Annotated in this window: 65 protein-coding genes, 1 other RNA gene, 1 pseudogene and 1 other annotated feature (1 of these 68 running past the window's edge); of the genes and pseudogenes, 19 read left to right on the plus strand and 48 right to left on the minus strand. The window is 54.9% G+C overall.

The genetic code is table 11. The annotated features are described in order from the left end of the window. Positions 1 to 356: 356 nt before the first annotated feature. The 3 genes from clpB to rluD all read right to left on the minus strand — a co-directional run bounded on the left by clpB (position 357) and on the right by rluD (position 4,768). Entirely contained in the window at positions 357 to 2,930 is a 2,574-nt protein-coding gene (clpB, locus tag C6A40_RS21475; protein WP_008502466.1) for an ATP-dependent chaperone ClpB, read from the minus strand. Between the two features lie 129 nt (positions 2,931 to 3,059). Further along, complete coding sequence (gene yfiH / locus C6A40_RS21480) at positions 3,060 to 3,791, minus strand: purine nucleoside phosphorylase YfiH (protein ID WP_045336571.1); 732 nt, start codon at positions 3,789 to 3,791, stop codon at positions 3,060 to 3,062. After that, positions 3,788 to 4,768, minus strand: coding sequence for a 23S rRNA pseudouridine(1911/1915/1917) synthase RluD (gene rluD / locus C6A40_RS21485; RefSeq protein WP_008502468.1), 981 nt, complete (start codon positions 4,766 to 4,768; stop codon positions 3,788 to 3,790). Before rluD ends, yfiH begins: the two co-directional genes overlap by 4 nt. Before the next feature lie 131 nt (positions 4,769 to 4,899). On the opposite strand from rluD, the gene bamD reads away from it, so the two are divergent. The 4 genes from bamD to pheA all read left to right on the plus strand — a co-directional run bounded on the left by bamD (position 4,900) and on the right by pheA (position 7,674). Further along, positions 4,900 to 5,637 carry an outer membrane protein assembly factor BamD gene (bamD, locus tag C6A40_RS21490; RefSeq protein WP_008502469.1) on the plus strand — a complete coding sequence of 246 codons (738 nt, stop codon included), beginning with the start codon at positions 4,900 to 4,902 and terminating at the stop codon, positions 5,635 to 5,637. A 268-nt stretch (positions 5,638 to 5,905) separates the two neighbouring features. Next, on the plus strand, positions 5,906 to 6,247 hold the full coding sequence (raiA, locus tag C6A40_RS21495) for a ribosome-associated translation inhibitor RaiA (RefSeq protein ID WP_008502470.1): 342 nt from the start codon (positions 5,906 to 5,908) through the stop codon (positions 6,245 to 6,247). Positions 6,248 to 6,357: 110 nt separating this feature from the next. Continuing rightward, positions 6,358 to 6,483 (plus strand) — a sequence feature (Phe leader region). Beyond that, positions 6,359 to 6,406, plus strand: a complete 48-nt coding sequence (gene pheL / locus C6A40_RS21500) for a pheA operon leader peptide PheL (protein ID WP_100249759.1) — start codon at positions 6,359 to 6,361, stop codon at positions 6,404 to 6,406. Its footprint overlaps the feature before it by 48 nt. 30 nt (positions 6,484 to 6,513) lie before the next feature. Next, complete coding sequence (gene pheA / locus C6A40_RS21505) at positions 6,514 to 7,674, plus strand: bifunctional chorismate mutase/prephenate dehydratase (RefSeq protein ID WP_045336572.1); 1,161 nt, start codon at positions 6,514 to 6,516, stop codon at positions 7,672 to 7,674. Here pheA and C6A40_RS21510 read toward each other — a convergent pair. Genes C6A40_RS21510 through aroF form a run of 3 tightly spaced genes read right to left on the minus strand, consistent with a single transcriptional unit; the run spans position 7,671 to position 10,806 of the window. Beyond that, entirely contained in the window at positions 7,671 to 8,543 is an 873-nt protein-coding gene (locus C6A40_RS21510) for an SMP-30/gluconolactonase/LRE family protein (RefSeq protein ID WP_045336576.1), read from the minus strand. The two genes, pheA and C6A40_RS21510, sit on opposite strands and share 4 nt — an antisense overlap. Positions 8,544 to 8,603: 60 nt before the next feature. After that, positions 8,604 to 9,725 carry a bifunctional chorismate mutase/prephenate dehydrogenase gene (tyrA, locus tag C6A40_RS21515; protein ID WP_008502473.1) on the minus strand — a complete coding sequence of 374 codons (1,122 nt, stop codon included), beginning with the start codon at positions 9,723 to 9,725 and terminating at the stop codon, positions 8,604 to 8,606. Positions 9,726 to 9,735: 10 nt separating this feature from the next. Then, entirely contained in the window at positions 9,736 to 10,806 is a 1,071-nt protein-coding gene (aroF, locus tag C6A40_RS21520; protein ID WP_008502474.1) for a 3-deoxy-7-phosphoheptulonate synthase AroF, read from the minus strand. 214 nt (positions 10,807 to 11,020) lie between these two features. On the opposite strand from aroF, the gene C6A40_RS21525 reads away from it, so the two are divergent. The 4 genes from C6A40_RS21525 to C6A40_RS21540 all read left to right on the plus strand — a co-directional run bounded on the left by C6A40_RS21525 (position 11,021) and on the right by C6A40_RS21540 (position 13,796). After that, positions 11,021 to 11,395 (plus strand): DUF2799 domain-containing protein, encoded by a 375-nt coding sequence (locus C6A40_RS21525; protein ID WP_008502475.1) that lies wholly within the window; start codon positions 11,021 to 11,023, stop codon positions 11,393 to 11,395. A gap of 138 nt (positions 11,396 to 11,533) precedes the next feature. Beyond that, positions 11,534 to 12,085, plus strand: a complete 552-nt coding sequence (locus C6A40_RS21530) for a YfiR family protein (RefSeq protein WP_021241999.1) — start codon at positions 11,534 to 11,536, stop codon at positions 12,083 to 12,085. Then, positions 12,078 to 13,298: a diguanylate cyclase DgcN gene (gene dgcN, locus C6A40_RS21535; protein WP_021241998.1), complete on the plus strand. Its 1,221-nt coding sequence runs from the start codon at positions 12,078 to 12,080 to the stop codon at positions 13,296 to 13,298. Before C6A40_RS21530 ends, dgcN begins: the two co-directional genes overlap by 8 nt. Positions 13,299 to 13,310: 12 nt before the next feature. Beyond that, positions 13,311 to 13,796, plus strand: coding sequence for an OmpA family protein (locus tag C6A40_RS21540; RefSeq protein ID WP_008502478.1), 486 nt, complete (start codon positions 13,311 to 13,313; stop codon positions 13,794 to 13,796). A gap of 2 nt (positions 13,797 to 13,798) precedes the next feature. Here C6A40_RS21540 and C6A40_RS21545 read toward each other — a convergent pair whose 3' ends face one another. The 7 genes from C6A40_RS21545 to ffh form a co-directional block, all read right to left on the minus strand. Then, positions 13,799 to 15,178 (minus strand): PepSY-associated TM helix domain-containing protein, encoded by a 1,380-nt coding sequence (locus tag C6A40_RS21545; protein ID WP_114191392.1) that lies wholly within the window; start codon positions 15,176 to 15,178, stop codon positions 13,799 to 13,801. 36 nt (positions 15,179 to 15,214) lie between these two features. Beyond that, the gene (locus tag C6A40_RS21550; protein WP_023325900.1) at positions 15,215 to 15,619 is read right to left on the minus strand and encodes a DUF2946 domain-containing protein; all 405 of its coding nucleotides are present in this window, start codon (positions 15,617 to 15,619) and stop codon (positions 15,215 to 15,217) included. Positions 15,620 to 15,751: 132 nt separating this feature from the next. Then, on the minus strand, positions 15,752 to 16,099 hold the full coding sequence (rplS, locus tag C6A40_RS21555; protein ID WP_002914145.1) for a 50S ribosomal protein L19: 348 nt from the start codon (positions 16,097 to 16,099) through the stop codon (positions 15,752 to 15,754). A 43-nt stretch (positions 16,100 to 16,142) separates the two neighbouring features. Next, the gene (gene trmD / locus C6A40_RS21560) at positions 16,143 to 16,910 is read right to left on the minus strand and encodes a tRNA (guanosine(37)-N1)-methyltransferase TrmD (protein ID WP_008502493.1); all 768 of its coding nucleotides are present in this window, start codon (positions 16,908 to 16,910) and stop codon (positions 16,143 to 16,145) included. Positions 16,911 to 16,941: 31 nt separating this feature from the next. Further along, positions 16,942 to 17,481: a ribosome maturation factor RimM gene (gene rimM, locus C6A40_RS21565; RefSeq protein ID WP_021241995.1), complete on the minus strand. Its 540-nt coding sequence runs from the start codon at positions 17,479 to 17,481 to the stop codon at positions 16,942 to 16,944. Positions 17,482 to 17,496: 15 nt separating this feature from the next. Then, positions 17,497 to 17,745, minus strand: a complete 249-nt coding sequence (gene rpsP / locus C6A40_RS21570) for a 30S ribosomal protein S16 (RefSeq protein WP_003863133.1) — start codon at positions 17,743 to 17,745, stop codon at positions 17,497 to 17,499. A gap of 116 nt (positions 17,746 to 17,861) precedes the next feature. After that, on the minus strand, positions 17,862 to 19,223 hold the full coding sequence (gene ffh / locus C6A40_RS21575; protein WP_008502496.1) for a signal recognition particle protein: 1,362 nt from the start codon (positions 19,221 to 19,223) through the stop codon (positions 17,862 to 17,864). Between the two features lie 166 nt (positions 19,224 to 19,389). Here ffh and C6A40_RS21580 point away from each other — a divergent pair, with 166 nt between their 5' ends. Further along, complete coding sequence (locus C6A40_RS21580; protein ID WP_032623031.1) at positions 19,390 to 20,181, plus strand: cytochrome C assembly family protein; 792 nt, start codon at positions 19,390 to 19,392, stop codon at positions 20,179 to 20,181. An 18-nt stretch (positions 20,182 to 20,199) separates the two neighbouring features. Further along, positions 20,200 to 21,486: an HlyC/CorC family transporter gene (locus C6A40_RS21585; protein ID WP_025759264.1), complete on the plus strand. Its 1,287-nt coding sequence runs from the start codon at positions 20,200 to 20,202 to the stop codon at positions 21,484 to 21,486. A gap of 52 nt (positions 21,487 to 21,538) precedes the next feature. On the opposite strand, the gene grpE is transcribed toward C6A40_RS21585, so the two are convergent. Next, positions 21,539 to 22,132, minus strand: a complete 594-nt coding sequence (gene grpE, locus C6A40_RS21590) for a nucleotide exchange factor GrpE (RefSeq protein WP_008502499.1) — start codon at positions 22,130 to 22,132, stop codon at positions 21,539 to 21,541. Positions 22,133 to 22,254: 122 nt separating this feature from the next. Between grpE and nadK the strand changes: the two genes are divergently transcribed. The 3 genes from nadK (at position 22,255) to bamE (ending at position 25,357) form a co-directional block, all read left to right on the plus strand. After that, a complete protein-coding gene (nadK, locus tag C6A40_RS21595) occupies positions 22,255 to 23,133 on the plus strand; it encodes an NAD(+) kinase (protein WP_008502500.1) in 879 nt (292 codons plus the stop codon). A gap of 85 nt (positions 23,134 to 23,218) precedes the next feature. Next, positions 23,219 to 24,880, plus strand: a complete 1,662-nt coding sequence (gene recN / locus C6A40_RS21600; RefSeq protein ID WP_045336583.1) for a DNA repair protein RecN — start codon at positions 23,219 to 23,221, stop codon at positions 24,878 to 24,880. Positions 24,881 to 25,018: 138 nt separating this feature from the next. Continuing rightward, positions 25,019 to 25,357, plus strand: a complete 339-nt coding sequence (gene bamE / locus C6A40_RS21610) for an outer membrane protein assembly factor BamE (RefSeq protein WP_008502502.1) — start codon at positions 25,019 to 25,021, stop codon at positions 25,355 to 25,357. 108 nt (positions 25,358 to 25,465) lie between these two features. Here the strand turns inward: bamE and C6A40_RS21615 are convergent, their stop codons facing one another. Beyond that, positions 25,466 to 25,753 (minus strand): RnfH family protein, encoded by a 288-nt coding sequence (locus C6A40_RS21615; protein ID WP_008502503.1) that lies wholly within the window; start codon positions 25,751 to 25,753, stop codon positions 25,466 to 25,468. After that, entirely contained in the window at positions 25,743 to 26,180 is a 438-nt protein-coding gene (locus C6A40_RS21620) for a type II toxin-antitoxin system RatA family toxin (protein ID WP_014832955.1), read from the minus strand. The genes C6A40_RS21615 and C6A40_RS21620 overlap by 11 nt, the downstream gene beginning before the upstream one ends. Positions 26,181 to 26,336: 156 nt before the next feature. Here C6A40_RS21620 and smpB point away from each other — a divergent pair, with 156 nt between their 5' ends. From smpB to C6A40_RS21635, 3 genes are all read left to right on the plus strand, one after another. Continuing rightward, positions 26,337 to 26,819, plus strand: coding sequence for an SsrA-binding protein SmpB (gene smpB, locus C6A40_RS21625; protein ID WP_008502505.1), 483 nt, complete (start codon positions 26,337 to 26,339; stop codon positions 26,817 to 26,819). An 89-nt stretch (positions 26,820 to 26,908) separates the two neighbouring features. Continuing rightward, positions 26,909 to 27,272: a transfer-messenger RNA gene (gene ssrA / locus C6A40_RS21630) on the plus strand. Positions 27,273 to 27,398: 126 nt separating this feature from the next. Beyond that, positions 27,399 to 27,881 carry a hypothetical protein gene (locus C6A40_RS21635; protein WP_114191393.1) on the plus strand — a complete coding sequence of 161 codons (483 nt, stop codon included), beginning with the start codon at positions 27,399 to 27,401 and terminating at the stop codon, positions 27,879 to 27,881. Positions 27,882 to 27,907: 26 nt separating this feature from the next. Here C6A40_RS21635 and C6A40_RS21640 read toward each other — a convergent pair whose 3' ends face one another. From C6A40_RS21640 to C6A40_RS21760, 27 genes and pseudogenes are all read right to left on the minus strand, one after another. Then, on the minus strand, positions 27,908 to 28,126 hold the full coding sequence (locus tag C6A40_RS21640) for an ogr/Delta-like zinc finger family protein (RefSeq protein WP_023184674.1): 219 nt from the start codon (positions 28,124 to 28,126) through the stop codon (positions 27,908 to 27,910). A gap of 67 nt (positions 28,127 to 28,193) precedes the next feature. Continuing rightward, the gene (locus C6A40_RS21645; protein WP_114191394.1) at positions 28,194 to 29,294 is read right to left on the minus strand and encodes a phage late control D family protein; all 1,101 of its coding nucleotides are present in this window, start codon (positions 29,292 to 29,294) and stop codon (positions 28,194 to 28,196) included. Continuing rightward, positions 29,291 to 29,776 carry a phage tail protein gene (locus tag C6A40_RS21650; RefSeq protein ID WP_013098780.1) on the minus strand — a complete coding sequence of 162 codons (486 nt, stop codon included), beginning with the start codon at positions 29,774 to 29,776 and terminating at the stop codon, positions 29,291 to 29,293. Before C6A40_RS21650 ends, C6A40_RS21645 begins: the two co-directional genes overlap by 4 nt. Then, complete coding sequence (locus C6A40_RS21655; protein WP_114191395.1) at positions 29,773 to 32,553, minus strand: phage tail tape measure protein; 2,781 nt, start codon at positions 32,551 to 32,553, stop codon at positions 29,773 to 29,775. Before C6A40_RS21655 ends, C6A40_RS21650 begins: the two co-directional genes overlap by 4 nt. Continuing rightward, on the minus strand, positions 32,546 to 32,665 hold the full coding sequence (locus C6A40_RS21660) for a GpE family phage tail protein (RefSeq protein WP_000763315.1): 120 nt from the start codon (positions 32,663 to 32,665) through the stop codon (positions 32,546 to 32,548). The genes C6A40_RS21655 and C6A40_RS21660 overlap by 8 nt, the downstream gene beginning before the upstream one ends. Positions 32,666 to 32,679: 14 nt before the next feature. Then, a complete protein-coding gene (locus C6A40_RS21665; RefSeq protein WP_001528658.1) occupies positions 32,680 to 32,982 on the minus strand; it encodes a phage tail assembly protein in 303 nt (100 codons plus the stop codon). Positions 32,983 to 33,036: 54 nt separating this feature from the next. Beyond that, positions 33,037 to 33,552 (minus strand): phage major tail tube protein, encoded by a 516-nt coding sequence (locus C6A40_RS21670; protein ID WP_024552851.1) that lies wholly within the window; start codon positions 33,550 to 33,552, stop codon positions 33,037 to 33,039. Positions 33,553 to 33,561: 9 nt separating this feature from the next. Next, entirely contained in the window at positions 33,562 to 34,734 is a 1,173-nt protein-coding gene (locus C6A40_RS21675) for a phage tail sheath protein (protein ID WP_045334072.1), read from the minus strand. Positions 34,735 to 34,985: 251 nt separating this feature from the next. Then, positions 34,986 to 35,405 carry a tail fiber assembly protein gene (locus C6A40_RS21680; protein WP_114191396.1) on the minus strand — a complete coding sequence of 140 codons (420 nt, stop codon included), beginning with the start codon at positions 35,403 to 35,405 and terminating at the stop codon, positions 34,986 to 34,988. Between the two features lies 1 nt (position 35,406). Further along, positions 35,407 to 36,051 carry a gp53-like domain-containing protein gene (locus C6A40_RS25335; RefSeq protein WP_239991064.1) on the minus strand — a complete coding sequence of 215 codons (645 nt, stop codon included), beginning with the start codon at positions 36,049 to 36,051 and terminating at the stop codon, positions 35,407 to 35,409. A 192-nt stretch (positions 36,052 to 36,243) separates the two neighbouring features. After that, positions 36,244 to 37,221 (minus strand): annotated as a pseudogene (locus tag C6A40_RS21685) (phage tail protein); the annotation flags it as partial. Continuing rightward, a complete protein-coding gene (locus C6A40_RS21690; protein ID WP_114191397.1) occupies positions 37,218 to 37,823 on the minus strand; it encodes a phage tail protein I in 606 nt (201 codons plus the stop codon). The pseudogene C6A40_RS21685 and the gene C6A40_RS21690, both read right to left, overlap by 4 nt. Continuing rightward, positions 37,816 to 38,724, minus strand: a complete 909-nt coding sequence (locus C6A40_RS21695; protein WP_058657796.1) for a baseplate assembly protein — start codon at positions 38,722 to 38,724, stop codon at positions 37,816 to 37,818. The genes C6A40_RS21690 and C6A40_RS21695 overlap by 8 nt, the downstream gene beginning before the upstream one ends. After that, positions 38,711 to 39,070, minus strand: coding sequence for a GPW/gp25 family protein (locus tag C6A40_RS21700; RefSeq protein WP_058657797.1), 360 nt, complete (start codon positions 39,068 to 39,070; stop codon positions 38,711 to 38,713). Before C6A40_RS21700 ends, C6A40_RS21695 begins: the two co-directional genes overlap by 14 nt. Next, on the minus strand, positions 39,067 to 39,645 hold the full coding sequence (locus C6A40_RS21705) for a phage baseplate assembly protein V (protein WP_058657798.1): 579 nt from the start codon (positions 39,643 to 39,645) through the stop codon (positions 39,067 to 39,069). The genes C6A40_RS21700 and C6A40_RS21705 overlap by 4 nt, the downstream gene beginning before the upstream one ends. Positions 39,646 to 39,713: 68 nt before the next feature. Continuing rightward, positions 39,714 to 40,160 carry a phage virion morphogenesis protein gene (locus tag C6A40_RS21710; RefSeq protein ID WP_058657799.1) on the minus strand — a complete coding sequence of 149 codons (447 nt, stop codon included), beginning with the start codon at positions 40,158 to 40,160 and terminating at the stop codon, positions 39,714 to 39,716. After that, positions 40,153 to 40,584 carry a phage tail protein gene (locus tag C6A40_RS21715; protein ID WP_058111945.1) on the minus strand — a complete coding sequence of 144 codons (432 nt, stop codon included), beginning with the start codon at positions 40,582 to 40,584 and terminating at the stop codon, positions 40,153 to 40,155. Before C6A40_RS21715 ends, C6A40_RS21710 begins: the two co-directional genes overlap by 8 nt. Then, positions 40,547 to 40,795 (minus strand): Rz1-like lysis system protein LysC, encoded by a 249-nt coding sequence (gene lysC, locus C6A40_RS25340; protein WP_223151184.1) that lies wholly within the window; start codon positions 40,793 to 40,795, stop codon positions 40,547 to 40,549. Before lysC ends, C6A40_RS21715 begins: the two co-directional genes overlap by 38 nt. Beyond that, complete coding sequence (lysB, locus tag C6A40_RS21720) at positions 40,680 to 41,108, minus strand: Rz-like lysis system protein LysB (RefSeq protein ID WP_161958639.1); 429 nt, start codon at positions 41,106 to 41,108, stop codon at positions 40,680 to 40,682. The genes lysC and lysB overlap by 116 nt, the downstream gene beginning before the upstream one ends. Continuing rightward, the gene (locus C6A40_RS21725) at positions 41,105 to 41,482 is read right to left on the minus strand and encodes a DNZ54_00345 family protein (protein ID WP_058657801.1); all 378 of its coding nucleotides are present in this window, start codon (positions 41,480 to 41,482) and stop codon (positions 41,105 to 41,107) included. Before C6A40_RS21725 ends, lysB begins: the two co-directional genes overlap by 4 nt. Before the next feature lie 4 nt (positions 41,483 to 41,486). Then, complete coding sequence (locus C6A40_RS21730; protein WP_058657802.1) at positions 41,487 to 41,996, minus strand: lysozyme; 510 nt, start codon at positions 41,994 to 41,996, stop codon at positions 41,487 to 41,489. Beyond that, a complete protein-coding gene (locus C6A40_RS21735; protein ID WP_000171565.1) occupies positions 41,977 to 42,192 on the minus strand; it encodes an HP1 family phage holin in 216 nt (71 codons plus the stop codon). The genes C6A40_RS21730 and C6A40_RS21735 overlap by 20 nt, the downstream gene beginning before the upstream one ends. Before the next feature lie 3 nt (positions 42,193 to 42,195). Next, positions 42,196 to 42,399 carry a tail protein X gene (locus tag C6A40_RS21740; protein ID WP_000868184.1) on the minus strand — a complete coding sequence of 68 codons (204 nt, stop codon included), beginning with the start codon at positions 42,397 to 42,399 and terminating at the stop codon, positions 42,196 to 42,198. Then, on the minus strand, positions 42,399 to 42,863 hold the full coding sequence (locus C6A40_RS21745; protein WP_058657804.1) for a head completion/stabilization protein: 465 nt from the start codon (positions 42,861 to 42,863) through the stop codon (positions 42,399 to 42,401). The genes C6A40_RS21740 and C6A40_RS21745 overlap by 1 nt, the downstream gene beginning before the upstream one ends. A 93-nt stretch (positions 42,864 to 42,956) precedes the next feature. After that, positions 42,957 to 43,607: a phage terminase small subunit gene (gpM, locus tag C6A40_RS21750; RefSeq protein ID WP_058657805.1), complete on the minus strand. Its 651-nt coding sequence runs from the start codon at positions 43,605 to 43,607 to the stop codon at positions 42,957 to 42,959. 3 nt (positions 43,608 to 43,610) lie between these two features. Then, positions 43,611 to 44,672 (minus strand): phage major capsid protein, P2 family, encoded by a 1,062-nt coding sequence (locus C6A40_RS21755; protein ID WP_013098795.1) that lies wholly within the window; start codon positions 44,670 to 44,672, stop codon positions 43,611 to 43,613. Between the two features lie 16 nt (positions 44,673 to 44,688). Then, positions 44,689 to 45,522 carry a GPO family capsid scaffolding protein gene (locus C6A40_RS21760; protein ID WP_058657806.1) on the minus strand — a complete coding sequence of 278 codons (834 nt, stop codon included), beginning with the start codon at positions 45,520 to 45,522 and terminating at the stop codon, positions 44,689 to 44,691. 142 nt (positions 45,523 to 45,664) lie between these two features. Here C6A40_RS21760 and C6A40_RS21765 point away from each other — a divergent pair, with 142 nt between their 5' ends. From C6A40_RS21765 to C6A40_RS21775, 3 genes are read left to right on the plus strand one after another with little or no spacing between them, the layout of a single operon-like run. Further along, positions 45,665 to 47,431 carry a terminase ATPase subunit family protein gene (locus C6A40_RS21765; protein ID WP_114191398.1) on the plus strand — a complete coding sequence of 589 codons (1,767 nt, stop codon included), beginning with the start codon at positions 45,665 to 45,667 and terminating at the stop codon, positions 47,429 to 47,431. Continuing rightward, positions 47,431 to 48,156 (plus strand): terminase large subunit domain-containing protein, encoded by a 726-nt coding sequence (locus C6A40_RS21770; protein WP_058657811.1) that lies wholly within the window; start codon positions 47,431 to 47,433, stop codon positions 48,154 to 48,156. Before C6A40_RS21765 ends, C6A40_RS21770 begins: the two co-directional genes overlap by 1 nt. Then, positions 48,153 to 49,208 carry a phage portal protein gene (locus C6A40_RS21775; RefSeq protein ID WP_023226466.1) on the plus strand — a complete coding sequence of 352 codons (1,056 nt, stop codon included), beginning with the start codon at positions 48,153 to 48,155 and terminating at the stop codon, positions 49,206 to 49,208. The genes C6A40_RS21770 and C6A40_RS21775 overlap by 4 nt, the downstream gene beginning before the upstream one ends. A gap of 294 nt (positions 49,209 to 49,502) precedes the next feature. On the opposite strand, the gene C6A40_RS21780 is transcribed toward C6A40_RS21775, so the two are convergent. The 5 genes from C6A40_RS21780 to C6A40_RS21800 form a co-directional block, all read right to left on the minus strand. Next, positions 49,503 to 50,345, minus strand: a complete 843-nt coding sequence (locus tag C6A40_RS21780) for a hypothetical protein (RefSeq protein ID WP_114191399.1) — start codon at positions 50,343 to 50,345, stop codon at positions 49,503 to 49,505. Next, positions 50,345 to 50,563, minus strand: coding sequence for a hypothetical protein (locus tag C6A40_RS21785; RefSeq protein WP_032706396.1), 219 nt, complete (start codon positions 50,561 to 50,563; stop codon positions 50,345 to 50,347). Before C6A40_RS21785 ends, C6A40_RS21780 begins: the two co-directional genes overlap by 1 nt. Before the next feature lie 286 nt (positions 50,564 to 50,849). Continuing rightward, on the minus strand, positions 50,850 to 51,083 hold the full coding sequence (locus C6A40_RS21790) for a DinI family protein (RefSeq protein ID WP_001217561.1): 234 nt from the start codon (positions 51,081 to 51,083) through the stop codon (positions 50,850 to 50,852). Between the two features lie 11 nt (positions 51,084 to 51,094). Further along, positions 51,095 to 51,283, minus strand: a complete 189-nt coding sequence (locus C6A40_RS21795; protein WP_048977490.1) for a hypothetical protein — start codon at positions 51,281 to 51,283, stop codon at positions 51,095 to 51,097. Positions 51,284 to 51,444: 161 nt separating this feature from the next. Next, positions 51,445 to 53,513, minus strand: the 3' portion of a protein-coding gene (locus C6A40_RS21800) for a replication endonuclease (RefSeq protein ID WP_114191400.1). Its footprint extends 340 nt past the window's final position; 2,069 of the gene's 2,409 nt are visible here — the last part of the coding sequence; the start codon falls outside the window, past its right edge; the stop codon is at positions 51,445 to 51,447.

The raw sequence follows: 53,513 nt of genomic DNA on the forward strand, positions 1-53,513 counted from the left end.
TCGTCCGAGGACGTTAAGAATCCATGTCACTTTGAGTGCCCACACAGATTGTCTGATAAATTGTTAAAGAGCAGTGCCGCTTCGTTTTCGCTGCGGCGCGGGGTGTGCATATTACGCTTTCCCGCTTCAGAGTCAAGCGTTTATTTTCGCTATTCTCTGCTGACCCGGCGGCGTGCGTGCCGTTGTTCCGTGTCAGTGGAGGCGCATTATAGGGAGTAATTCCGAACCTGCAAGGATAAAGTGAAAATTATTTACTGACTGCTCACTTTCCAGGCAAACCTCACTCCAGATCTCAATTTTCGCCTGGTTTTTAAACAAAAACGAGCCGCAAGCGGCTCGTTTTTGCGTTTTGTGACTTACTGCACTGCCACAATGCGATCGTCGTTGGCTTCAAGACGGATAATTTTACCAGGAACCAGTTCCCCGGAGAGGATCTGCTGCGCCAGCGGGTTTTCGATCTGCTGCTGGATAGCACGTTTCAATGGACGCGCACCGTACACCGGATCGTAACCATTCTTACTCAGCAGTTTCAGCGCATCGTCGGAGATGTGAATTTCGTATCCACGCTCTTCCAGACGTTTGTACAGACGCTGCAGCTGAATCTGCGCAATCGACGCGATGTGTTTCTCACCCAGAGGATGGAATACCACCACTTCATCAATACGGTTGATGAACTCCGGACGGAAGTTATGGCTTACCACACCCAGCACCAGATCCTTCATGTGGCTGTAGTCCAGTTCACCGAAACGTTCCTGAATCAAATCGGAACCCAGGTTCGACGTCATAATGACAACCGTATTACGGAAGTCGACCGTTCTCCCCTGCCCGTCGGTCAGACGACCATCGTCCAGCACCTGAAGCAGGATGTTGAACACATCCGGATGCGCTTTTTCCACCTCATCCAGCAGGATGACGGAATAAGGACGACGACGCACCGCTTCTGTCAGGTACCCACCTTCTTCATAACCCACATATCCAGGAGGCGCCCCGACCAGACGCGAGACGGAGTGTTTCTCCATAAACTCGGACATGTCGATACGCACCATCGCATCGTCGCTGTCGAACATAAAGTTAGCCAGCGCTTTACACAGCTCGGTTTTACCGACACCCGTCGGCCCCAGGAACAGGAATGAACCAATCGGACGGTTCGGATCGGACAGCCCTGCACGGCTACGACGAATAGCATTCGATACCGCTTCAACCGCTTCATTTTGACCAATCACACGATTGTGGAGATCGTTCTCCATGCGCAGCAGTTTTTCACGCTCACCTTCCAGCATGCGCGCCACGGGAATACCGGTCCAGCGCGCCAGGACTTCCGCAATCTCGGCATCCGTCACTTTATTACGCAACAGACGCATCGTTTTACCTTCTGACTGCGTCGCTATCTCAAGCTGTTTTTCCAGCTCAGGAATTTTGCCGTACTGCAGCTCTGACATTCGCGCCAGGTCGCCCACGCGTCGCGCCTGCTCAATGGCAATTTTTGCCTGTTCGAGTTCAGCTTTGATGGTCTGCGTACCAGAAAGGGAGGCTTTCTCGGCTTTCCACTCTTCTTCAAGCTCAGAATACTGGCGCTCTTTATCGTCCAGCTCTTCATTGAGCATATCGAGACGTTTCTTACTGGCTTCATCAGACTCTTTCTTCAGCGCCTGCTGTTCCAGCTTGAGCTGAATGATGCGTCGGTCGAGTCGGTCCAGCTCTTCCGGCTTCGAGTCAATCTGCATACGAATGCTCGACGCCGCTTCATCAATCAGGTCGATCGCTTTATCCGGCAGCTGACGGTCAGCAATATAACGATGCGAAAGCGTCGCCGCCGCAACGATGGCCGGGTCAGTGATCTGCACATGGTGGTGCAGTTCATAGCGCTCTTTCAGACCACGCAGGATGGCGATGGTATCTTCAACGCTTGGCTCGGCAACAAACACTTTCTGGAAACGACGTTCCAGCGCAGCATCTTTCTCAATGTACTGACGGTACTCATCCAGCGTGGTGGCACCGACGCAGTGAAGTTCACCGCGCGCCAGTGCAGGTTTCAGCATGTTCCCGGCATCCATTGCGCCGTCTGCCTTACCGGCACCGACCATGGTGTGCAGCTCGTCGATAAACAGGATGACGTTACCTTCCTGTTTCGCCAGATCGTTCAGCACGCCTTTCAGACGCTCTTCAAACTCACCGCGGTATTTCGCACCGGCCACCAGTGCGCCCATGTCCAGCGCCAGTACGCGGCGGCCCTTCAGACCTTCCGGCACTTCACCGTTCACAATACGCTGCGCCAGCCCTTCAACAATCGCGGTTTTACCGACACCCGGTTCACCTATCAGTACCGGGTTGTTCTTGGTACGACGTTGCAGTACCTGAATGGTACGGCGGATTTCTTCATCACGGCCGATCACCGGGTCAAGTTTGCCCTGTTCAGCACGCTCGGTCAGATCGACCGTAAATTTCTTCAAAGCCTGACGTTGGTCTTCGGCTCCCTGATCGTTCACGCTTTCACCTCCGCGCATGTTCTCAATCGCCTGAGTCACATTGGCGGTGGTCGCACCGGCAGATTTCAGCAGGTCGGTCAAGGTACCGCGTGATTCAAGCGCCGCCAGAACAAACAGCTCTGACGAAATAAAATTGTCCCCACGTTTTTGCGCCAGCTTGTCGCAAAGGTTCAGGACGCGCACCAGATCCTGCGACGGCTGAACGTCGCCGCCGGTCCCTTCGACCTGCGGTAAACGGCTCAGCGCCTGATCGATAGCGGTGCGTAACTGGCCAGCATTAATGCCAGCGGACGTTAATAAAGGACGTACCGATCCCCCTTCCTGATTCAGCAAGGCGCTCATTAGATGAAGAGGTTCGATAAATTGGTTGTCGTGCCCCAGTGCGAGGGACTGGGCATCGGCGAGAGCAAGCTGGAATTTATTAGTAAGACGATCCAGACGCATAACTCCTCCCATAACAGGTCAAATTTGCTACTGGAGATTAAATGAGGTCATCCCTCAATTATTCAAGGTTAATGACCTGAATTATGTGAAAAGAAAACGGCACGTGCCGGATCGTCTTGATTCTTTAGGTTATATCAGCCAAATGAAACTTGCCATACGGCCCGTCGTCTTGTCGCGGCGATAAGAGAAAAAATCACCCTTTTCGGTGAAGGTGCAGCGATCGCCGCCGAAGATCTGCGTCACGCCGACGCGGTTCAGGCGCTGGCGGGCGAGCTGGTAAATATCGGCCAGATATTTATCCCCCGAAGGCAGGAAGGCGTCCACCGCTTGCGGATCTTTTTCCATAAAGGCTTCGCGAACTTCCGGCCCCACTTCAAAAGCGCGAGGGCCAATGGCCGGGCCAAGCCAGGCCATAATATTGGCGGGCTCATCCTTAAAGCAGGCGACGGTCTCTTCCAGCACGCCTTCACACAGTCCACGCCAGCCCGCGTGCGCTGCAGCCACCTCGGTGCCTGCACGGTTGCAGAACAGCACTGGCAGACAATCGGCGGTCATTACGGCACAAACGGTTCCCGGAGTATTGCTGTAAGAGGCATCAGCGCGTTTGGAAGCATAGGGCTCTCCCGTCAGCTTCAGCACCGCCTTGCCATGAACCTGTTCCAGCCAGACCGGTTTCGACGGCAGGTTCCCCGCTGCAAACAGACGCCTGCGGTTCTCTTCCACGTGTTCCAGGTTATCGCCACAGTGTGCGCCGAGGTTCAACGACTCCCACGCGCCCTGGCTCACACCGCCAGTGCGGGTTGAACTGCAGGCAGCCACGCCGGCAGGCAATGGCCACTCCGGGACAATCAGTTTGGTCATAACCAGTCCACTTGATCCTTATGTTCTTCGAAATCAGCACGCATGGCGTCAATAAGGTCCACCATATCCTGCGGGATAGGCGCATGCCACTCCATCTGAATACCGGTGATAGGGTGATAAAGACGCAGCATGGTCGCGTGCAGCGCCTGACGGTCGAATTTACGCAATACGCTGATGAACTCATCCGATGCGCCTTTAGGCGGACGCGGACGACCACCGTAGACCTGATCCCCCACCAGCGGATGGGTAATGTGGGCCATATGCACGCGGATCTGGTGAGTACGTCCGGTCTCCAGACGCAGACGCAGGCGCGTATGAATACGGAAGTGCTCCATAATGCGGTAATGCGTCACCGCCGGTTTACCCATCGGATGCACCGACATATGGGTACGCTTGGTTGGGTGACGGCTAATGGGCTCTTCCACCGTCCCGCCAGAAGTCATATGCCCAATGGCTACCGCTTCATACTCACGGGTGATTTCGCGCAGCTGCAGCGACTCCACCAGACGTGTCTGAGCAGGAACGGTCTTCGCCACCACCATCAGACCGGTAGTGTCTTTATCCAGACGGTGCACGATGCCCGCGCGCGGAACATCCGCGATCGGCGGATAGTAATGGAGAAGTGCGTTAAGTACCGTACCGTCAGGGTTTCCCGCACCTGGATGAACAACCAGGTCGCGCGGCTTGTTGATCACCAGAATGTCATCATCTTCATAGACGATGTCCAGTGGGATATCCTGCGGCTCGAAGCGGATTTCCTCTTCGATTTCAGCATTGATGGCGACAGCTTCCCCACCTAACACTTTCTCTTTTGGTTTGTCCCAGATCTTGCCGTTTACCATCACGCGCTGGTCAAGGATCCATTCTTTTATGCGTGAACGCGAATAATCAGGGAACAATTCGGCCAAAGCCTGATCTAAGCGTTGACCGAGCTGATTTTCGGAGACTGTTGCGGTGAGTTCTACTCGTTGTGCCATAAACTGCTTCTTCGTTTAACGTTGGGTTTTACGGCTTTGCCGTTTAATATAGTGTGCTATTGTAGCTGGTCTTAATCGGGAGCAGGAACAGAGTTTCTCCCGGACAAACATTTGAGGAAAGTCAAAACGTCATGACGCGCATGAAATATCTGGTGGCAGCGGCCACGTTGAGCCTGGCTTTGGTGGGCTGCTCCGGTTCAAATGAACAGGTCCCTGACAATCCGCCGAATGAAATCTATGCGACTGCACAACAAAAGTTGCAGGACGGTAACTGGAAACAGGCGATAACGCAACTGGAAGCGTTGGATAATCGCTATCCATTTGGTCCGTATTCGCAGCAGGTACAGTTAGATCTCATCTACGCATACTATAAAAATGCCGATCTGCCGCTGGCTCAGGCAACCATCGATCGTTTCATGCGTCTGAACCCGACTCATCCTAACATCGACTATGTGATGTACATGCGCGGGCTCACCAACATGGCGCTGGACGACAGTGCGCTGCAGGGCTTCTTCGGCGTGGATCGTTCCGACCGTGACCCGCAGCATGCGCGTGATGCCTTCAATGACTTTTCTAAACTGGTGCGCGGCTATCCAAACAGCCAGTACGTGACCGACGCCACCAAGCGTCTGGTGTTCCTGAAAGATCGTCTGGCGAAATATGAATACTCCGTGGCGGACTACTATACCCGCCGTGGCGCATGGGTTGCCGTGGTTAACCGCGTAGAAGGTATGCTGCGTGATTACCCGGATACTCAGGCAACGCGCGACGGCCTGAAGCTGATGGAAAATGCTTACCGTCAGATGCAGATGACCGCTCAGGCTGAAAAAGTGGCGAAAATCATCGCCGCGAACAGCAGCAACACCTGATTTTGCCTCAATGCAAAACGGCAGCCCGAAGGCTGCCGTTTTTTTATTCGTTTCTGAGCGTCGCTGAAGCGCGTTAGCCTCAACACATCCAGTCAACTATGGCCTCAATTTTTGCCTTCTACAAGGTAAATCTCACCTCTTCCTGCCCTGCCTCACAAAAAAGATTCCCTGACAAAAACCGACAAAATAACGTGATCTAAATCACACATTTTGACATTAGGTCGGGTATGCTGGAATCACCAAGACGGAAAGACAAGAGGTAAAATTTATGACAATGAACATTACCAGTAAACAAATGGAAATTACTCCGGCAATTCGCCAGCACGTCGCAGACCGTCTCGCCAAACTGGATAAATGGCAAACACATTTGATTAATCCACATATCATCCTGTCCAAGGAGCCGCAGGGTTTCATCGCTGACGCAACTATCAATACTCCAAACGGCCATCTGGTCGCCAGCGCAAAACATGAGGATATGTACACCGCAATTAACGATTTGATCAACAAGCTGGAACGGCAGCTCAATAAAGTGCAACACAAAGGTGAAGCCCGTCGCGCCACAACGTCGGTGAAAGACGCCAGCTTCGCGGAAGAAGTTGAAGAAGAGTAATCCTTTAAATTGAGTGTACCGCCAACGCGCCTTCGGGCGCGTTTTTTGTTTTTTATTGACAGGGTGAAAACAGTACGGGTACTTTAACGGTATCACTCACAGGATGACTTTATGAAACTTACGCCGTTCTTCTTCGCATTCTTTTTTACCTTCCCCTGAACGGGAGGCGTTTCGTCGTGTGATAAAGAATGCGAAGACGAACAACAAGGCCTCCCACACCGGGGGGCCTTTTTTATTGATAACGATAAGATGAGACAGGCAACACTATGACATCGGAAAACCCGTTACTGGATCTGCGCGTAAAAATCAGCGCGCTGGATGAGAAACTGCTGGCGCTGCTGGCCGAACGCCGCGCCCTTGCCGTTGAAGTGGGCAAAGCCAAGCTGGACTCCCATCGTCCGGTCCGTGATATCGACCGCGAGCGGGATCTGCTGGAACGTCTCATTCAGCTCGGCAAAGCGCATCATCTCGATGCCCACTACATTACCCGGCTGTTCCAGCTCATCATCGAAGACTCCGTTCTGACCCAGCAAGCGCTACTCCAGCAGCACCTCAATAAAACCAATCCGCACTCTGCGCGTATCGCTTTCCTCGGGCCAAAGGGCTCCTATTCTCACCTGGCCGCACGCCAGTATGCCGCTCGCCATTTCGAAGAATTTATTGAAAGCGGCTGCGCGAAGTTTGCCGACATTTTTAACCAGGTCGAGACCGGCCAGGCGGATTACGCCGTGGTGCCGATTGAAAACACCAGCTCCGGCGCCATCAACGACGTCTACGATTTGCTGCAGCACACCAGCCTGTCGCTGGTCGGCGAGCTGACGATCCCTATCGATCACTGCGTGCTGGTCTCCGGTTCAACGGACCTGAACACGATCGAAACGGTCTACAGCCACCCGCAGCCGTTCCAGCAGTGCAGCCAGTTCCTGAACCGCTATCCAAACTGGAAAATTGAGTACACCGAAAGCACCTCGGCGGCGATGGAAAAAGTCGCCCAGGCGAACTCTCCCACCGTCGCGGCGCTCGGCAGCGAAGCGGGCGGCGCGCTGTATGGTTTACAGGTGCTGGAACGCAACCTGGCGAACCAGACGCAAAATATTACCCGCTTCGTGGTGCTGGCCCGCAAGGCAATCAATGTGTCTGACCAGGTACCGGCCAAGACTACGCTGCTGATGGCCACCGGCCAACAGGCCGGTGCGCTGGTTGAAGCCCTTCTGGTGCTGCGTAATCACAATCTGATCATGACCCGGCTGGAATCGCGCCCAATCCACGGTAACCCGTGGGAAGAGATGTTCTACCTTGATATCCAGGCCAACCTGGAGTCTGCTTCCATGCAGAAAGCCCTGCGCGAGCTGGGCGAGATCACGCGTTCCATGAAGGTGCTGGGCTGCTACCCGAGCGAAAACGTCGTTCCGGTCGATCCAATCTAACGTTCGATAAAACGGCTTTTCTTCATCCCTGCCACGCTCACCGGCAGGGTGAAGATGGCGCCGGAGAGCGGATATTTCGCTACCTCCTCCGCCTCCATATTCTCCCGCGTGGTGGTAATAAACAGCGTTTTCATATCATCGCCGCCAAAGCAGACCATCGTCGGGCAACGTACCGGCATGCGATACTCTTCCAGCTGCTCCCCTTGCGGTGAAAAACGCGCGATGCGCCAGCCGTCAAACAGCGCGCTCCAGTAGCAGCCTTCCACATCCATCGCCGCGCCGTCCGGTATCCCCTCGCCCTCTTTAAACTGACGAAACACTTCTCGCTTACCCGGTTCGCCCTGCTCATCAAGCGACGTACGATAGATCACACCATTTGGCGTATCTGAGGTAAACATCCACTGCTTATCCGGGCTAAACGCTAAGCCATTATGCCCGTGGATATCGCACTGGATCACCTTCGGCGTCAGGTCGTTGTCGATGCGCATCAGCAGGGCACCGTTGTAATCTCCCGGCCCCCAGAACGTGCCCGCATAGAACCGGCCCAGATGGTCGGTGCCTCCATCGTTAAAACGCGCCAGCTGCGGGTTAGAGGGGTTATCACACACCTTGCGGCGCAGCAGGCCGTGTTTATCGGTCAGCCAGATACCCGTTCGCATCGCAACGATAAAACCACCCTGCTCACGCAGCGCGAAACACCCCACCTCCTCGTGGAAAGAGAGTACGGTGTGTTCCGCCGTCGGCAGATGGTAGCGGTGGATCTCGCCTTCCAGAATATCGGCCCAGTAGAGCGCCTGCTCTTCGGCGCTCCACGTCGGGCATTCAGGCAAATGCCCGGTGTAATTCAACAGCAGGTGCGGTTCGGCCATGACAGTTCCCCAAAATGAAAAAAGCCAGCATTGCTGGCTTTCAGTATATACATCATCGCATTACTGGCGACTGTCATTTGCCTGGCGCAACAACGTCCGGCTCTCATTCTGGAAACGCTGCGCATAATCGCCAAACCAGTGCTCGACCTTGCGGAAGCTGTCGATAAACGCCTGCTTGTCTCCGTGCTCAAGCAGCGTAATGGCTTCTCCAAAGCGCTGATAGTAGCGCTTGATCAGTGCCAGGTTGTTTTCGGAGGACATAATAATGTCCGCGTACAGCTGCGGATCCTGCGCGAACAGACGCCCAACCATCGCCAGCTCCAGACGATAGATAGGTGAAGAGAGCGCCAGCAGCTGTTCAAGCTGCACGTTCTCTTCCGCCAGATGCAGGCCGTAGGCAAACGTGGCAAAGTGGCGCAGCGCCTGAATGAACGCCATGTTCTGGTCGTGCTCAACCGCGCTGATGCGGTGCAGTCGCGCGCCCCATACCTGAATCTGTTCCAGGAACCACTGATAGGCTTCCGGCTGACGACCGTCGCAGTAAACCACCACCTGCTTAGCCAGGCTGCCGCTGTCCGGACCAAACATCGGGTGCAAACCCAGCACCGGCCCGGTATGCGCAGCCAGCATTGCCTGCAGCGGACCATTTTTGACGGAGGCCAGATCCACCAGGATACAGTCTTTCGGTAAAGGAGGAAGCTTCCCGACGATCTGCTCCGTCACGTGGATCGGCACGCTGACGATAACCATCCCGGCATCTTTCATGAGCTCCGGCGCCTGCGCCCAGTCCTCTTTTTCCAGAATGCGCACCTGATAGCCAGAAAGCGTCAGCATTTTTTCAAACAGACGCCCCATCTGTCCTGCCCCGCCGACAATCACCACCGGCCGCAGGGTCGGGCAAAGGGTTTTGAACCCCTTGTCGTTTTCGCTGGAATAGGATTCCCGCATCACGCGACGCAGGACGTCTTCAATCAAGTCCGGCGAAACGCCCAGCGCCTGCGCCTCTTTGCGACGGGAGGCGAGCATAGAAGCTTCGCGCTCCGGGACGTAAATCGGCAGGCCGTATTTGCTTTTCACCTCACCGACTTCGGCAACCAGCGCCATGCGGCGCGCCAGCAGATCCAGCAGCGCCTTATCCACTTCATCAATTTGATCGCGCAGTGCGGTCAATTCAGCAACCATAACTACCCTCTTAAGCCAGACGCGTCGCCAGCTGGCCGCTTAAATCTTTATGGATCTCACGCAGCAGTGCATCGGTGGTCTCCCAGCTGATGCAGGCATCCGTCACGGAGACGCCGTGCTTCATGGCACTGCGCGGTTGTTCAGATGATTGATTGCCTTCATGAATATTGCTCTCAATCATCAGACCGATAATCGAACGGTTGCCATCTTTGATCTGGGCGACCACGGATTCCGCAACCGCAGGCTGACGACGGTAATCTTTATTCGAATTACCATGACTGCAATCTACCATCAGTGCCGGGCGCAGTCCCGCCTGCTCCATCTCTTTTTCACACTGCGCCACGTCCGCCGGACTGTAGTTCGGGGCTTTCCCGCCGCGCAGGATCACGTGCCCGTCCGGGTTACCCTGAGTTTGCAGAAGGCAGACCTGGCCCGCCTGGTTGATACCGACGAAACGGTGCGGCATGGCGGCCGCGCGCATGGCGTTGATCGCCGTCGCCAGGCTGCCATCGGTACCGTTTTTAAAACCAACCGGCATCGACAGGCCAGACGCCATCTCGCGGTGGGTTTGCGATTCCGTGGTACGCGCGCCAATCGCGGACCAGCTGAACAGATCGCCAAGGTATTGCGGGCTGTTCGGATCCAGCGCTTCGGTTGCCAGCGGCAGGCCCATGCTGACCAGCTCCACCAGCAGGCGACGCGCAATCTTCAGGCCTGCTTCCACATCAAACGAGCCATCCATGTGCGGATCGTTAATCAACCCTTTCCAGCCAACGGTAGTACGTGGCTTCTCAAAATAGACGCGCATCACCAGGTAGAGGCTATCGCTGACCTCCTCCGCTAATGCTTTAAATCGACGAGCGTACTCAATGGCGGTTTCAGGATCGTGAATAGAGCAAGGACCACACACCACCAGCAGGCGCGGATCGCGGCCGGCGATGATGTCAGAAATGGTCTGGCGCGAGTGCTCAATCTGAGCCTCCTGCGCGACGCTCAGCGGAAATTCTGCTTTCAGCTGATCCGGAGTAATTAAAACCTGTTCGTCAGTGATATGTACGTTGTTCAGCGCGTCTTTTTGCATGATGGCGATCCTGTAAAGCTCGTTTGCGATAGTTGTTTTCCTCAATGAGGTGAAACCACGATACCATAAAAAGTAAACATTTCAATCCAAAATACGTACACATTAATTTACATCGGCCAATTTATTGCAAAAATCAGCCGTCAAAAACGTAAAGTTTAAATTACAGACATACTTTCTTAAGCCAGGCTATGCTGAAATAAAAAGGAGAATGGCTATGCGTTCAATTGCTCTCACGCTGTTGTCGCTGTTTTTAACGGGCTGCCAGATCAATCCTTATACCTTCCAGCCCGACTGGACCAGTCCATCCTGGTTTGATGCCGGTAAAGAAGACGCCATGAATGGCCTGCCGGTTAAAGATAACCAGACCCTGGCCGATAGTTTTAACGACACCCACGTTGATCGTAGTGAATATCTTCGCGGCTATGCCGATGGTCAGAAGAGAGTCTGCGAAGAAGGGTTTATTCACGCCTGGGGATTAGCGGGCAAATCTTTCCCTGCCAGTTGCGATACTGCTGAAAACGCGGCAAAACTGCGTGCGTCATGGCAAAAAGGGATGGATGAAAGTATGCGCTCCAGCAGACTCAATTAAGTCTGTTTTTAATCACCGGAAAATAAACAACAGTAGGATTTAGCTTAGGTTGACCTGAGGCTATTTCTGACATAATGACGGCTCTGACAAACAATGGTATTCTGCCCGCAACTCTTAAGGACATCTATTTCCAGAGCGATGTGGCGGATTCTGGTGAGAAATTTATTCTTGATCTCTTTTTTCCGACTCACTCTGGTGTTAATGCTGTTCATTATGGTGGGCCCAGCGACGGCAGGCACGCTCACGGAAACGGATAAATCGGTACGCTCGATAGTCTCAGGCATTGTGAGCTATACGCGATGGCCGTCACTATCCGGGCAGCCTAAACTCTGCATCTATGCCACTTCTCACTATACGCACGCGCTTAGCGGCGACGAAGGGCACAACGAGTTACCCTATACTCCCGCTATTGTACATAACGATCGGGAAGCCCTGGCCGCGACGTGCGATGCGATTTATTTCGGGTCTGAATCACCGGCAAAACAACTTGAATTAATAAGCCAATATCAGGGCAGAGCATTGCTATTAATCTCAGAGCAAAATCCGGAATGTGTAATTGGCAGTGCCTTTTGCCTGATGATCGATCGTGGCCAGGTCCGGTTCTCCGTCAACCTGGATGCATTGACGCGCAGTGGCGTAAGAGTCAATCCGGATGTATTAATGCTGGCACGGAATAAGCAGCATGGATAAAGATTTCACTTCAACGCCACGGCCGACGTTTAAAAGAACGTTGAGGCGAAACAGCATGATAAGCGTCATTATCACGATGACGTTAATATGGCTGTTGCTCTGTTTTGCTTCCGTTGTGACGTTAAAACAATACGCGCAAAAGAATCTCGAATTAACCGGCGCCACGATGAGCCACAGCCTAGAAGCCTCGCTGGTTTTCAACGACTCGCTGGCGGCCAACGAAACGCTTGCAGCCCTGGGCAAACAGGGGCAGTTTGCCGCGGCGGAGGTGATTAACGCGCATAAAAAGCGGTTCGCCTACTGGTCCTGGAACCCGGAAGATAACAACGACACGCTGGGCGCGCTGGTCAGCCGCTGGCTTTTCCCCGTACCGGTTGCGCAGCCCATCATGCATAACGGCTTAACGATCGGCGAAATCCGCCTTACCGCGCGTGACAGTCTGATCAGCCATTTCATCTGGACGTCGTTTGCCGTACTGACCGGCTGCATTCTCTTTGCCGCCGTGGTCGCGCTCGTCATTACCCAGTCTTTGCATCGTGGAATGGTCACGGCCCTGCAGAACATTACCGACGTCGTTCATGACGTGCGCACGAACCGAAATTTCTCCCGCCGGGTGAAAGACGGCCGTATCGAAGAATTTCACCAGTTTGGCGAAGACTTCAATAGTCTTCTGGATGAAATGGAAGAGTGGCAGCTGAAGCTTCAGGCGAAAAATGCCCAGCTGTTGCGGACCGCCATGCACGACCCGCTTACCGGTCTTGCCAACCGCGCGGCGTTTCGTAACAGCATTGCGGCATTAATGAATGACCCTTCAGCCAGAACAAACTCGGCCCTGCTCTTCCTCGACGGTGATAATTTTAAGTTTATTAACGACACCTGGGGACACGCGGCAGGAGACTGCGTGCTGATCGAAGTCGCCAGCAGGATGATGGAGTTTGGCGACAAACGTCATCAGTCCTACCGTCTTGGCGGTGACGAATTTGCCATGGTGCTGTACGGCGTGCACTCTGAGCTTGAGGTTCAACATATTTGTGCTGCGCTTTCGCAGCAGTTTATCCGTCCGTTTGATCTTCATAACGGACAAAAAGCATCGATGTCACTCAGCATTGGCTTTGCTCTGGCGTGGGAAAATACTTCCGTGGAAGCATTACTGGAGAGGGCTGACCGCAACATGTACCAGGTTAAAAACCAGCGTACGAAAACAATAAGTTAGAAAGGATACACTATGTTAAAACGTTACTTCGCGCCCTTAGTACTGGCCTCACTGGTTCTGGCAGGCTGCCAGTCGCCGCCGGAAGGCAAATTCACTCCTGAGCAAATTGCGGCGATGAAGTCTTACGGTTTTAACGAACTGAACGGTGACTGGTCGCTTGGGATGTCGGACACCATCCTGTTTGATAAAAATGACGCCAGGCTGCGATCGGAGAGTGAAACGCAGATCCAGTCCATGGCCTCTCGCCTGGCGGAAACCGGCCTGACCCACGCGCGAATGGACGGTCACACAGATAACTACGGGGAAGAGAGCTACAACGAAGCGCTCTCGTTAAAACGCGCCAACGCCGTGGCCGATGCCTGGGCGAAGGGGGCAAATATCCCGCGCAGCAATCTCACCACGCGGGGATTAGGTCAAAAATACCCGGTTGCGAGCAACAGTACCTCACAAGGGCGCGCTGAAAACCGCCGCGTCGCAGTGGTAATCAGCACGCCATAAGGCTATTTAGCGGAGGATTCGGCGAGCGTCACCCTGGTTGCCGCTCGCCAGCGCAGCCAGTCCACCAGAACAAACAGCGCCAGACTCACGCCCATCACTGGCAATGCCAGTCCCAACAGTACGCTGATTAACACCGTAACGCCTCTTCCCCACACTGACAAGGCAAGCCAGCTCTGGCAAAGCGTCTGTACCGGACTCACTGCCGATTGCGCCGGATGACGCATCCACCACATTCGGTATCCCCAGATAATGAGCACGCAAAGGGCAAGACCGAAAGCCAGCAGCAGCAGCTGGTTCGCCAGGCCGAATAAGATCCCCATATGGAAATCCACGCCCCAGCGGGTCAGTTTTGCCATTAGCGGGAAATCCTCGAATCGGATCCTGTCCAGTACCTGCATCGTATGAGGATCAACCGCCACGGCGTCCACCTGGGTCGGCCAGCTGCGATCGATTTCCGTCACGGTCCAGGCGCGATCCATCGTTTTCGCCGGGCGGATCTCCAGCTTGCTGGCATCAATACCCGCGTTACGCGCCGCGCTTAACACGCCGTCAAACTGCGTCAAATTCATCGCCATTTCCGGCATCACCATTCCACCGTGATGACCGCGGTGTTCGGCATGTTCATCCATGACCTCATGTTGGCCGTGTTGGCCGGATAGCGTCGTGTTCACCTGCGGGGTGAGCCAGTTCATCTCTGCACGCAGCTTATCCACGTTTCCGCCAGCCCACTGGGACCAGGTCAGGCCGGTTGCGGAGAACAGCAGCATTCCACCCAGCAGGCTCCAGCCCAGCGTCACGTGTACCCGACGCCGGTTCTGGAAGCGATTGTTGATCCGCCGTTTGGGCCGGGTATAACACCACAGGGCAATACCGCCCAGCGCGGCGACCCACATCCACGAGGCCGCAAGCTCGCTGTAAAGGCGCCCAATGTCGCCCAGCATCAGGGACGTATGCAGGTAATCAATGGTCTGACGCAGGGGTAAAATCCCGCTGGTGCCGTATACCGTCAGATCTCCCAGCACCGTCAGGCTTACCGGATCGATAAAGATAGCCCGGTTCTCCGATGGCCCAAGTTTCGGGTCAGCGAACATCACGCGGGTGGTTTCGCCCTCAACCAGCCCCGGACGAACGGCGTGCAAACGTAAATCTGATCCAGCGGTTTTTTCCGCCACGGCGATTTGTTCCGCCAGAGGATGTGGCTCGCCCACGGAATCTGTGTGGAGCGCGTGCCGGTAGAGCGCGTTCTCCAGCTGTGGGGTCGCCACGTACAGCGTTCCGGTCAGCGCGGCGAAGAAGATAAACGGGCCGACAAACAGCCCAACGTAGAAATGAAGGCGACGCAGCAGGTTTCCCCATGCCGCGCGCGAGGTGCAGGTAGTCATACTTTTCCTTTTTAAGGCAAAAAGTTATCGATATTTTTAAAGGGAAAAAGCAGACTGCCGCGGCGGCGCGCGGGTATCAGGGTAAAGCCAGGGGAAGAAGTGCCAGTGCTTGACCGCCTGACGCGGCGGCTTAACGCGAAGCCTCTGCAGCACCACGCTGAGCAGGACGATGAGCGCCAGCATCACGCCAGGGACATGCGCTAACAGCACGCAGTAGCCGCACGCTTCCGCATGGTCGACAGGCATCGTGTGCGGCATATCGCCGTGATGCTCGTCCATCAACATCATGCTCATGTCATGATGCATGCCCGGCATGGCGCTCATGGGATCTTTCTGCAATGAGACGGAGATAAGGGGTGCTACCACGATCAGCAGGATCGCAAACAGCGCGGTCAATGCCGCTGCGCGTTTCCAACTATGCTGATGCAGTACGTTATCCACTTCCCCTCCATTCAAGAGGCAAGCATTGTAAATGATTTATGACGAAAGGGTTAACGCGAGAGGTGCGATGGAATAAAAAAAGGGCCGGCCTTTCGGCCAGCCCTTTCTAACAGGATGTCGCTTAAGCGAATCTTAGTTCAGACGCTCTTTAATACGAGCAGACTTACCAGTACGCTCACGCAGGTAGTACAGTTTAGCTTTACGTACAGCACCACGACGTTTAACAGCAATGCTGTCAACTACCGGAGAGTGAGTCTGGAAGACACGCTCAACGCCTTCGCCGTTGGAAATTTTACGAACAGTGAATGCAGAGTGCAGACCGCGGTTACGAATAGCGATAACCACGCCCTCGAATGCCTGCAGACGTTTTTTGGAACCTTCAACAACCCATACTTTCACTTCCACGGTGTCACCTGGACGGAAGGAAGGTACGTCCTGCTTCATCTGCTCTTGTTCAAGTTGCTTAATAATGTTGCTCATAATTTAATCTCTTATCCTGGGTAAACTGATATTCGGGAGCGTATTACGCATTCCCATCATGTTCATGCTGCTGTTGCGCGTGTTCAGTTTTGAACTCGGCCAGCAACTTTGCTTGCTCTTCAGTCAGAGCCAGGTTTTCCAGAAGTTCAGGTCTTCTAAGCCAGGTTCGGCCCAGCGACTGCTTCAAACGCCAGCGACGTATCTCGGCATGGTTTCCAGACAGTAACACTGCCGGTACTTCCATCCCTTCTAACACTTCAGGACGGGTATAGTGTGGACAGTCCAGCAACCCATCGGCAAAGGAATCTTCCGTTGCCGAAGCTTCATGGCCCAGTACTCCCGGAATGAACCGGGCGACGGAGTCAATCAGCGTCATTGCGGGTAACTCACCACCGCTGAGAACGTAATCGCCGATAGACCATTCTTCGTCAATCTCGGTTTGAATTACGCGCTCATCTATCCCTTCGTAGCGACCACAGACCAGAATCAGTTTTTGATTCGTCGCCAGTTCGCTGACGCCCGCTTGATCAAGCTTGCGTCCCTGAGGTGACAGATAAATCACCTTTGCGCCTTCACCTGCCGCGGCTTTTGCTGTGTGAATGGCGTCCCGTAAGGGTTGCACCATCATTAGCATCCCCGGTCCGCCGCCGTAAGGACGATCGTCCACGGTACGGTGCCGGTCATGAGTAAAGTCACGCGGACTCCAGCTCTGGATGCTCAGCAGGCCATTCTTTACTGCCCGGCCAGTTACCCCGTAATCGGTAATCGCGCGGAACATTTCAGGAAACAGGCTAATTATGCCAATCCACATAGCGCCGTCTTTTACCGTTTATCCGGAGAATTTAAAAACCAGGATCCCAATCTACTTCAATGGTTTGAGTAGTGAGATCGACTTTCTTGATAACCTGTCCATCGAGGAACGGGACCAACCGCTCCTTGATGCCAAATGCATCTTTCAGGTTTGCCTTAATGACGAGAACGTCATTTGACCCGGTTTCCATCATATCGATGACTTTCCCCAGGCTGTAGCCTTCAGTAGTGACTACCTGGCAACCCATAAGGTCTTTCCAGTAGTAGTCGCCCTCTTCCAGCTGTGGCAACTGCGACGAATCCACGACAATTTCACAATTAGTCAGCGCATTCGCGGCATCACGATCGTCAACGCCTTTCAGCTTGATGATGATGTCCTGATTGTGGTGACGCCAGCTTTCCAGCTCGACCTCTTCCCACTTACCGCCTTTCTGGATAAACCAGGGCTGGTAATTAAAAATGCTATCAGCGTCTTCAGTGGAGGAAAACACTCTGAGCCAACCACGGATACCGTAGCAAGAACCCATTTTTCCCAATACGATCGGTTCAACAGGTGCTTTATTGCTCATCATGACCACCGTGACAGATTAAGCTGCTTTGTTTGCTGCTTTGATCAGCGTAGCAACGCGATCGGAAACAGTAGCGCCCTGGCCAACCCAGTGAGCGATACGATCCAGATCCAGACGAGTTTCTTCTTCTGCGCCAGCGGCCAGTGGGTTGAAGAAACCAACGCGCTCGATGAAGCGACCGTTGCGTGCATTACGGCTGTCAGTCACAACAACCTGGTAGAACGGACGCTTTTTAGCGCCGTGACGTGCTAAACGAATAGTTACCATAACATCCTCTTGTGTGAATAAAACAACCGGGCCCCATCGAGGAACGGAGCCCGGGTGTCATATTAAAAGCCCGAAAATTTTACTCATTTTCGGGCAAAAAGCAATCTCAAAAGCGATTAACGCCCTGGAAAACCGGGAGGCATCATCCCTTTCATGCCGCGCATCATCTTCGCCATGCCGCCTTTCTTCATTTTCTTCATCATGCGCTGCATGTCGTCGAACTGTTTCAGAAGGCGGTTAACGTCCTGCACCTGCATGCCGCAACCGGCTGCGATACGGCGTTTACGGGAACCTTTGATGATGTCCGGGTTAGCGCGCTCTTTCAGCGTCATCGAGTTGATGATCGCCTCCATACGCACCAGCACCTTGTCATCCATCTGCGCTTTCACGTTGTCAGGGATCTGGCCCATGCCCGGCAGTTTGCCCATCAGGCTGGCCATGCCGCCCATGTTTTTCATCTGACGCAGCTGCTCAAGGAAGTCAGTCAGATCGAAACCGTCACCTTTTTTCAGCTTGCTGGCCAGCTTCTCGGCCTGCGCGCGGTCAACCTTGCTTTCGATATCTTCGATCAGCGACAGCACGTCGCCCATGCCGAGAATACGGGAGGCAATACGATCCGGGTGGAACGGCTCCAGCGCTTCGGTTTTCTCACCCACGCCGAGGAATTTGATCGGCTTGCCGGTGATGTGGCGAATCGAAAGGGCCGCACCGCCGCGGGCGTCACCGTCCACTTTGGTCAGCACCACGCCGGTTAACGGCAGCGCTTCGTTAAACGCTTTCGCGGTATTCGCCGCATCCTGACCGGTCATGGCGTCGACGACAAACAGGGTCTCTACCGGGTTGATAGAGGCATGCACCTGCTTGATCTCGTCCATCATCGCTTCGTCAACGTGCAGACGACCGGCGGTATCCACCAGCAGCACGTCGTAAAACTTCAGCTTCGCCTCTTTAAGCGCGGCGTTAACGATATCGACAGGCTTCTGCGCCACGTCGGACGGGAAGAAATCCACGCCGACCTGCTCTGCCAGGGTTTCCAGCTGCTTGATCGCCGCCGGGCGATAGACGTCCGCAGAGACCACCAGCACTTTCTTCTTGTGCTTTTCGCGCAGGAATTTACCCAGCTTACCGACGCTGGTGGTTTTACCCGCACCCTGCAGGCCCGCCATAAGCACCACGGCCGGTGGCTGAGCGGCCAGGTTAAGCACCTGGTTCTCTTCGCCCATCGCCGAAACCAGTTCGTTACGAACGATTTTGACGAACTCCTGACCCGGGGTCAGGCTCTTGTTAACTTCATGACCAACCGCCTTCTCTTTCACGCGGTTGATAAAATCACGAACAACCGGCAACGCGACGTCTGCTTCCAGCAGCGCCATGCGCACTTCGCGCAGCGTTTCCTTGATGTTGTCTTCAGTAAGGCGTCCGCGGCCGCTGATGTTGCGCAGCGTGCGCGACAAACGATCGGTTAAATTATCAAACATTGTCTCTCGCCTGAGTAGAAACGTTGGGCCGCCATGAGCGACACATACACAGAATTTTGCCGGAGTATAACATGAAGGCGCCTTTGTTGTTATGCAACGGTTGGAGCAGGCGTCACGTAACGTTATACTGCTTCTCTTTCTTATTAAGACAACTGTCGATGCCTATATGCCTGTTTTCGCACTGATCGCCCTTGTTGCCTACTCTGTCAGCCTCGCGCTGATTATTCCCGGACTGCTGCAAAAAAACAGCGGCTGGCGGCGCATGGCTATTCTTTCGGCGGTGATCGCACTGATTAGCCACGCCTTTGCGCTGGAATCACGCATTATCCCCGGCGACGGCAGCGTGCAAAACCTGAGCGTGCTGAACGTCGGCTCGCTGGTCAGCCTGATGATCTGTACGGTAATGACCATCGTCGCGTCTAAAAATCGCGGCTGGCTGCTGCTGCCGATTGTCTACACCTTCGCGCTGATCAATCTGGCCCTCGCCACCTTTATGCCTAATGAGTTCATTACGCATCTGGAGGCGACGCCGGGGATGCTGGTGCATATCGGCCTGTCGCTCTTTGCCTACGCGACGCTGATCATCGCCGCGCTTTATGCCATGCAGCTCGCCTGGATTGACTACCAGCTGAAAAACAAAAAACTGGCGTTTAACCATGAAATGCCGCCGCTGATGGTGATTGAGCGTAAGATGTTCCACATCACCCAGGTGGGCGTGGTGCTGCTGACGCTCACGCTCTGCACCGGGCTGTTTTACATGAAGAACCTGTTCAGCGTGGAGAATATCGATAAAGCGGTGCTCTCCATCATCGCGTGGTTTGTCTATATTGTCCTGTTATGGGGCCATTATCATGAAGGCTGGCGCGGTCGTCGCGTGGTCTGGTTCAACGTCGCGGGTGCGGGCATTCTCACCCTTGCCTATTTTGGCAGCCGCTTCATACAGCAATTTGCTGGCTAAGAAACAAAGGAGTTCCCCCTGGAACACATCTCAACCACCACGCTGATCGTTATCCTGATCGTCATGGTGGTCATCTCCGCCTATTTCTCCGGCTCGGAAACCGGCATGATGACCCTGAACCGCTACCGGTTACGTCATCGTGCTAAACAGGGTAACCGCGCCGCCCGTCGCGTTGAAAAACTGCTCCGCAAGCCGGATCGCCTGATTAGCCTGGTGCTCATCGGCAACAACCTCGTCAACATTCTGGCCTCTGCCCTCGGCACCATCGTCGGGATGCGCCTGTACGGCAACGCCGGGGTGGCGATTGCCACCGGCGTGCTGACGTTCGTGGTGCTGGTGTTTGCCGAAGTGCTGCCGAAAACCATCGCCGCGCTTTACCCGGAGAAGGTCGCCTACCCGAGCAGCTTCCTGCTGGCACCGCTGCAGATCCTGATGATGCCGCTGGTCTGGCTGCTGAACATGGTGACGCGCGTTCTGATGCGGATGGTGGGAATCAAAGCCGACGTCACCATCAGCAGCGCGCTCAGCAAAGAGGAGCTTCGCACCATCGTGAACGAATCCCGCTCGCAGATCTCCCGACGTAATCAGGACATGCTCCTGTCGGTGCTCGATCTGGAAAAGGTGAGCGTGAACGACATCATGGTGCCGCGTAACGAAATCGTCGGTATCGACATCAATGACGACTGGAAAGCCATCGTTCGCCAGCTGACGCACTCCCCGCACGGGCGCATTGTGCTGTACCGCGACTCGCTGGATGACGCCATCAGCATGCTGCGCGTGCGCGAAGCCTACCGTCTGATGACCGAGAAAAAAGAGTTCACCAAAGAGGTGATGCTGCGCGCCGCCGACGAGATTTACTACGTGCCGGAAGGAACGCCGCTCAGCACGCAGCTGGTGAAATTCCAGCGCAACAAGAAGAAAGTCGGCCTGGTGGTCAATGAGTACGGCGATATCCAGGGGCTGGTGACGGTCGAAGATATTCTGGAAGAGATTGTCGGGGACTTTACCACCTCCATGTCGCCTTCCCTCGCGGAAGAGGTCACCCCGCAAAACGACGGATCGGTGCTGATTGACGGAAGCGCAAACATTCGTGAACTCAACAAAGCCTTTAACTGGCATTTGCCGGAGGATGAGGCTCGCACCATTAACGGAATGATTCTGGAAGCGCTGGAAGAGATCCCGGCCGCGGGCACGCGGGTGCGCATTGAGCAGTACGATATTGATATCCTGGACGTGCAGGACAATATGATCAAGCAGGTGAAAGTCCTGCCCGTTAAACCCCTGCGCGAAAGTATCGCGGAGTAAGGTTGTAGGCCGGGTAAGGCGAACGCCGCTACCCGGCACTACGGATAGCGAATTACGCTTTCGCTTTCGCCACGGTCACCATCGCAGCGCGGATGGTACGGCCGTTCAGGGTATAGCCTTTCTGCATCACGCCCAGCACTTTACCGGCTTCAATCTCTTCAGATTCAACCATCGCAATGGCCTGGTGAACGTTTGGATCCAGCGGAACGTCGGTATCGGCAATCACTTCCACGCCAAACTTACGCACCACGTCGAGCATGGATTTCAGCGTCAGTTCGATACCTTCGATCATCGCCGCGTTGTCCGGATTCGCTTTGTCAGCCACTTCCAGCGCGCGATCGAGGCTATCGATCACCGGCAGCAGTTCGTTGACGAATTTCTCCAGCGCGAACTTGTGCGCCTTCTCAACGTCCTGCTCGGTACGACGACGCAGGTTTTCCATTTCCGCCTTGATGCGCAGAACACTGTCGCGTTCGCGATTCTGTGCTTCTACCAGCTGGGCTTCCAGATTCGCAATTTTTTCATCGCGCGGGTCCACCTGCTCAGCAGATGCGTCTGGCTCTACAGCCTCAACTTCATCGTGCTGTTCCGTGATAATTTCTTCAGGGGCTTGCCCCTCAGGCGTTTTCTGTTCTTTACTACTCATGAATTTCTCCGCGTTTTTCTGCATTCATCTCGCTAACTTCGCTTATTATGGGGATCAGTTTCCGGGATTCAAGGGAACAAGACAGATTGTCATCATTCATCAGGCACAAGGACCTCCAGAAAATGAATAATCATTTCAGGTGTATTGGGATCGTCGGGCATCCGCGTCACCCTACCGCACTAACGACACATGAAATGTTGTATCGCTGGTTGTGTAGCAAAGGCTATGAAGTGATGGTCGAGCAGCAGATTGCCCAGGAACTGCAGCTGAAGAGCGTCAAAACCGGCACGCTGGCGGAAATTGGCCAACAGGCCGATCTCGCCGTGGTGGTGGGCGGCGACGGCAACATGCTCGGCGCGGCCCGCACGCTGGCGCGTTATGACATCAAGGTCATCGGCATCAACCGTGGCAATCTCGGTTTTTTAACCGACCTCGACCCGGACAATGCGCAGCAGCAGCTGGCCGACGTGCTGGAAGGCCACTATATCAGTGAAAAACGCTTTTTACTGGAAGCGCAGGTGTGCCAGCAGGACTGCCAGAAACGCATCAGCACCGCCATTAACGAGGTTGTCCTTCACCCTGGCAAAGTGGCGCACATGATTGAGTTCGAAGTCTATATCGACGAAATCTTTGCCTTCTCTCAGCGTTCCGACGGGCTGATTATCTCGACACCGACCGGCTCAACCGCCTACTCGCTTTCTGCCGGCGGCCCGATCCTGACGCCCTCATTGGATGCCATTACCCTGGTGCCAATGTTCCCGCACACGCTCTCCGCCCGCCCGCTGGTGATCAACGGCGACAGCACGATCCGTCTGCGCTTCTCGCACCGCCGTAACGACCTGGAGATCAGCTGCGACAGCCAGATAGCGCTGCCTATCCAGGAAGGTGAAGATGTGCTTATTCGCCGGTGTGATTACCACCTGAATTTGATACATCCTAAAGATTACAGCTATTTCAACACATTAAGCTCGAAGCTTGGCTGGTCAAAAAAATTGTTCTGATTTTGCATCCAGGACTTTACTGTATATAAAACCAGTTTATACTGTATGAAAACACAGTTATGGTTTTTCATACAGGAAAACAATTATGCTGGCACAACTGACCATCAGCAACTTTGCCATTGTTCGTGAGCTTGAGATCGATTTCCACAGCGGCATGACGGCGATCACCGGGGAAACCGGTGCGGGTAAATCCATTGCCATTGATGCCCTCGGCTTGTGCCTTGGCGGCCGCGCCGAGGGCGACATGGTGCGCATGGGCGCAAACCGTGCCGACCTGTGCGCCCGTTTCTCCCTGAAAGACACCCCTGCCGCCCAGCGCTGGCTGGAACAGAACCAGCTTGAAGATGGACGTGAGTGTTTACTTCGCCGCGTTATTAGCAGCGACGGTCGCTCACGCGGCTTTATCAACGGCACAGCGGTCCCGCTCTCCCAGCTCCGTGAACTCGGCCAGCTGCTTATCCAGATCCATGGTCAGCACGCGCATCAGCAACTCGTCAAACCCGAACAGCAGAAAGCGCTGCTGGATGGTTATGCGGGTGAGTACGCGCTTACTCAGCTTATGGCAGAGCACTATCGCCAGTGGCATCAGAGCTGCCGCGAGCTCGCGCAACACCAGCAGCAAAGCCAGGAGCGCGCCGCCCGTGCGGAGCTGCTGGAATACCAGCTCAAAGAGCTGAACGAATTCAACCCGCAGCCGGGTGAGTTTGAGCAAATCGACGAAGAGTACAAGCGCCTGGCGAACAGCGGTCACTTGCTCTCAACCAGCCAGAATGCGCTCAACCTGCTGGCGGATGGCGAAGACGTGAACCTTCAGAGCCAGCTGTATAACGTCCGTCAGCTGCTTACCGAACTGGTCGGCATGGACAGCAAACTGTCTGGCGTCCTGGATATGCTGGAAGAGGCGGCCATTCAGATCTCTGAAGCCGGTGACGAACTTCGCCACTACTGTGAGCGTCTGGATCTCGACCCGAACCGTCTTTTTGAGCTGGAGCAGCGTATCTCCCGTCAGATCTCGCTGGCGCGCAAGCACCACGTTACGCCGGAAGAGCTGCCGGGCTACTATCAGTCTCTGCTGGACGAGCAGCAGCAGCTTGACGATCAGGCTGACTCGCAGGAGACCCTCTCTCTGGCGGTGACTCTGCACCATGAACAGGCGCTGGCGACAGCGCAAAAGCTGCATGAAATTCGTCAGCACTATGCTCAGGAGTTAAGCCAGCACATTACCGACAGCATGCACACGCTGGCGATGCCGCACGGCGTCTTCACCATTGACGTTCGCTTTGAAGAGAACCACCTGACGGCGGAAGGTGCAGATCGTATCGAATTCCGCGTCACCACCAACCCCGGGCAGCCGCTGCAGGCGATCTCCAAAGTGGCCTCAGGCGGTGAACTGTCGCGTATTGCGCTGGCGATTCAGGTGATCACCGCGCGTAAAATGGACACCCCGGCGCTGATTTTCGATGAAGTGGATGTCGGCATCAGCGGTCCGACGGCGGCGGTGGTGGGTAAACTGCTGCGCCAGCTCGGCGAATCAACGCAGGTGATGTGTGTCACCCACCTGCCGCAGGTCGCGGGCTGTGGCCATCATCACTTTATCGTCAGCAAAGAAACCGACGGCGAAATGACCGAAACGCACATGAAGCCGCTGGATAAACGTGCGCGTCTGCAGGAGCTGGCACGCCTGCTCGGCGGCAGCGAAGTCACGCGTAACACACTCGCGAACGCGAAAGAACTGCTGGCGGCATAAACTTTTTCGGGATCTCAGGGTCATACAGAACAACAAAAACGCCGCCAGACCGGTTTCAAAGTGGGGCAAGGTCTATTATCATCGGCATATTACATATGAGCCGCGTTCTGCTCGGGCCCGAAAAGGAATCAAATCACTATGCGTTGTAAAATGCTGACCGCTGCCGCAGCGGTTCTTCTGATGTTGACCGCAGGCTGTTCCACTCTGGAGAAAGTGGTTTACCGTCCTGACATCAACCAGGGGAACTACCTTACCCCTAACGATGTGTCCAAAATCCGCGTGGGGATGACACAACAGCAGGTCGCTTATGCACTGGGAACCCCGATGATGTCCGATCCGTTCGGCACTAACACCTGGTTCTATGTATTCCGCCAGAAGCCGGGCCATGAAGATGCGACCCAGCAGACCCTGACGCTGACCTTCAGCAGCGCCGGTGTGTTGACCAACATCGACAACAAGCCTGCCCTGACTAAATAATCCGGTGTCAGAAATGCAAAAAGGTGCTCATTGAGCACCTTTTTTGTATCTGAGTTCTTACGAAGAATCGTAGCCCCGGTAAGCGCAGCGCCACCGGAGAAGAAAGCGCTACTTACTGGCCTTCTCCGCGCGCTGACGACGCAGCTCTTTCGGGTCGGCAATCAGCGGACGATAAATCTCCACCCGGTCGCCCTCTTTCAGCACATCGCCCAGCTTCACCGGACGGCTGTAAATCCCGACCTTGTTCTTCGCCAGGTCGATATCGCTGCGAAGTTCGAGGATGCCGGAAGCACGGATGGCCGCCTCAACGGTCGCCCCCTCCTCCAGCGTCACGCGCTGTAGATACTGCTTCTCCGGCAGCGCATAAACCACTTCTACAGCAATCTTATGCGACACTGTAAACCTCTTTGGCGCGGGTGGTGAACGCCTGAACCATATTCGATGCCAGCTCTTTAAAGATGCGGCCAAACGCCAGCTCAATCAGCTTATTGGTAAACTCGAAGTCCAGATGGAACTCAATGCGGCAGGCGTCAGCGCTCAGCGGCGTAAACTTCCAGCCTCCCATCAGGGTCTTGAACGGACCATCCACCAGATGCATCAAAATGCTCTGATTGCTCGTCAGCGTATTGCGGGTGGTGAACGTCTTGCTGATCCCCGCTTTGGAGACATCCACCGCCGCGGTCATCTGCGTCGGGCCGGATTCCAGAACGCGGCTCCCGGTGCATCCCGGAATAAATTCTGGATAAGACTGAACATCGTTCACTAACTGATACATTTGTTCCGCGCTGTAAGGCACAAGCGCAGTACGGCTAATCTGAGGCATAGCATTTCCCATGGTCACACAACGGACAAATAATAACATTTATCACCTGTTAAAAAAACGCTAAGCCTCATCTCGTGCTAAGATAGCGCGTTAGACCTCACAGGACGCAATGAGGTGACTTTTTGAAATCAGATTACCGACGGCTTTACGACACTTATGACGAAGAAAAAAGCACATAAACCAGGCTCGGCGACCATTGCGCTCAACAAGCGTGCTCGCCACGAGTATTTCATTGAAGAAGAATTCGAAGCTGGCCTTGCGTTGCAGGGATGGGAAGTAAAATCGCTGCGCGCCGGGAAAGCCAACATCGGCGATAGCTACGTCATCCTGAAAGATGGCGAAGCCTTCCTGTTCGGCGCGAATTTTACGCCGCTGACCGTCGCCTCTTCACACTACGTGTGTGACCCAACGCGCACGCGCAAATTGCTGCTGAACAAGCGTGAGCTGGAATCCCTCTACGGACGCATCAACCGTGAAGGTTTCACTGTGGTCGCCCTGTCGCTGTACTGGAAAAACGCCTGGTGCAAAGTGAAAGTTGGCGTCGCGAAGGGTAAAAAACAGCACGACAAACGTACTGACCTGAAAGAGCGCGAGTGGCAGCTGGACAAAGCGCGCATTATGAAAAACGCAGGACGTTGATTCTGCACACTTATTGTACTATTCAATAAGTTAGCGTTCCGGGCTGGTATCCAGGAAGTGAAATCTGGTATACTCAGTTCAACACTATTGGGGCTGATTCTGGATTCGACGGGATTTGCGAAACCCAAGGTGCATGCCGAGGGGCGGTTTGCCTCGTTAAAAGCCGCAAAAAAATAGTCGCAAACGACGAAAACTACGCTTTAGCAGCTTAATAACCTGCTCTGAGCCCTCTCTCCCTAGCTTCCGCTCTTAAGACGGGGATCAAAGAGAGGTCAAACCCAAAAGAGATCGCGTGGAAGCCCTGCCTGGGGTTGAAGCGTTAAAACTAATCAGGCTAGTTCGTTAGTGGCGTGTCTGTCCGCAGCTGGCGTGCGAATGTAAAGACAAACTAAGCATGTAGTACCGAGGATGTAGAAATTTCGGACGCGGGTTCAACTCCCGCCAGCTCCACCAAATAAAACAAGGGGTTACGTGAAAACGTAGCCCCTTTTTAATTTGTAGTGGCGGCAAAATGGCGGCAGCCACTTTGCCCACCGTTCATCAACGTCTGTAGCCGTTTATGTAATAAAGGTGATTCACATGGAAGAAATGCATTTTGTTTACATCAATGCTAATGCACGCATTGGTGCACATTCGATAAGTAATATTAGCCACAGCGATAGCCACATTCAGGGGATATGCCAATCAACTCATTCGATTAGGACATTTCGTAAGGATAGAATCATTCAGGAATTCTCATCAGCAGATGAGGCTCAACAGTCCTGCCAATCTTTCCTCCCTGAGAACTACCTCCATTTAACCAAAATAATTAAGCCCAAACCCCTCACTTTTGATGTCTGCTTTACAGGTTTCAAAAAGGCAGATAAAGAGCGTTTGATTGAAGTTGCCGAGGCGCACAGCCTGACCGTAAGAAGTTCAGTTACTCAAAATCTGCAGATGCTCTGTTGTGGATACAATGCTGGCCCTTCCAAAGTAAATGCTGCACGTATGAAGGGAACGATCGTCATTGATGAGGAAAGTTTTGTGCATTTTATAGAAACGGGTGAAATTCCTGACGCATAAAAAACCTGCCGCAGCAGGTTCTTGATTTAAAAATTCATGTGCCCTTGACCACCCGGCGTAGGGTGTGGTGGGGCATTGTTAATTATTGTCGGCGTAACGATAAACCTCACTACCGTTTCATGGGTGACAAATGTGCTGCCGCAATTAATGTTCTGGCACTGGCAGTAACGCTCCTTCGTGCTATCAGTAACCTGAAAGCTGCTCCGGGTGTGTGCCGCATGTCCACACTTTGGGCAATTCATCATTTTTTTATTCTCCGCCACCATTAAAATCTCAATAATGATACACAAAGAATCAATATTGAGAACTTATTTATTCCATTTCTAAATCATCAATTTTGACCTCCAGCTCCAGACTGGTAGTAAAACCATTATCCGGGCTGACCGTATGCGTTAACGTTGTAATGGTCCATTCGGCATCGTCGATAGGCTGCTTAAAGCCGCTCACCTTTACTGGCATTTCGGTGTAGAGATCTGCCCGCCCCTCTGCGAGCTGCAGGGAGAAAGACGCAACACCACGTTGCAGACGCTCCCACTGCATTTTTGCCGCACGCTCAGCATTGCTGCGATTTGCGTAAGTACGGTTAAGAACCAGCACGTTTTCATCCGTTCCCACCAGATAATCACCCTGTTTTGCTTCCGGCTCTTTGGGTGTGGTGGTTTTCTTCCGGCGGCGCTTAACCCGGGTTGTTTCTTTTTTCTTGGGTTCGCGGGTATGCAGCCAACTGGCAATTACACCGGTATAAGCACCACGATCAGCCAGGGTAAAACGATGACCGTCACCGGCTTTACGTTCAATGGTGATAACCGGCAACAGCTTACCGCTCGCCGTTCTTCCCTGTCCCTGCCTGATAAACAGCAGGTTTCCATCCTTAACGGAAGCAATCGCCCCATACTGGCGCGCCAACTTCATCAGGAAACTGGCATCGCTTTCATTGGTCTGGTCCATGTGATCCAGCGCCTTGTCCGTCAGGTCTTTACCCAACGCCATTTTGAGGTTATGCCGTGCTGCGATTTCCGTTACCACATCGCCAACGGTTGTCTGGTGCCATGACTTTTCGCGCCGGGTATTGAGGGTTTCACGGAAATCAGCGCTACGGGCACGGAGAGTCAGACGATCAGGAGCACCGCTGTGCTCAATCTCATCCACCGTGAATGCCCCTTTTGGGAAAAGCGGCTGGCCCTTCCATCCCAGCGCCAGCTGAATAACGGCACCACGTCGCGGCAGAACTATCTGCCCGTCGGCGTCGTCCAGCTCCAGATCAAGCTGGTCAGCCTCAAAACCCCGGTTATCGGTCAGCGTCAGTCTCATAAGGCGCGCGTCCAGCGCGGTGGTCACATCCTTACCTTCAATGGTGATACTGAAAGCCGGTCTTTTGCCGTTCAGGTCAAAAAGATCAGAGCTAAAATTCACTGCAGCAACCCTCCAACCGTATTTTTAATATTACCTATCGCAGACGTTGCAGAGTCCTGCAGGTTACTAAGCTGATCGCTGAGACTGCCGAACATATCAGACAGCGACTCATCAACCCTTTTCAGGGTCAGCGTAAACTCAATACGGCGAGGCATTCCGCTTTCAAAAAATTCCGTTTTTGTCTGACTCAGGCTCTCGATCACAAACATGCCGTAAATGGTCCCGCTTCCCTCAATCAGGGGCCATGCTTTGCCCAGCTCTGCCATTTGCTCCAGCGCGAGCAATGAGAGCCTGCCCCCGGTGACTTCCGGCAGCAATACGCCAGATAACGTCAGCGAGTCATTATCCGGGCCAAGAAACTGCGTTGATGGTCGGCGGTTCACCCGGCTGTTGGCGGCGTGTCGCCAGCTTCGCTGATACTGCAGCTCCTGATACGGCACTGTACGCAGCATGAAGACATATAACCCCAGCACCATCATCATGAATCATATCCCCCTTGATCACTGAAACTACTGCGCGCTTTAGCCCTGGCTTTGCGCTCGCGCTCGTCAAGCTGCCGCGCGACTTCGCGGGCAATATCCTGCGCACTCTGCCCTGGCTGGGCAGTGATATGAATGGGCGCATTAATCTCATAACGGATCACTGGCGGTACGCTGGCAGATTTCGCAGGTTGACTTTGTTTGTATGCCATTGCCGGCAAGCTGTACGGATGCAGAGGTGCAGCCTCCGCAGGCGCTGCCGCTACGCCCATAACACCTGCAACGACGGAAGCCAGCGCGGCAGTGCGCCGTCTGCTGGTAACATTTGCGGGACCGTTCACAATTTCTGGGCCGTTCTCCCCAACGATGCCAAACTGACCACGCGGGATCGTGCCGCCATTGTCATACATTCCGGCAAACGGAACCGCAGCAGCCGCTGCTCCACCAACCACCTGCACCTGTGCTTTGCCTTGTGTTTTATCATTTCCGGTCATCCAGTCAGGCAGATAATCGGTGACTGAGGAAAGCTTGCTTTTAAGAGTCTCCCATTTGGCATTAATCCCATTGAGAATACTGTCAATAATGGCGCTGCCCATGTCCTGAAACTTCGCAGGAAGCGCGGCAACATCAGCCAGGATCGAATTCCATTTATCACTGATGGCCTGCCTGACACTGGCCCATGCCTCAGACACTCCGGCCTTAATGGCGTCCCAGTTTTTGGCAATCAAGCCCGGCAGGGTGTAATTGAAAAACAGGGATTTGATACCTTCCCATGCTGCGCTGGCTTTTTCTTTAATCCATTCCCATGCAGCGCCCGTGGCGCTACAGACCGCATCCCACATCGCTTTGAACTTCGGCCCGAGCGTGTCCCAGTTCTGCCAGATGTAGATGGCTCCCATGGCAATCAGCCCGATCACCGCCAGAATGGGGTTTGCGAACATCAGACGCCCCAGCCACACGATCCCCTGCCCCACGGCCCCGATGGCCTTTCCAATCAGCCCGAATGCTGATGAAAATTTCAGCCCCAGCACACCTGCACTCACTCTTACGAGGGCAACCGGCCCCAGCACTGAGGCCAGAGCCAGAGAAAGCGCGCCCGTAGCAGTCGCAACAACGGCAAATCCCGCCGCCAGCTTAAACAACACAGAAGTCAATTGCGGGTGTCGCTTAACAAAGCCATCCAGACCTGACGCCAGTTCCCCCAGCCAGTCAGCCAGCTTTTTTAATGCCGGGGCAACGGTTTCACCGATACTCGCCATCGCATTTGTAAAGGAGCCTGTCGCGGCTTCCCATTTGTTGCCGAGGGTATTCAGGGATGCATCTACGCGTTCACGTAGTGATGCCTGGTTTTCAAGTTTAGCCGCCGTTTCTCTGTATCCCTCAATCCCTTTATTGATCATGATGTTCAGAGCCTGAAGGGTTTCAGCATCATCACCAAAAAGGGTATTAATAACGGACTGTCTCTTGCCATCGTCAGTAATTTTTCTCAGCTTCTCCAACTGCGCATACAGGTTTTCCAGGCCAGCAAACTGCCCCTTATTATTCTGAAAACTTAGCTTTATCCCCGTTCCTGCCAGCGCGTCGTTTGCCTTTGCAATCTTTTTATTGTTCAGGGTAGCCTGAAAAATCTTGCGGTAGGCATTACCAGCAGACTCTCCCGCCATGCTCGCCTGATCAGCCATCACCAGAAGAGGGGCAAATGTCTTAGCCGCGTCCAGCCCCTTTTTATGAATAATGTCCATCGCGCTGCTGATTTTTGAGAAACCCTGCAGCATATTCTCTGAGTCCACCCCCGCGTAGAATCCTTTCTGGATCACGTCCATCAGATTCATCATGTCTTTTTCGGAGGTCTGAGTAGCATCTTGTAACTTAGCCGCAAACTCAGCTGCTGCAGTGGGAGCCATCTGTAACTGCACGCCAAGATAAGCTGCTGACTCTCCCAAGCCGCCCAGGATGACCTGCGCCGACATACCCTGACGGCGTAGCATAGTCATCATGTTCTGAAAGTCGGCTGTTGTTCCCGGCAGCTTATCGCCCAAAGCAACTGCAAGCCGGTTAATTTTTTCAAATTCAGGCGCTACCTTTCCGCCCGGTCCCATCATTGAACCGGCGAGCTGATTCGCTGCATTTTCTGATTCTGAATAGGCTTTTACTGGAGCCAACAACGTCATGCCAGTAGTTACCCCAGCCGCCATCGCCCCTGCACCATTACCTGCCAGAGAGTTCCTTAACTCGCGGGTCTTTTCTGCCTTGGCTTTGATAGCGTTGAGCTTTCGCTGACGCTCGCCAACTTCACGCAGCCTGCGCTCTTGTTCAGCTAATTGTCGGTTATACCGCTCAGTTTCCCTTGCAATCCGCGCCGTCTCGCGCGCTCCGCCCCCAGCCGATAACCCCAGCCGATAAAGCTCAGCCCTGGCTGCCGCCATTTGGCGAGTTTCCTGTTGCTGTTTTTGTTCAAGACGAGAAACAGCACGCCACTGAGCTTCAAGCGCCTGCGTTTGTTTTTTTGTCGGGGATTCCAAAGATGACATTTCGCGCGTCATCATTTGAGCGCGTAGCCTCGCCTGATCCAGTTCGGCACCAGTACGGCTAACACTCTGAGTTAGCTGGTCGAAGGATTTAAGCTGACCTCCAGCATCACTCAGCTTTTTAATCTGTTCGCGGGTTTGTCGAATAGCTGATGCCAGCTCCTTAGAGCCAGCCTGTGCATTTTTAAATGGGCGGGTCAACTTATCCACCGCCCCCAAAACTACCTGCAGTCGCAGGTTATTATCACTCATCGCTGGCCCCGCTTCGCTGAATTGCCTTATGCCGCCACTCCAGCACATCAGTCAGCGGCATAACGTCAGTGATGGACGGCGACCAGTGAAAGATGGTGGCAATGTCTGCCACCAGGTCATCAACCGTCAGGTTGTCGGCAAATCGGCAAGCACCGACTTCGGCAACAAAAAAGTCACCACCTCTACAGCCATTGCTGTCAGATCGGCAGGGTCCAGCTCTGCCATTTCCTGCGCGGTCAGCGTCGGGGTGGAGATACGCGGGATCACAGTCATCATCGCGCCCACGTCCATATCCATAATGGCCTGCAGACGGGTGCCACGCAGTGCGCCTGACTGCGGCTTGCGCAGCACAATCTCGGTAATTTCAGCTTTACCGCGCATGATGGGGGTATCCAGTTTTACGGTCTTTTCAGTCAGTTTGTCGCTCATGTTCGTTTCCTGTTAATGAAATACTGGCGCGGCTGCCCGCGCCGTTAAGGTTAATCAGAGGCCGAGGGCGTTGCGGTGTTCTTCCATCAGGTCCACGCCGTCAACGATTTCAACCATGTTGACCAGATCGACCTCATAGAGCACCTCACCGTTAATGGTCAGCTTCGCGTAGCTGTTGGTACTGCTGACTTTGGTGGTGCTGCTCTCGCCGGTTTTCCACTCGCCGGAATCCACTTCTTTATGACGCCCGCGCACAACCAGCTCAACGGCCTGCACTTCGCCGGTATCGTCACGCTGAATGGAGCCGGTGAAACGCAGCTGGATGCCGTCAACCGTGGCTTTGCCCATCTGCTTGAATAACAGCAGTTCGGTGCCGCCGATTGAAAATTCCGTGTCCAGTGCGCCGTCATCCAGCCCCATGTCCACGTCCACCGCACCCGGCATACCGCCGCCGCGATACTTCTCAAATTTGCGGGTGAATTTCGGCAGGGTCAAAGACTCAACGATCCCCTGCCAGTTGTTCCCGTCGTTGAACAGGTTCAGGTGTTTTAACTTGCGTGGTAAAGCCATGATGTCCCCTTACGCGCTGACCTGGCTGGAGAAATCCAGCAGGTACTGATCGGTGATGCGCTGGCGCAGCATCAGGTTTTCAAGCGGCGGCACCGGCGTGTAGTCGTAGTCGATAGTGAGCTTCCCGGCTTTCAGGGAGTCTTTATCGTTCACCGACTCATCCAGCCAGCAGTCTGCGCCGATAATGTAGCCCTGCGTTTTCAGGCTGCGCAGCTTGGCGCGGATACCTTCGATAATGTCACGGGCCAGCGACGGGTTAAGCACGCCATCCACCGCCCACATGTGCGCTTCTGCGATGGTGTCAGCCAGCACCTGCGCCGTGCGGGTGTAGTTCTCAAAGGCAAACAGCGGATCGTCACTGAGACAGCGGGAACCCCAGAAACGGAAGCCGTCTTTGCGGATAAGCGTGGTAACGTCATTCTGGTTGAGCAGTCCCGCATCGGTTGCCGGGTCCTGCAGATCCCAGAACACATCGGCGGAAATGCCGGTGACGCCGTTCACGCCCACGTTGGACAGGGTTTTGTGCCAGCCGGTCTGCTCGTCAATTTTGGCACGCAGGCCGAGTGCACGCGCAGAGGCGTAAGCCGTCGCATCTGCATTCAGCACGGTGTCAAAGTTGATGAAGTCAGGCCAGATCAGCATCCCCTCGCGCTGGCTGAAATTGTCACGGTAGGCAATCGCTTCTTCCACCGTTTTGCAGCCGTAGGCGGACAGATAGGCAAACCCGCGCAGGCTCTGCGCCACGCTCAGCAGCTCAGTGGCAACTGCCTGCGTGTCGTGTCCCGGCACGCCGAGGATGCGCGGCTTGACGCCCAGCTGCGACTGAGCCGAAAGCAGCGCTTTCATGCCCGTTTTTTTACCGTCAGCGGTCACGCCGCCGATAATGTTGGAGGTGGTTTCCGCTTCGGTTTCGCCCTGTGCCACGCGCACAACGACGGTCACGGGTTTAGCCTGGTCTGCAATCGCATCCAGCGAACGGGCCAGTGTGCCGGACTCGCCCGCTTTACCGCTGGCGGTCAGCACGTCGGTCAGCAGGACCGGCTTGTTGAGGGGAAACATAGACGCATCAGCATCATCGCCGGTGCAGACCATGCCCACGATGGCGGTGCTCACCGTGGTAATGGATCGGGTGCCCTCGTTGATTTCAACAACGCGCACCCCATGGTGGTAATCCTGAGCCATAAGGCAGTCTCTCCGGTTTACAGGGGGTGTGCCTATGTTCTGGTTGATATGCACGCGGCGCACGCGCCGGGCTATGTATGGTGAATAGCACAATTGATATTGACAAAAAATGATGGTTAGCAGCGCATTTAAATTCTTTGAAAGGTTCGTTTCTAACTGAGGCGGGGAGGAGGCAACGAAAGACGATGTATCTTAGATGGAAAAATACCGGGTATTGCTGATGCGCGTTGATACAGCAAAACCCGGATGGTTTAAACCTCTGGAGAGGCAGGCCAGACAACCTTATCAGGGGCTGTTAGCACATCAACCGACTTAACCTCATTTTTATAAGCCATCCAGGCTGATAGTTTGGACTTGTCTGTTTCGCTGATTTCATCGAGCATCAGCTCAGTTCTCCAGTCACGCATTACATCATCTGCTTGAGTAAGGAGTTGCTGGCGCTCAATTTGGAGGGCCTGTATAAGCTCTTCCCTGGTTGGTGGAGGTACATCCACCCAGCAAGGCATTCCTTCGACATCAGTACCTCGCATTTTTCCCTGAGGTGGGTTGACCGTGAATTTAAGATATACTTCTTCGCTGACCTCAACAAATGAATCGGGCCACGAATTTGCAGCCTCGTAATCATCTCGCATTGATAATGGGTAGAACAAACCTTTTGAATATGCGTACATATTAGTATCCTGTGGCAACCCAACTGATGGAAGAATCAACCCTTGAGCCGGCGAAATTCCATGCCTGCACTGTAAAACCGGTTTTCCCAACTCCAGAGAAATTAATAATCACCGGAGTGATATTATTATTACGTTCGTTTGATGTAATTGATGTACATACGTTCGGGAATGGTATAGGGAATGTCACATTAGCACCGATTGTTGTTGTGTTTCCTGAACCCCACTGAGTAATAATCCCTGTACTCTCATCTTTATGCCAACCATTCACAGCGAGACTTGCTGTATTTTTTTTGTTGAACCCATTATCAATGTATGACTTCTGGGTTGCGAGCTGGTTTGCAATGTACTTTTTCAGGCCAACGCCATCCCCCCATGCACTACCCTGAAGATTTCCGGTCTGGTCTAGCCAGGCATTGGAACCACTATAGACATTCCCACCTGCCTTTAAGTCCCCTGTTAATCCAATTTCCCCGGTACGGGTATTGAGATAGATGCGTGTAATCTGATCATAAGTGCATGGAAAACCGATACCATTCCATGAGGCGAGTTCAATATTATTGCCTGAAAACCCTGCGTTATCCGCAGAAGAATGACGTAAAAAGTAGGTGTCATTATCAAGAATTAATGCCCCTGACAATATGGTCATGTAACCGACAGACTTAATGCCAGTATTAGTCAATTCAGCAATTTTTTGATTGTTTGCGTAAATGCCAATTACACCGTCTGATTCAAAGATAAAACCACTATCTGAATCACCGATATTGATGGCAGGTTTCGAACCATCAAACAAGCCTGCGCCTAATGTACCAATACTGATACGCTTTGATGGGTTCAGGGTTTCGTCTAAACCAAGGTACTGGATAAGGTCTGAAATACTTTTGCCACTGATGCTTGTCAGCGTGGCATCCAGTGGCTGTTTGCCTGCTAACGCATTTGTCATGGTAGTGGCAAAGTTAGGATCATTACCCAACGCTTCCGCCAGCTCATTCAGCGTGTCCAGCGCCGCCGGGGATGACGCCACCAGTTCCGCAATAGCTGATTTCACAAATGCCGTGGTGGCAACCTGCGTATTGTTGACTGTCTGCGCAGCAGTGGGTGCCGTTGGTGTTCCTGTCAGAGCCGGGCTTGCCAGTGGAGCTTTCAGCGCCAGCGCGTTATTTAGCGCAGTGGCCACCGCCTGCACAAACGCTGTGCTGGCAATCTGTGTGGTATTGGTTCCGGCTGGCGCAGTGGGCGCTTTTGGCGTGCCTGTAAGCGTCGGGCTTTCTTTCGGCGCGTATTGCGTATGGGGATCGCTGGCGGCGGTATGCTTTGCCATCAAATCATCCACATACACCTTCAACTCCAGCACCTTGTCATCCACGTATTTGCGGGTTGCCAGCACGACTGCAGGGTCAATTTTCAGGGTGATATTATCGGTACTGCTGGTAATCAGCACCATGCGCACGGTCTGCGTACGCCCGCTCCCCTCCGCCAGCTGCGGCTTGTAGCTCTCAGGGCAGTTGCCGACGGCAATCAGCGTGCCGGTATCGTCGAACAGCCCGACTTCACGAATCCACCAACCGCCCTCTGTTTCAGGTATCACCTGCTCAGCTATCACCTGGCTGCTGTTCTGCGGATCGATATACAGCATATTCAGAGCTGCACGGCGTTTTTCACCGACCAGCTTTGTCTGTTGTGCGTTTGGCGTTGGCAGCACGCCGCCGCCATCACCCACCGCCATCTGTGTAATTTTCAACGGGACACCGAGCGCGGCGGCGCTTGCCAGTTTCGCCGCGCCGATATCCGTCAGCAGGGTATAAAATTTTGCGCTCATGGATTCACTCTCATTGTGTCAATAACATGGACCGCTCCGCCCTCGTAAGCGGCGCCGCCGGAAATAATGGTTTCGTTGATATACGGGTAGATCGTGATTTCTTCGCCGGTGTAGGTAGCTGCGCCCACAAAATAGGGGCCACTGGTCTGCAGGTTGATGGACATGCCGATCATATGGCGGCTGCACGGCTTGGCGTCACCGATCAGGCGCTCCAGCTCCAGATAGGTTTCTTCCGTGATGCCCTGGTCCTGCACGCCAATGTCCAGGCGAAACGTGCCCGGCGTCTCGCCGGTCTGCCACCACTCAATGATGCGGATCAGGAAGCCGAACGGCTCCACCACGCGCCGCACAGCGCTGGTTGTTCCCTTGTGCTGATGGATATAGAAAGCATCCTGCACTACACGGCGCTTGACGCTCTCCGTCCAGCTTTCGTCCCAGCGGTCAACGGAAAACGCCCACGCCAGATACGGCAGGAAGCTGACCGGACACGTTGCAGGGTTCCACAAGTCGCGCAGCGGCACCTGCAGATCGGAAATCCCGCTGCAGGTCTGCGCCAGTCGGCGCTCAAGCGGCGATGAACCGGGCGGCAGCAGGCTATTCATCCGTGCCCCCGTTGGTCACGCTCCATTCCGTACAGGACGCCGCCTGCGTCTTATCCAGCACAACATCTGCAAGCGGGGAGGCCAGCTCCACACGCTGGACGCCCTCTACATGCAGCGCGGCATAAATGGCGCTGCGGCGGATATCACGGCCCAGCCGCGTCTGACTGGCGATGTACTTCTGCAGGCTGGCTTTTGCTGCCGCCATCACCGGCTCAGCTTCCGGCCCCGGATAAAGAAAGATCGTCGCATCGACGCTGTACGGGATTATTTCGGCGCTGCGCACCGTCAGGCGGTCTGCCACCGGGCGCACGTTCTCGCTGTTAAGCGCCAGCTCCACCACCGCCAGCAGATCAGCCCCTGCCGTACCGTCACCCTCACGGCTCAGCACGGTAAGCACCACCTCCGCCGGTGCCGGGCTGGTTGCGCTGGCATCTGCCACGCGCCCGTCCGCGCTTTTGGCGTGAAACTCATAGGCCGCCGTCGGTCCTGCAACGGATAATCCTTCAAACGCAGCCGGAACACGCAGGCGCAGCGCCTCATCGCTTTCCATGACGGCAGCAACCGGCGGCACCGCGTCGTTGTCAGCAGGCGTTACCGTCATGCGCTTCACGTTGTAGTTGGCTGCCAGTTGATCGAGATCGCCACCGAGGGCATACGCAACCATGACCGCCTGCGCGGCCTCATTGATACGCTGGCGCAAAAGAATTTCGCGGTAGGTGCTTTCCTGCAGCAGCTTGGTGACGGGTTCAGATTCCAGCGCCAGCGTGCGCCGCACCGCGTCCTGCTCATCAACCTGATAAAGAGCCACAAAAGCAGCCTTGCGCTCAGCAAGCAGCGTCTCAAAATCCGGCACGTCCACTATCTGCGGCGCGGGCAGCTGGGAAAGGTCAATCACTGCCATTGTCTGCTCCTGTAGTTACCGAAAGGGAAACCGGCGCGCCGTTGTTGCGCTGCCCGGTAAGCTCAACCACCATGGAGCCGTCAAAATCGCTGCTGATGGTGATGGAATCCAGCGTAAGCCTTGGTTCCCAGCGACTCAGGGCCACGTAGACCGCAGACATTACCTGCAGGCGTAGCGCCGGATTCTGCGGCTGGTCAATCAGGGCGGACAACAGGGAACCATATTCCCGACGGGCAATCCGGCTGCCCTGTGGGGTCAGCAGAATATCCCGCACTGACTGGCGCAGATGGTCCGTATCAGTAATGGCCTTACCGTTGCCCTGGCTCATGCCGATATACAGCGTCATACCGGGCCTCCTGACGTATCGCCGCCGGACTTCACGCCAGTGTGACCGTGTTTATCCACCACGATCCCGTTGGAACTCATCGCGCCGCCGCCCTGGGTGACGCCGCCATTGATCACCACCTCGCTGTTAATGCGCGTGGTACCAGCCTCCACCACAAACTCACCGGTTTTGAGGGTGATATTGTCCGCCGCCTCGATCACCATGGATTTGATACCCCGGACATGCCACCGCCCGGTGGCGGGTTCATACTCAAACCAGCCGCCGTCCGGGTACTCCGTCACGCAACCGTCCACGGAATCCGACGGCGGTGCAAACTGATTGGAATAGATGGCAGGCAACGCAAAAGCGGTTTCCAGATTGCCGCCCATGCTCAGCACCACCACCTGCTCATCCGGCGACGGGCACCACCATGTACGGGCACCACCGGCACGCAGCGTCAGCCAGTTAATCCAGTTGGTTTCAAGCTCGCCCACTCTCACCCGGCACAGCCAGTTTTCCCGGTCCACTTCGGTCACAGTGCCGGTGCGGATCAGGTTGGTGATAAGGCGCATGATTTCGGTTAGTTGTGCATTCATAACGAAAGGTTGCCATCAGAGGGAAAAGGGAGGCAGCGCGGGCGCTTGTGCCAGCGGTGGCACAAAGATCACCCCGCCAGCCAGCGCAGCAGAGTGTCACGGGTAATGGTTTCCACCTCATCATTCACGCCCAAAAGGCGGCGCTCTGCGTAGCGGACCTCCGGGCCTTTTCGGCTGACGCGATCCCGCAGGCCGTAATGGTGAACACGGGCAATGCGCTGCACCTTGCCATCAAACTGCACGCTGGCGGAGTCCGCACTGGCGGTGGTTTTCAGGTATTTTGCGGTGCGAAGCTTTGCAAACATCTGGCGTTTGATGCGCCCCTTCTTGCTGCGGGCTGTCACCCGGCGCGGCTCATAACCGCTGCCGTCAGGATTACGCTGCAGCCTGATGTTCTGCTGCTGCGTCCGGCGCAGCTGTTGCGCCAGTTGCCCCATCATACGGCTGCGTGCAGCAGGCTCCAGATTTGCCAGCAGCGCCGTCAGCCAGTCATCCACCCTCTGCAGCTCATCCACGTTTCACCGTCCACATTTCTTCGGGTTCGTCCGGCTCCGGCACCGCTTCAACGCTCGACACGCTGCCGTCAGTGCTGACCAGCACGCGCTCCGTCAGTTGCAGGTTCAGGCTGATATCGCACACATCGTTGCGCAGAATATCCACTTCAAAGGTGAACAGTTTTTCGCGCAGATCCGGGTTGTTGATGGCGTCCGGCTGGCTGGTACTGAGCCACAGCAGCACAGGAGCCATCAGCAGATTCTGGTCGCCGCTGAAATCCTCGATCACCACGTTCAGGGTGTAGCGGTATTCCCATGACATGGAGCTGGCACCGGTTGCCACCAGTGAGCCGTTATCAACGAAAAGGTGCAGCTTGTCCGGGTTGTCCCGGACATAGGCAACCGCTTTATTCAGGGCGCTGCGTAAGGACTGCGGTTTGTTCACTGTCTCGCTCCTGACACGCAATAATCGTGTCCACTTTGTCAGCACAGACCGCCCAGGCGGCCTCGGTTTCATCCAGCACCGCATTCAGATCGCCGTTACTGCGCGGCGCTGACCTTTCCAGGCGGCACTGCGTCACTCTGGGACAGCCACTCACGGTAAGCTGCACCTCCGGCGAGGGCCGGACGCTCCCGCAGCCGGATAATGTCAGCAGGCAAAGGAGTATCAGCCCAGCGGCGCAAATCCTCATTTTCACGTTTCAGTTCCTCGATCCGGTGCTGGCGGCTGCGCAGCAGTGCGGTGGTCTGTTCCGCTGCTGCATAAAGCCGCGTCTGCTCCCGGCTGTTGGTTTCGGTCAGAATGGACAGGCCGATCAGCTGGCTGTTTTTCTTCGTCAGCTCCTGCATTTTGCTTTTCAGCGCCGCGCCCTGCGTTTCGATGGTGTGGCTGGCATTGTTAAGCCGCCACGACTGCCAGCCCAGCGCCGCAAGTGCCAGCGCCAGCACTACCGCCAGCGCACGCATCAGGCCGCCATCGGCTCATGAAGCTGCGCGCGGGCAATCTGATACAAAACCAGCGTCAGCAGGTAAAACACCAGGGTGATCACCCATCCCGAAAACGCCAGGCACAGAACAATAAGCAGCCTGATTACCCATGTACGCACGGGTTTTACGGGGTACGCCCTGAATTTCAGCAGTGCCACCCTGACCTCATCGCGCGCACGATCTCCGGCGAACCACCCGACAGCGCACAGCGCAGCGAGCAGCCAGGCGAGGAAGCATGACACCCAGACAGACGCACCAACCAGAACCGGCGCACCGCTGCGCGGATACAGCAGACTGATAACCAACAGCGCAGCCCATGCCAGCTGGAAAAAAACACTCATGACTTTCTTTTTCATTCCGTTATGCTCCTTTTAAGCACCAGGCCATTTCCCGCGCGCGGCGGTTGTCCAGCCCCTGATTAAACACACCTTTGACATACACCCAGCGCGGCAGCTGATGGCAGGCATCCGCCCAGCGCCGCTGGTTCAGCAACTTAACCAGCGTGGAGCTGCAGGCGTTGCCGGTGCCCACGTTGAAAGCAAACGACACCACCGCGTCATAGACCTTTTGCGGCATCGACTGCACCACACATTTATCCAGCGCCCGCTCCACGCGCAGCACGTTGGTGATAAGTCCCTGCGCCGCCTGCCGCTCCGTGATGGTTCTCCCCGGCACCACACCGGACGTATTGCCGATCCCGTCAGTCCACACGCCCGCGCTGCACTGATAAGGCTGCAGGCGGCAGCCCTCGTAATCGGCGATCAGTTTCAGCCCCTCGACAGAGGTATGAAGCGACTGAAATCCGGGCAGCGTGGCGGCGATAGCCAGCACGGCCCCGACAAGGCAGCGCTTAACGATTGAAGGATTCATATTCCCCCCGCGAAATCTTGCCGCCACGTAACAATTTGAAAGACTGGTGTTTGTAGTACCAGTTGATAGCCAGCATCAGCACACCAATCAGTACGCCGCCAACCGTTGACGCATCCTTGAGCGACAGATCGCCCAGCCATGCCAGCAGCACGGCGATGCAGTAAGTGATAAAGGCGCTGATTCGTTCAAGCGTCATAATTCAGTCCCATAGCTGGACGGTCTGCGCCGTGGTTGACGCCGTAATGTCCGGCAGCTCCACCTGCAGCCCGTGCGGTAAAAATGGGCCGTACTCAGCCAGCCCCGGATTTGCCTGCAGAACCTGCTCAGTGACACCCTGCGTGCGCCCGTAATGACGCCAGCAAAGCGCGTCCACCGTGTCATACTGATGCGCACGCACTTTCATCAGATAAGCTCCACCGTACAGTGCGGTGCATCCTGCACCCGGCTGATGGCCCAGCGGGCATCACGCCACAGATCGCCACTGGCCTCCGCCAGCTCCTCCCCTCGCTTCACGCCTGACGCCGTGGCGTCATAGTCCTGATAACGCTCATTGAGCACAGCGCGCGCCCAGCAAAAAACGGCGTTGTGGTAGTGCTGGATACGCTCGCTTTTGCCGTCCAGCATTTCTGCAGGAACCTCAGCAAGTGTCCGCCAGCCCAGCACCTGCTGACGGTTGCGGAAGTCGAACAGCTCAGCATTAACCTCAGAAATAGCCGTCAGCACGACCTGCTTTAAACGCGGCTGCGTCACCGTGCCGTCAGTGCGCATCACACTGCGGAATTCTGACAGGTCCACATCAGGCCAGAACGGCGTATTTTTGATGACCTCCGCCTGTTCCGGTGCCTGTTCGGGCGCAACAAACTTCATGCAGCTTTCTCCTGAATAAGTGGGCGGTGGACGGGGTTTTGATGTGGCAGAGCCTTTCGCCACCCCGTGCCGCCCGTGCGCGGGGCACGTTCTTTAGCGGCTGTCATTGCGCAGTCTGCGCTCCAGCTGCTGCTTTTCTTTTTTCACGCCACAGCGGGGATCGAGCTGCAGGGCATGGGTAAGGTGATTCAGGGCAGATGCCGGGCTGCTTTCGCTCAGTACAGCGCCGATGGCTTTATGCAGGCGCGCCCGCGACTGGTCCGGCATATCCAGATCGGTTGTCAGGTCCAGCGTCTGCAGGAGCAGATCGGCATCAAAACCGGCAGCGGCAAGTAGAGCGCTTTGTGCCGCGTCAGCCATTTCTTCTGCCAGCACGGTCTGCACGTTACGGTTGCCCAGCGGCATCACCCAGCCATGACGCAGCGCATGACGCGCGATTTCCAGCGCACCGGCATAATCACCGGCGTCAATACGCCACAGCATCACGTACATCAGCACGTCATCCTGCTGCGCACCGCCGGCAGCCAGCACGCCGTCCGCCCAGGCGGAATATTTCGGCAGCAGTTCCACCTTGATTTCCGCCTTTTTCACCGTGGACTGGACGCCCTTGAGGCGGCGGCGGTCTTCTGCCAGCTGCAGCAGCATCAGGTCATAGCCCGACGCATGGCGAACACTGCCGCCCTCACGGGCGGCCTGTTCGGCCTGAATGCGCAGGCGGTGCTGCCGTGCGGGACTCAGGCTCATGCGTTATTCCCCACCTTCCGGTGCGGCAGGCGCGCTGAAATCACCGATTTCGATGTTTTCAACCAGCGCCGCGCAGCGGTAGTCCTCGACCACATACGCCTCGTTGACGGATTCAAAGTTTTCAATCCGGTCACGTTTCGGGTTATCGATAACAGAACGGCGGCGGGTGTCTTCCTGCCAGTAGATGGACAGGTTATCCAGACGGGTGATCAGCAGGGCATTTGCCGGGAAGTAAGGCGCGCGCACAGCCTGCAGGCCGCCCATACGTTTCTGGCTGATGATCAGATCGGCGGCGATTTTCTCGCTGTTGTCCTGCTCTTTGTTGACCAGCGGGAAATACTTGTCAGACAGCAGTTCACGTCCGCAGACGACAACCAGATCGTCATCATCCTGATAAACCGCGTCGATCAGCTCGTTGACGGCATCCATCACCACGGCGTCCAGGTTGGCATAGTCGCCCCCCTTACCCACCTTGACCGCGCCTGCAGTTGTTGCGCCGTCTTTTGTTGTGCTGCCCATGACGTGATCCGGCGCGTCCTCGCGGATTTTCTGCAGCCAGCCTTTATTGACGTCCTGCAGCAGCGGGTTTTCAGCACGATTGGAGGTTTTGGCGCGCTTCACGCCGTTAAAGCCGATCATGATGCGGTCCAGCGCCTGACGCTTGACGATGGCGTTGCGGATACGCACCTGGAAGTCCTGGAATTTCGCCCACAGGTCCAGTTTTGCGTAGGTCAGCACCGTATCAAAGTTGGTCTGCTCGCATTTGTATTCCACGTCTTCCATCAGCGTCGGATCGGTAGGCTCGCGCTCTTTGGTGGTGGTATCGGTGGTTCCGGCAATGGTGCTGCCAACGCCCAGCCCCAGCAACTGACCGGACTGCTCAGTGACCGGCGTGATGTTAATCAGCGTCAGAAAAGCGGCAGACTGCTGGATCTGGTCTTCCAGCGTCTGCTGCACGGACGGCTCTACGGTGAACTTACTGGAGAGTTCTTCAATCTCCACACCGTTCAGGCGCGCCAGCTGCTGCAGGTAAGCGTTAAAGGCAAAGCGGGTTTTCTTTTTCATCGGGTTTTATGCTCCATCAGCAATTGGTCAGGGTGCCTGCCGGTGCGTCACCGCCCGGCGCGCGCTGGCGGTAGTCTTTACGGCTGTCTTCGCTGCTCAGCTTTTTCTCAAGCTCGGCAAAGGCGGTCTGCTGCTCCTGCATGGAGGACTCCAGCTCAGAAAGGCGCTTGTCCTGTTCGGACAGGGATTTATCAGTGCGTTCGCTCAGGTTCTGCTGCTCGGTGGCGACCAGTTCCACGGCTTTATGCACATCGGAGAAACGCGCCTCATCGGTCTGCTCTTTTTTGGTGAACAGCGCGGTGACGCGGGCAAAGAGGGACGGCTTTTCGTCCTGGGCTTCTTCCAGTTCAATCAGCGTTTCAACCGCTTCCGAAAACAGGTTTTCAGGGTTCTGCTTACGGTTCGCCAGCGGGTTATGCGCGGCGCTGGCGCTGAATGCCAGCATTTCGGTGCCAAGGCTTGCCGGATCGTCCGTCGCACCCAGCCCCACAAGGTAGGCTTTGCCGGTGTCGGCAAACTTCGTGCTGACCTCCATGGAGGTGAAAAGCTTCTGGCCTTTCTTCACCAGTTCCACCAGGGCGTCCGTGGGTTCGATATCGGCATAAAGCGCCATCTTGCCCGCCAGCGGCCCGTCCTTGATTTCTTCTGCAACCAGCCCCGTCACCCTGCCGTAGCGGTTAAAGGTGCTGTCCGGCAGATAAGACTTGATGTGCTCAAGGTTAATCAGCGCGGTATAGACCGTCGGGTTATAGCTGGCAGCCATCTGTACCAGCCATTCACGCTGGATTTCGCGCCCGTCAGTGGTGGCACCTTCCACCCCGATACGGAAACGCTTTGCTTTCACTGTCATGAGCCGTGCTCCGTTAGAAATAACTTACTGGAGCCTTATGTTTGCGGTGATGGGGGGAGTGAAACAACGCGCGGCACTTGTACGGTAAACCACACAAACCGCAGCCGGGGAAAGCTGTCAGGCAAGGCCGTATGTTTGGGCCATGAACACGACACTGACCCCCGCAGACCTCGATCCCCGTAGGCAGGCCATGCTGCTGTACTTTCAGGGATACCGCGTAGCCCGCATTGCTGAAATGCTGGGCGAGAAAGTTGCAACCGTTCACAGCTGGAAGAAGCGCGACAAATGGGGCGACTATGGGCCGCTGGATCAGATGCAGCTCACCACCGCCGCACGTTACTGCCAGCTCATCATGAAGGAGCAGAAAGAAGGGAAAGACTTCAAGGAAATTGACCTGCTGGCGCGCCAGTCAGAGCGCCACGCCCGGATCGGTAAATTTAACGATGGCGGCAACGAAGCAGACTTAAATCCGAACGTTGCCAACCGTAACAAAGGGCCGCGCCGCCAGCCCGAAAAGAATGTTTTCACTGATGAACAGACCGAAAAGCTGGAAGAAATTTTCCGCAACGGCATGTTTGAATATCAGCGCCACTGGTGGCAGGCAGGCGTAAAACACCGCATTCGCAACCTGCTTAAATCACGTCAGATTGGGGCAACATACTTTTTTGCCCGCGAAGCGCTGATTGACGCCATCACCACCGGGCGCAACCAGATTTTCCTCTCAGCCAGTAAGGCACAGGCGCACGTCTTTAAGCAGTACATCATCGACTTTGCAAAAGAGGTGGATGTTGAGCTGAAAGGCGACCCGATGACGCTCAGCAACGGGGCGTGCCTGTACTTCCTCGGCACCAACGCCCGCACGGCGCAGAGCTACCACGGCAATCTGTATCTTGACGAATATTTCTGGATACCGAAATTCCAGGAGCTGCGCAAGGTTGCTTCCGGTATGGCCATTCACAAGAAATGGCGACAAACCTACTTCTCCACGCCGTCCAGCCTGACCCACAGCGCCTATCCGTTCTGGTCCGGCGCGCTGTTCAACCGGGGCCGCGCCAAAGCGGACAAGGTGGATATTGACCTGACCCACAGCAATCTTGCGCGCGGCGTGCTCTGCCCGGACGGGCAGTACCGCCAGATCGTCACCGTGGAGGATGCGGTGCGCGGCGGCTGTAATCTGTTCGACCTGGACCAGCTGCGCATGGAGTACAGCCCGGACGAATACCAGAACCTGCTGATGTGCGAATTTATTGACGATCTGGCGTCAGTGTTCCCGCTCAGCGAGCTGCAGGCGTGCATGGTGGACAGCTGGGAAGTGTGGGCAGATTTTCAGGCGCTGGCGCTGCGCCCGTTTGGCTGGCGCGAAGTCTGGATCGGATACGACCCGGCGAAAGGCACGCAGAACGGTGACAGCGCCGGGTGCGTGGTGGTGGCACCGCCAACCGTGCCAGGTGGCAAGTTCCGCATTCTTGAGCGGCACCAGTGGCGCGGGATGGATTTCCGCGCCCAGGCTGAGGCCATTAAAAAACTGACGCAGCAGTACAACGTGACCTATATCGGCATCGACTCAACCGGCGTCGGTCACGGTGTCTACGAGAACGTGAAAGCGTTCTTTCCTGCCGTGCGGGAGTTTGTCTACAACCCTAACGTCAAAAACGCCCTGGTGCTCAAGGCATACGACATTATCAGCCACCGCCGTCTGGAGTTTGACGCAGGGCACACCGACATTGCGCAGTCCTTTATGGCTATCCGCCGCGCCACCACCGCCAGCGGCAACCGCCCTACCTACGAAGCCAGCCGCAGCGAAGAAGCCAGCCACGCAGATTTGGCCTGGGCAACGATGCACGCACTGTTTAACGAACCACTGCAGGGCGAAGCCGCCAATACCAGCAACATTGTGGAGATTTTCTGATGCACTCAACCCCAACTAACCTCATGACTACCGCCATCCTGCCTGTAGTTCGCCCTTTCTTTGCTTACCAGCATGAATGGAACAGTGGCGCACACGGCAGAAACCGCGTGCTAACAAAAATGCGTCAGGCTGGCGCGGATTTCTTTTTTGCATACGAAGCCCTGAACGATGCACTGCATACCGGACGCAACCAGATTTTTCTGGGCTGCAATCCGGCATCAGCCCTGACAGTCAAAAACTATATGTCAGCTTTTTTAGGTGAGGCCGCAGCCTGGACGTACCCTGGAAAAATAAAATCAGGTAAAGCGCATCTTGAACTACCAAACGGTGCGGTTATTTATTTTATTGGGCCGGAAAGTCTCGCCGCCGCGCTCCATGGAAACGTCTACGTGTCAGAGTATGCCTGGGCTGACTCCCCAAAAAATATGATTGCGCTCGCCAAAAGCCTGTCCATGCACGCGCGCTATCACGCTACCTACTACACCACCCCAAGCCGCAACCCGGAGGCATGGCAGGAATACAAGAAGCTTATTGCCCGCAACAGCACTACCTGCATGACCTTTACCGCTGATGACGCTGCAGCATCCGGGGCAACGCTCGCAACCGGAGCCGCGCTCTTTGATGATGAATGGCTGAATGACATGAAAAAAGAGTTATCAGCAGAGGACTGGAAAATGCTGTTTATGTGCGAATGGCCCCAGGCTGACAAGGAGCAGGCGGCATGAGCAAGCGTAAAAACAAGAATAACCGCGCAGCGGTAGATCACAACGCTAAATCAGGCGGCGCTGCGGCGGAGGCGTTCAGCTTTGGCGACCCGGTGCCAGTGTTAGACCGACGCGAATTGCTGGACTACGTGGAATGCGTGCAGATGGATCGCTGGTATGAGCCGCCAGTGAGCTTTGACGGACTGGCGCGGACCTATCGCGCCGCTGTGCATCACAGCTCACCGATTGCTGTAAAGCGTGACATTCTCAGCAGTACCTACATCCCGCACCGCCTGCTCAGCCAGCAGGCTTTTGCCCGTTTCGTCCAGGACTATCTGGTGTTCGGCAACGCCTATCTGGAAAAGCGCACCAACCGACTCGGCGGCGTTCTCTCGCTGGAACCAGCACTGGCGAAGTACACACGGCGCGGCGTGGATCTCGACACCTACTGGTTTGTGCAGTATGGCCTGACCACGCAGCCCTATGAATTTACGCAGGGCAACATCTTTCATCTGCTAGAGCCGGATATTAACCAGGAGATTTACGGGCTGCCCGGCTATCTCTCAGCCATTCCGTCAACCCTGCTCAACGAGTCCGCAACGCTGTTCCGCCGGAAGTATTACATCAACGGCAGCCATGCGGGTTTCATCATGTATATGACCGACGCAGCACAGAATCAGGAGGACGTGAACAATATCCGCCAGGCAATGAAAAGCGCCAAAGGGCCGGGCAACTTCCGCAACCTGTTTATGTATTCGCCCAACGGTAAAAAGGACGGTATCCAGATCATCCCGTTATCGGAGGTTGCGGCGAAGGATGAGTTTCTGAACATCAAGAACGTGAGCCGCGATGACATGATGGCAGCGCACCGCGTACCGCCGCAGATGATGGGCATCATTCCCAACAATACCGGCGGCTTTGGCGATGTGGAAAAGGCCAGCCGCGTCTTTGTCCGCAACGAGCTGATGCCGTTGCAGAAGCGACTGCAGGAGCTTAACGACTGGCTGGGCGAAGAAGTGATCCGCTTTGAGCCTTACACGCTGGGACTGACAGAAGACAAGCGCAACGACTGACCTACCGCACCGCGACAACAAGACCACCTCTCACAGCGCCCCGGCAGCATTCTGCGGGGCGCTTCTTTTTTGCTGCCATTCCCTCACCCTCACCGATTGAAGCCGCCAGCGTGCCGGAGATTGCGCCGGATTTTTACCATTTCACCCCGTTGCGCGCGCTCGTATCCCCGCCACGCCTGCCCGCTTTGTGTAGTGGTTTTCATGCACCTGCATGACATAAGCAGAAGCCCGCCATTCCTGGCGGGCCTCAGCAAAAACGATCCTCAAACGATCATGCGGATTCATGCAGCATAGTCATGCACTACCCTGCTCTGCGTCGCCAGCAGGCCTTCTCCTGCGTGTTGATGGCTTTTTACCACCCAACTTGCGGCAGTCTTTTCTGTCGCGCGCTTCGTCTTCTTTAAATTTGTTATACGTTTCAGTGTCAAAAAACGAGATAGTTTCAACTTCATCTTTAGGGATCAGCACACGGAAATCCTGAATATTCAGGCGCGACATTCCACTAATGACGCCGCTTTCAAGATAGTGCTGATGGTAGTTTGTCGTGATATTTATCGTTAGGTCGTCTTTGTCACGATATCCGCTCAGCATGGGGAGAATTTCAAGGTGTTCCGACAATCCATTTTCCAGCGCCGGACAAGTCACCAGCCCTACATAGATTTTGCGTGATGAAAGTGTAGCGATGATAGGGAATTGACGTGCTGATGCTTCCATGAGTAGCGACTCAAAGGCATTGTTTCCCACAGCCTTTGCTAGTGCATCCCAACGGCGATCACCCTTCGAAGTACGCCGTTTGTTTAGCCAACCGAACAGAGCCGCCAGAACTATTGAAATCACAACCCACGCGATCTGCTTAATTTCATTGATGCGCTGCGGCTTATCCGTTGTGGTGGATAACATCCCGTTAAAGCTGTCTGGAGTCAGATTCAGCGCATTGGAAAGCCAGCGAAACCCACCACTGATGTTAAGAGCGAAGGTAAGAAAGCCGCCAGCGAGGAAAAAGACAATTCCCCATGCAGCCACAAAAAAATAAGCGTCCCAGCCATTGGAACGCTTATATCTATAACGCGTTGAAAGTGATAGGTTTACATATATAAAACCACTAACCAAAATCACTGCTAAAAGTAATGTTGCCATTATCGGGTTCTGTAATAATGTTTTGCTTTGACAGTGCTCGTTTTGATGCCTTCAAGCTTATCCATCTGATCTCTGATGGCTTTCATAGCTTCTTCGTTGGACAAATCTACGGACACAAAACCATCTTTACTCAGATTGAGCTTGTCCTGGTTCTCTTTCAGAACCCGTGCCAAACGTTCAACTGGATTACCCAGCCTCAATGCGGCGATACTTGACATAACCCCTCCTTCTTATATGGCGCGGAAGTGTACACTTCGTCACCAGCAACCACAACAGCAAATTCCTTATAACTAAGACAACCGTTTTAACTGTTGGTTGCGTTACTTAACTTAAGTTCATTGCCCCTAATCGCGCAAGATGTTTCTGCCTTAAACCGCTGCATTTAGCATATATAGTGCCTCTTATGAGAAGTAGGCACTAACCAAGACAATTTCTAACGCCTCGCGTGGCTCGTTGTTCAACCTTGCGGACGGTAAAAACCAGTTTTATCGTCCGCAACGTTCGCTAATGTAACCAGCTGTCGTCCTCCCAGACCTGCTGCATTATTTCCATCACTCGCTTTTTGTCTTCATCCAGCTTTAACCCGCTCAGCTCAACGCCGTTGGCGCTGCCCTTACGGATACGAATTGCTGTTTTGGGATACAGAGGGCGCAAATTACGGTAAAGCTCGGATTCAAGGGCGTCCAGTGTAGCCTGGCTAATCTTCTGCTCTTTATCGATCATTATTTCAATGCGCATACAGATCCCCCTTAACTGGTGACGTCCATTGACCGGCAGTATTCATGGCTGCGGATTTTCGCCATCAGCTCGTCGGTCATTTCGGACACCCACTGGATAGCCAGCCGCTTTTCTTCGTCGCTACACTCACTAGCCGCTACAAGCTTGATAAAAAAATCAATGCGCTGGAGTTTCAACGACTCCAAAAGATAATCCTGCATTTTCCCTCCTATCACTACTACGGACACACAATAACTGTATGTATATCCACTGGTTATAAACACAGTATAGTAGGATTTGGTGAATGTAAAACGTTTTTTATCTGTCAATTAGATCGCTCTGATGCGGATCAATAAGAGCAAGAATTGTTAAAACTGCGGCATCAGTACCACTGACGCCATTTGTCATCTTCCTGCAGACGGTGGTTTCGGTAAAAAATACGCAGCCCGGCACCTGACGGAATACTGCCGCCGCGCAGAAGCAGGTCAATCTCTGACTCGCTAACATCGAACCCTCTGGAACTCAGTTCTGCCTCAAGCTGCAGGCGCTGCTGATCAGAAATAGTCTGTTTATATGCTTTTTTCCGCTTCGGTTTTACCAGCCTTAACCTGGCTGTCAGCTCCCGCCGTTCCTTCTGGCCCATGCTGTGGAGATATTCCTGCAGCTCCTTCTCATCCATGGTTTTTATATCGGGTAAATCACCCCCTGATTTGTTCAGATTTTCAACAGGGGGACAGTTATTGCCACGAGTCCAAGGGGCGCAAGCGCCCTGGTCGGCTGCCGCCTCCTGAACGTCAACGGCCTTGCGAACCTTTTTCCACTTCACCGCGTGCGTGCAAATCTTGCCTTCTACAATCGGGGACCAGATGCCATAGATACGGATACCGTGATCGCCGTAGGCGCTCGGTTCGTCGTTAAGCTCATAAGCCGTGCGGACAAGGTGATGTTTGCGGGGCACCAGTACACCGCCCTGCTTCATGATGTAGGTGGCAAAGCAACCCGCATCTGCAGCTGCCAGTACCGCATCCAGACGCGGGTTATCCAGTACCGGCGCACCCGCTTTGCGTTCACCCTGCACTCTCGCCGCCTGACCAGCCAGCAAGCGCAGCTCGCGGTATGCCTGACGCCCCGGAATACCAAAGAAACGGAACTGCTGGACACGATGCAGTGACGCCCAGGCGGTGACATGCTCGGCGCTGTCACGCAGTGATCTGCCGGTTTCTTTGCTGATTTCTTTAGCCAGTCCGCGCCCGTCGATGTTCTTGCTGATGTATTTGGCGATGTAGCTGGTCGGCGTGCCCTTGCGCGGGTTGATTAGCTCGGACTTGAAGCGCGGCCCGGTATTGGTGCCCAGCTCCTCGCGGTCTTCACGGATGGCAAACCTGCGCAGCATCGCAGTGATGGAACGGCGGTCTTTTTTGCGCATGAAGCAGAGAAGATGCCAGTGCACGGTGCCGTCATGGTGCGGCTCTGCCACGCGGACGCCATACCAGCGCAGCCCCACCTTGTGCATTGCCTTGCGGAAAGCGGCGAACGTATCAACCAGATAGTCACTGCTCTGACGGACGGTGGCGCTGGTCCACTTCGGATTAGGTCTGCCGTTGTTGAGGGTTGCGTGGAAGCGTGACGGACAGGTGATGGTAAAGAACACTGCGCAGTCTCCGCGCATTTCCGCGATCAGCTCCAGTCCCTTAACACAGGCCATCATTTCATTACGGCGGTGTGCCGGGTTGCTGTTGCTGGCGTTCACCACGTCTTCCATGTCCAGCGTGTCGCCGTCTTCGTTGACCAGCTCATGCGAGCGGAAGAACTCCAGCGATTTGCGGCGCTGCTCGCGTTTGTGGATCACGGCTTCATAGCTGACATACGGGGACGCTTTTTTGTTGACCAGGCAGACGGCGCGCAGATGTTCCTCCCGCCACTCGCAGCGCATCTGCCACAGTTTGCGATACCACCAGTCCGCGCACAGCATACGCGCCAGCGATGGTGGGATCAGTTCATAAGGCACCGGCTTGCGGCGGCGCTTTTTGCGGCGTAACCGTTCAAACGCTGGCGGGATGACCTCAAGGCGCATGGCTTCTGCAGCAACCCTTTCCCATGCCTGGCGGATTTCTTCTGGTTTAACATCATCGCTGACAAACAGATCACCGCAGGCCGCATCAAGACACGTGCTCATATGTGCCGCAACCAGCGTGGAAAGGCGCTTGACCTGATCCTGATTCATTTCAGGCAGTACCAGCAGCCCCTCCAGCCCGTCATGGCTCGCCATGAACCGGAAAGACGCAGACACCTGACTGTCACGCACGCGCTCCAGCCGCTCAAGACACGGCCTGATTGTTTCGCGCAGGTAGCGGGAATAAGCCTTTGCCCTGCCCAGGCTATGGAAATATTTAATCCGTTCCAGCAAAGGCTTGCTGATGTGGGGCGGCATGGCGTTAACGTCAGCCAGAA

The organism is Enterobacter sp. GER_MD16_1505_Eko_090, from assembly GCF_003331015.1.
GTDB lineage: Bacteria > Pseudomonadota > Gammaproteobacteria > Enterobacterales > Enterobacteriaceae > Enterobacter > Enterobacter roggenkampii.

Coding starts and splice junctions, on each gene's coding strand:
- clpB (WP_008502466.1), bottom strand. CDS start 2,930: ATGCGTCTGGATCGTCTTACTAATAAATTCCAGCTTGCTCTCGCCGAT.
- yfiH (WP_045336571.1), bottom strand. CDS start 3,791: ATGACCAAACTGATTGTCCCGGAGTGGCCATTGCCTGCCGGCGTGGCT.
- rluD (WP_008502468.1), bottom strand. CDS start 4,768: ATGGCACAACGAGTAGAACTCACCGCAACAGTCTCCGAAAATCAGCTC.
- bamD (WP_008502469.1), top strand. CDS start 4,900: ATGACGCGCATGAAATATCTGGTGGCAGCGGCCACGTTGAGCCTGGCT.
- raiA (WP_008502470.1), top strand. CDS start 5,906: ATGACAATGAACATTACCAGTAAACAAATGGAAATTACTCCGGCAATT.
- pheA (WP_045336572.1), top strand. CDS start 6,514: ATGACATCGGAAAACCCGTTACTGGATCTGCGCGTAAAAATCAGCGCG.
- C6A40_RS21510 (WP_045336576.1), bottom strand. CDS start 8,543: ATGGCCGAACCGCACCTGCTGTTGAATTACACCGGGCATTTGCCTGAA.
- tyrA (WP_008502473.1), bottom strand. CDS start 9,725: ATGGTTGCTGAATTGACCGCACTGCGCGATCAAATTGATGAAGTGGAT.
- aroF (WP_008502474.1), bottom strand. CDS start 10,806: ATGCAAAAAGACGCGCTGAACAACGTACATATCACTGACGAACAGGTT.
- C6A40_RS21525 (WP_008502475.1), top strand. CDS start 11,021: ATGCGTTCAATTGCTCTCACGCTGTTGTCGCTGTTTTTAACGGGCTGC.
- C6A40_RS21530 (WP_021241999.1), top strand. CDS start 11,534: ATGTGGCGGATTCTGGTGAGAAATTTATTCTTGATCTCTTTTTTCCGA.
- dgcN (WP_021241998.1), top strand. CDS start 12,078: ATGGATAAAGATTTCACTTCAACGCCACGGCCGACGTTTAAAAGAACG.
- C6A40_RS21540 (WP_008502478.1), top strand. CDS start 13,311: ATGTTAAAACGTTACTTCGCGCCCTTAGTACTGGCCTCACTGGTTCTG.
- C6A40_RS21545 (WP_114191392.1), bottom strand. CDS start 15,178: ATGACTACCTGCACCTCGCGCGCGGCATGGGGAAACCTGCTGCGTCGC.
- rplS (WP_002914145.1), bottom strand. CDS start 16,099: ATGAGCAACATTATTAAGCAACTTGAACAAGAGCAGATGAAGCAGGAC.
- trmD (WP_008502493.1), bottom strand. CDS start 16,910: ATGTGGATTGGCATAATTAGCCTGTTTCCTGAAATGTTCCGCGCGATT.
- rimM (WP_021241995.1), bottom strand. CDS start 17,481: ATGATGAGCAATAAAGCACCTGTTGAACCGATCGTATTGGGAAAAATG.
- rpsP (WP_003863133.1), bottom strand. CDS start 17,745: ATGGTAACTATTCGTTTAGCACGTCACGGCGCTAAAAAGCGTCCGTTC.
- ffh (WP_008502496.1), bottom strand. CDS start 19,223: ATGTTTGATAATTTAACCGATCGTTTGTCGCGCACGCTGCGCAACATC.
- C6A40_RS21580 (WP_032623031.1), top strand. CDS start 19,390: ATGCCTGTTTTCGCACTGATCGCCCTTGTTGCCTACTCTGTCAGCCTC.
- grpE (WP_008502499.1), bottom strand. CDS start 22,132: ATGAGTAGTAAAGAACAGAAAACGCCTGAGGGGCAAGCCCCTGAAGAA.
- nadK (WP_008502500.1), top strand. CDS start 22,255: ATGAATAATCATTTCAGGTGTATTGGGATCGTCGGGCATCCGCGTCAC.
- recN (WP_045336583.1), top strand. CDS start 23,219: ATGCTGGCACAACTGACCATCAGCAACTTTGCCATTGTTCGTGAGCTT.
- bamE (WP_008502502.1), top strand. CDS start 25,019: ATGCGTTGTAAAATGCTGACCGCTGCCGCAGCGGTTCTTCTGATGTTG.
- C6A40_RS21620 (WP_014832955.1), bottom strand. CDS start 26,180: ATGCCTCAGATTAGCCGTACTGCGCTTGTGCCTTACAGCGCGGAACAA.
- smpB (WP_008502505.1), top strand. CDS start 26,337: ATGACGAAGAAAAAAGCACATAAACCAGGCTCGGCGACCATTGCGCTC.
- C6A40_RS21635 (WP_114191393.1), top strand. CDS start 27,399: ATGGAAGAAATGCATTTTGTTTACATCAATGCTAATGCACGCATTGGT.
- C6A40_RS21640 (WP_023184674.1), bottom strand. CDS start 28,126: ATGATGAATTGCCCAAAGTGTGGACATGCGGCACACACCCGGAGCAGC.
- C6A40_RS21650 (WP_013098780.1), bottom strand. CDS start 29,776: ATGATGATGGTGCTGGGGTTATATGTCTTCATGCTGCGTACAGTGCCG.
- C6A40_RS21655 (WP_114191395.1), bottom strand. CDS start 32,553: ATGAGTGATAATAACCTGCGACTGCAGGTAGTTTTGGGGGCGGTGGAT.
- C6A40_RS21665 (WP_001528658.1), bottom strand. CDS start 32,982: ATGAGCGACAAACTGACTGAAAAGACCGTAAAACTGGATACCCCCATC.
- C6A40_RS21670 (WP_024552851.1), bottom strand. CDS start 33,552: ATGGCTTTACCACGCAAGTTAAAACACCTGAACCTGTTCAACGACGGG.
- C6A40_RS21675 (WP_045334072.1), bottom strand. CDS start 34,734: ATGGCTCAGGATTACCACCATGGGGTGCGCGTTGTTGAAATCAACGAG.
- C6A40_RS21680 (WP_114191396.1), bottom strand. CDS start 35,405: ATGTACGCATATTCAAAAGGTTTGTTCTACCCATTATCAATGCGAGAT.
- C6A40_RS25335 (WP_239991064.1), bottom strand. CDS start 36,051: ATGACCATATTGTCAGGGGCATTAATTCTTGATAATGACACCTACTTT.
- C6A40_RS21690 (WP_114191397.1), bottom strand. CDS start 37,823: ATGAATAGCCTGCTGCCGCCCGGTTCATCGCCGCTTGAGCGCCGACTG.
- C6A40_RS21695 (WP_058657796.1), bottom strand. CDS start 38,724: ATGGCAGTGATTGACCTTTCCCAGCTGCCCGCGCCGCAGATAGTGGAC.
- C6A40_RS21700 (WP_058657797.1), bottom strand. CDS start 39,070: ATGACGCTGTATATCGGCATGAGCCAGGGCAACGGTAAGGCCATTACT.
- C6A40_RS21705 (WP_058657798.1), bottom strand. CDS start 39,645: ATGAATGCACAACTAACCGAAATCATGCGCCTTATCACCAACCTGATC.
- C6A40_RS21725 (WP_058657801.1), bottom strand. CDS start 41,482: ATGAAAAAGAAAGTCATGAGTGTTTTTTTCCAGCTGGCATGGGCTGCG.
- C6A40_RS21730 (WP_058657802.1), bottom strand. CDS start 41,996: ATGAATCCTTCAATCGTTAAGCGCTGCCTTGTCGGGGCCGTGCTGGCT.
- C6A40_RS21735 (WP_000171565.1), bottom strand. CDS start 42,192: ATGACGCTTGAACGAATCAGCGCCTTTATCACTTACTGCATCGCCGTG.
- C6A40_RS21740 (WP_000868184.1), bottom strand. CDS start 42,399: ATGAAAGTGCGTGCGCATCAGTATGACACGGTGGACGCGCTTTGCTGG.
- C6A40_RS21745 (WP_058657804.1), bottom strand. CDS start 42,863: ATGAAGTTTGTTGCGCCCGAACAGGCACCGGAACAGGCGGAGGTCATC.
- gpM (WP_058657805.1), bottom strand. CDS start 43,607: ATGAGCCTGAGTCCCGCACGGCAGCACCGCCTGCGCATTCAGGCCGAA.
- C6A40_RS21755 (WP_013098795.1), bottom strand. CDS start 44,672: ATGAAAAAGAAAACCCGCTTTGCCTTTAACGCTTACCTGCAGCAGCTG.
- C6A40_RS21760 (WP_058657806.1), bottom strand. CDS start 45,522: ATGACAGTGAAAGCAAAGCGTTTCCGTATCGGGGTGGAAGGTGCCACC.
- C6A40_RS21765 (WP_114191398.1), top strand. CDS start 45,665: ATGAACACGACACTGACCCCCGCAGACCTCGATCCCCGTAGGCAGGCC.
- C6A40_RS21770 (WP_058657811.1), top strand. CDS start 47,431: ATGCACTCAACCCCAACTAACCTCATGACTACCGCCATCCTGCCTGTA.
- C6A40_RS21775 (WP_023226466.1), top strand. CDS start 48,153: ATGAGCAAGCGTAAAAACAAGAATAACCGCGCAGCGGTAGATCACAAC.
- C6A40_RS21780 (WP_114191399.1), bottom strand. CDS start 50,345: ATGGCAACATTACTTTTAGCAGTGATTTTGGTTAGTGGTTTTATATAT.
- C6A40_RS21785 (WP_032706396.1), bottom strand. CDS start 50,563: ATGTCAAGTATCGCCGCATTGAGGCTGGGTAATCCAGTTGAACGTTTG.
- C6A40_RS21790 (WP_001217561.1), bottom strand. CDS start 51,083: ATGCGCATTGAAATAATGATCGATAAAGAGCAGAAGATTAGCCAGGCT.
- C6A40_RS21795 (WP_048977490.1), bottom strand. CDS start 51,283: ATGCAGGATTATCTTTTGGAGTCGTTGAAACTCCAGCGCATTGATTTT.